46 protein-coding genes, 2 rRNA genes and 1 pseudogene (1 of these 49 running past the window's edge) are annotated in these 54,140 nt (G+C 70.9%); 36 read left to right on the top strand and 13 right to left on the bottom strand.

The window, feature by feature from the left end:
* Positions 1-173: 173 nt before the first annotated feature.
* The 9 genes and pseudogenes from E4198_RS10745 (at position 174) to E4198_RS10705 (ending at position 9,073) form a co-directional block, all read left to right on the top strand.
* A 23S ribosomal RNA gene (locus tag E4198_RS10745) occupies positions 174-3,299 on the top strand.
* 129 nt (positions 3,300-3,428) lie between these two features.
* Positions 3,429-3,545: ribosomal RNA gene (gene rrf, locus E4198_RS10740) — 5S ribosomal RNA — on the top strand.
* 106 nt (positions 3,546-3,651) lie between these two features.
* Complete coding sequence (locus tag E4198_RS10735) at positions 3,652-4,299, top strand: HAD family hydrolase (RefSeq protein WP_136182952.1); 648 nt, start codon at positions 3,652-3,654, stop codon at positions 4,297-4,299.
* A gap of 23 nt (positions 4,300-4,322) precedes the next feature.
* Positions 4,323-5,504 (top strand): acetoin utilization protein AcuC, encoded by a 1,182-nt coding sequence (locus E4198_RS10730; protein ID WP_136182951.1) that lies wholly within the window; start codon positions 4,323-4,325, stop codon positions 5,502-5,504.
* Positions 5,505-5,708: 204 nt separating this feature from the next.
* Positions 5,709-6,148 (top strand): annotated as a pseudogene (locus E4198_RS10725) (phosphatase); the annotation flags it as partial.
* A 121-nt stretch (positions 6,149-6,269) separates the two neighbouring features.
* Positions 6,270-6,479: a helix-turn-helix domain-containing protein gene (locus E4198_RS10720; RefSeq protein ID WP_027764613.1), complete on the top strand. Its 210-nt coding sequence runs from the start codon at positions 6,270-6,272 to the stop codon at positions 6,477-6,479.
* Between the two features lie 151 nt (positions 6,480-6,630).
* Positions 6,631-6,729, top strand: coding sequence for an AURKAIP1/COX24 domain-containing protein (locus tag E4198_RS10715; RefSeq protein ID WP_003948845.1), 99 nt, complete (start codon positions 6,631-6,633; stop codon positions 6,727-6,729).
* Positions 6,730-6,906: 177 nt separating this feature from the next.
* Positions 6,907-7,983 (top strand): NAD-dependent epimerase/dehydratase family protein, encoded by a 1,077-nt coding sequence (locus E4198_RS10710; protein WP_136182950.1) that lies wholly within the window; start codon positions 6,907-6,909, stop codon positions 7,981-7,983.
* The gene (locus tag E4198_RS10705; protein WP_136182949.1) at positions 7,976-9,073 is read left to right on the top strand and encodes a lysophospholipid acyltransferase family protein; all 1,098 of its coding nucleotides are present in this window, start codon (positions 7,976-7,978) and stop codon (positions 9,071-9,073) included. The genes E4198_RS10710 and E4198_RS10705 overlap by 8 nt, the downstream gene beginning before the upstream one ends.
* Before the next feature lie 194 nt (positions 9,074-9,267).
* On the opposite strand, the gene E4198_RS10700 is transcribed toward E4198_RS10705, so the two are convergent.
* The 3 genes from E4198_RS10700 to E4198_RS10690 all read right to left on the bottom strand — a co-directional run bounded on the left by E4198_RS10700 (position 9,268) and on the right by E4198_RS10690 (position 12,902).
* On the bottom strand, positions 9,268-10,473 hold the full coding sequence (locus E4198_RS10700; RefSeq protein WP_136182948.1) for a DUF5667 domain-containing protein: 1,206 nt from the start codon (positions 10,471-10,473) through the stop codon (positions 9,268-9,270).
* A 204-nt stretch (positions 10,474-10,677) separates the two neighbouring features.
* The gene (locus tag E4198_RS10695; protein WP_136182947.1) at positions 10,678-11,535 is read right to left on the bottom strand and encodes an ECF subfamily RNA polymerase sigma factor, BldN family; all 858 of its coding nucleotides are present in this window, start codon (positions 11,533-11,535) and stop codon (positions 10,678-10,680) included.
* A gap of 449 nt (positions 11,536-11,984) precedes the next feature.
* Entirely contained in the window at positions 11,985-12,902 is a 918-nt protein-coding gene (locus E4198_RS10690; protein WP_136182946.1) for an HAD-IB family hydrolase, read from the bottom strand.
* A gap of 130 nt (positions 12,903-13,032) precedes the next feature.
* Here E4198_RS10690 and E4198_RS10685 point away from each other — a divergent pair, with 130 nt between their 5' ends.
* From E4198_RS10685 to E4198_RS10645, 9 genes are all read left to right on the top strand, one after another.
* Positions 13,033-13,269: a glutaredoxin family protein gene (locus E4198_RS10685; RefSeq protein ID WP_037790714.1), complete on the top strand. Its 237-nt coding sequence runs from the start codon at positions 13,033-13,035 to the stop codon at positions 13,267-13,269.
* Between the two features lie 345 nt (positions 13,270-13,614).
* Positions 13,615-14,391 carry a redox-sensing transcriptional repressor Rex gene (locus E4198_RS10680; protein WP_027764606.1) on the top strand — a complete coding sequence of 259 codons (777 nt, stop codon included), beginning with the start codon at positions 13,615-13,617 and terminating at the stop codon, positions 14,389-14,391.
* Entirely contained in the window at positions 14,388-15,935 is a 1,548-nt protein-coding gene (gene hemA, locus E4198_RS10675; protein ID WP_136182945.1) for a glutamyl-tRNA reductase, read from the top strand. Before E4198_RS10680 ends, hemA begins: the two co-directional genes overlap by 4 nt.
* Complete coding sequence (hemC, locus tag E4198_RS10670) at positions 15,932-16,972, top strand: hydroxymethylbilane synthase (protein ID WP_136182944.1); 1,041 nt, start codon at positions 15,932-15,934, stop codon at positions 16,970-16,972. Before hemA ends, hemC begins: the two co-directional genes overlap by 4 nt.
* Before the next feature lie 110 nt (positions 16,973-17,082).
* A complete protein-coding gene (locus E4198_RS10665) occupies positions 17,083-18,723 on the top strand; it encodes a uroporphyrinogen-III synthase (protein WP_136185309.1) in 1,641 nt (546 codons plus the stop codon).
* The gene (hemB, locus tag E4198_RS10660) at positions 18,720-19,739 is read left to right on the top strand and encodes a porphobilinogen synthase (RefSeq protein ID WP_136182943.1); all 1,020 of its coding nucleotides are present in this window, start codon (positions 18,720-18,722) and stop codon (positions 19,737-19,739) included. The genes E4198_RS10665 and hemB overlap by 4 nt, the downstream gene beginning before the upstream one ends.
* A 394-nt stretch (positions 19,740-20,133) precedes the next feature.
* Positions 20,134-20,520 carry a GntR family transcriptional regulator gene (locus E4198_RS10655; protein WP_136182942.1) on the top strand — a complete coding sequence of 129 codons (387 nt, stop codon included), beginning with the start codon at positions 20,134-20,136 and terminating at the stop codon, positions 20,518-20,520.
* Entirely contained in the window at positions 20,517-21,416 is a 900-nt protein-coding gene (locus E4198_RS10650) for an ABC transporter ATP-binding protein (protein WP_136182941.1), read from the top strand. Before E4198_RS10655 ends, E4198_RS10650 begins: the two co-directional genes overlap by 4 nt.
* Complete coding sequence (locus E4198_RS10645; RefSeq protein WP_136182940.1) at positions 21,413-22,372, top strand: hypothetical protein; 960 nt, start codon at positions 21,413-21,415, stop codon at positions 22,370-22,372. Before E4198_RS10650 ends, E4198_RS10645 begins: the two co-directional genes overlap by 4 nt.
* Before the next feature lie 88 nt (positions 22,373-22,460).
* Here E4198_RS10645 and E4198_RS10640 read toward each other — a convergent pair whose 3' ends face one another.
* From E4198_RS10640 to argS, 3 genes are all read right to left on the bottom strand, one after another.
* Positions 22,461-23,921, bottom strand: a complete 1,461-nt coding sequence (locus E4198_RS10640; RefSeq protein WP_136182939.1) for an FAD-binding protein — start codon at positions 23,919-23,921, stop codon at positions 22,461-22,463.
* Between the two features lie 83 nt (positions 23,922-24,004).
* A complete protein-coding gene (locus tag E4198_RS10635) occupies positions 24,005-24,247 on the bottom strand; it encodes a Uma2 family endonuclease (RefSeq protein WP_136182938.1) in 243 nt (80 codons plus the stop codon).
* Positions 24,248-24,375: 128 nt separating this feature from the next.
* Positions 24,376-26,166, bottom strand: a complete 1,791-nt coding sequence (argS, locus tag E4198_RS10630; RefSeq protein ID WP_136182937.1) for an arginine--tRNA ligase — start codon at positions 26,164-26,166, stop codon at positions 24,376-24,378.
* Between the two features lie 143 nt (positions 26,167-26,309).
* Here argS and lysS point away from each other — a divergent pair, with 143 nt between their 5' ends.
* Complete coding sequence (gene lysS / locus E4198_RS10625; protein ID WP_136182936.1) at positions 26,310-28,064, top strand: lysine--tRNA ligase; 1,755 nt, start codon at positions 26,310-26,312, stop codon at positions 28,062-28,064.
* A 73-nt stretch (positions 28,065-28,137) separates the two neighbouring features.
* Here the strand turns inward: lysS and E4198_RS10610 are convergent, their stop codons facing one another.
* The 3 genes from E4198_RS10610 to E4198_RS10600 form a co-directional block, all read right to left on the bottom strand.
* Positions 28,138-29,796: a DUF2637 domain-containing protein gene (locus E4198_RS10610; protein ID WP_247597628.1), complete on the bottom strand. Its 1,659-nt coding sequence runs from the start codon at positions 29,794-29,796 to the stop codon at positions 28,138-28,140.
* A gap of 49 nt (positions 29,797-29,845) precedes the next feature.
* Positions 29,846-30,538, bottom strand: coding sequence for a DUF3558 family protein (locus E4198_RS10605; RefSeq protein WP_136182933.1), 693 nt, complete (start codon positions 30,536-30,538; stop codon positions 29,846-29,848).
* A 75-nt stretch (positions 30,539-30,613) separates the two neighbouring features.
* Complete coding sequence (locus E4198_RS10600) at positions 30,614-31,603, bottom strand: hypothetical protein (RefSeq protein WP_136182932.1); 990 nt, start codon at positions 31,601-31,603, stop codon at positions 30,614-30,616.
* A gap of 195 nt (positions 31,604-31,798) precedes the next feature.
* Here E4198_RS10600 and E4198_RS10595 point away from each other — a divergent pair, with 195 nt between their 5' ends.
* The 3 genes from E4198_RS10595 to E4198_RS10585 all read left to right on the top strand — a co-directional run bounded on the left by E4198_RS10595 (position 31,799) and on the right by E4198_RS10585 (position 36,931).
* Entirely contained in the window at positions 31,799-32,992 is a 1,194-nt protein-coding gene (locus tag E4198_RS10595; protein WP_136182931.1) for an RtcB family protein, read from the top strand.
* A gap of 310 nt (positions 32,993-33,302) precedes the next feature.
* Entirely contained in the window at positions 33,303-35,057 is a 1,755-nt protein-coding gene (locus E4198_RS10590) for a BCCT family transporter (RefSeq protein WP_136185308.1), read from the top strand.
* Between the two features lie 182 nt (positions 35,058-35,239).
* Positions 35,240-36,931, top strand: coding sequence for a BCCT family transporter (locus E4198_RS10585; protein WP_281728006.1), 1,692 nt, complete (start codon positions 35,240-35,242; stop codon positions 36,929-36,931).
* Between the two features lie 130 nt (positions 36,932-37,061).
* Here the strand turns inward: E4198_RS10585 and E4198_RS10580 are convergent, their stop codons facing one another.
* A complete protein-coding gene (locus E4198_RS10580; RefSeq protein ID WP_078529203.1) occupies positions 37,062-37,610 on the bottom strand; it encodes a hypothetical protein in 549 nt (182 codons plus the stop codon).
* A 127-nt stretch (positions 37,611-37,737) separates the two neighbouring features.
* Here E4198_RS10580 and hemL point away from each other — a divergent pair, with 127 nt between their 5' ends.
* The 6 genes from hemL (at position 37,738) to ccsB (ending at position 44,170) form a co-directional block, all read left to right on the top strand.
* On the top strand, positions 37,738-39,057 hold the full coding sequence (hemL, locus tag E4198_RS10575) for a glutamate-1-semialdehyde 2,1-aminomutase (RefSeq protein WP_136182930.1): 1,320 nt from the start codon (positions 37,738-37,740) through the stop codon (positions 39,055-39,057).
* Positions 39,054-39,725: a histidine phosphatase family protein gene (locus E4198_RS10570; protein WP_136182929.1), complete on the top strand. Its 672-nt coding sequence runs from the start codon at positions 39,054-39,056 to the stop codon at positions 39,723-39,725. The genes hemL and E4198_RS10570 overlap by 4 nt, the downstream gene beginning before the upstream one ends.
* A 103-nt stretch (positions 39,726-39,828) precedes the next feature.
* Complete coding sequence (locus tag E4198_RS10565; protein ID WP_136182928.1) at positions 39,829-40,437, top strand: TlpA disulfide reductase family protein; 609 nt, start codon at positions 39,829-39,831, stop codon at positions 40,435-40,437.
* A gap of 7 nt (positions 40,438-40,444) precedes the next feature.
* The gene (locus E4198_RS10560; RefSeq protein ID WP_136182927.1) at positions 40,445-41,242 is read left to right on the top strand and encodes a cytochrome c biogenesis protein CcdA; all 798 of its coding nucleotides are present in this window, start codon (positions 40,445-40,447) and stop codon (positions 41,240-41,242) included.
* A gap of 4 nt (positions 41,243-41,246) precedes the next feature.
* Positions 41,247-43,055: a cytochrome c biogenesis protein ResB gene (locus E4198_RS10555; protein ID WP_136182926.1), complete on the top strand. Its 1,809-nt coding sequence runs from the start codon at positions 41,247-41,249 to the stop codon at positions 43,053-43,055.
* Between the two features lie 5 nt (positions 43,056-43,060).
* Positions 43,061-44,170 carry a c-type cytochrome biogenesis protein CcsB gene (ccsB, locus tag E4198_RS10550; protein WP_136185306.1) on the top strand — a complete coding sequence of 370 codons (1,110 nt, stop codon included), beginning with the start codon at positions 43,061-43,063 and terminating at the stop codon, positions 44,168-44,170.
* 108 nt (positions 44,171-44,278) lie between these two features.
* Here the strand turns inward: ccsB and E4198_RS10545 are convergent, their stop codons facing one another.
* On the bottom strand, positions 44,279-44,617 hold the full coding sequence (locus E4198_RS10545; protein ID WP_136182925.1) for a PLD nuclease N-terminal domain-containing protein: 339 nt from the start codon (positions 44,615-44,617) through the stop codon (positions 44,279-44,281).
* 79 nt (positions 44,618-44,696) lie between these two features.
* Between E4198_RS10545 and E4198_RS10540 the strand changes: the two genes are divergently transcribed.
* Entirely contained in the window at positions 44,697-46,148 is a 1,452-nt protein-coding gene (locus E4198_RS10540; protein WP_136182924.1) for a menaquinone biosynthesis decarboxylase, read from the top strand.
* Entirely contained in the window at positions 46,145-47,044 is a 900-nt protein-coding gene (gene mqnP, locus E4198_RS10535; protein ID WP_210732807.1) for a menaquinone biosynthesis prenyltransferase MqnP, read from the top strand. Before E4198_RS10540 ends, mqnP begins: the two co-directional genes overlap by 4 nt.
* Before the next feature lie 64 nt (positions 47,045-47,108).
* On the opposite strand, the gene E4198_RS10530 is transcribed toward mqnP, so the two are convergent.
* Together E4198_RS10530 and E4198_RS10525 are read right to left on the bottom strand one after the other, a co-directional pair.
* Positions 47,109-47,702 carry a rhomboid family intramembrane serine protease gene (locus tag E4198_RS10530; protein ID WP_136182923.1) on the bottom strand — a complete coding sequence of 198 codons (594 nt, stop codon included), beginning with the start codon at positions 47,700-47,702 and terminating at the stop codon, positions 47,109-47,111.
* Positions 47,703-47,821: 119 nt separating this feature from the next.
* Positions 47,822-48,898 (bottom strand): hypothetical protein, encoded by a 1,077-nt coding sequence (locus tag E4198_RS10525; RefSeq protein WP_136182922.1) that lies wholly within the window; start codon positions 48,896-48,898, stop codon positions 47,822-47,824.
* Between the two features lie 44 nt (positions 48,899-48,942).
* Here E4198_RS10525 and E4198_RS10520 point away from each other — a divergent pair, with 44 nt between their 5' ends.
* The 6 genes from E4198_RS10520 to E4198_RS10490 form a co-directional block, all read left to right on the top strand.
* The gene (locus E4198_RS10520) at positions 48,943-49,641 is read left to right on the top strand and encodes a UbiX family flavin prenyltransferase (protein WP_136182921.1); all 699 of its coding nucleotides are present in this window, start codon (positions 48,943-48,945) and stop codon (positions 49,639-49,641) included.
* 105 nt (positions 49,642-49,746) lie between these two features.
* On the top strand, positions 49,747-50,202 hold the full coding sequence (locus E4198_RS10515; protein WP_136182920.1) for an Lrp/AsnC family transcriptional regulator: 456 nt from the start codon (positions 49,747-49,749) through the stop codon (positions 50,200-50,202).
* A 68-nt stretch (positions 50,203-50,270) separates the two neighbouring features.
* Complete coding sequence (mqnE, locus tag E4198_RS10510; RefSeq protein ID WP_136182919.1) at positions 50,271-51,437, top strand: aminofutalosine synthase MqnE; 1,167 nt, start codon at positions 50,271-50,273, stop codon at positions 51,435-51,437.
* 216 nt (positions 51,438-51,653) lie between these two features.
* On the top strand, positions 51,654-51,944 hold the full coding sequence (locus E4198_RS10505; RefSeq protein ID WP_136182918.1) for a DUF4229 domain-containing protein: 291 nt from the start codon (positions 51,654-51,656) through the stop codon (positions 51,942-51,944).
* A 404-nt stretch (positions 51,945-52,348) separates the two neighbouring features.
* Entirely contained in the window at positions 52,349-53,746 is a 1,398-nt protein-coding gene (locus E4198_RS10500) for a dicarboxylate/amino acid:cation symporter (protein ID WP_247597626.1), read from the top strand.
* A 208-nt stretch (positions 53,747-53,954) separates the two neighbouring features.
* A protein-coding gene (locus tag E4198_RS10490; RefSeq protein ID WP_247597894.1) for a TetR/AcrR family transcriptional regulator crosses the window boundary here: on the top strand, positions 53,955-54,140 show its 5' end (the start). The gene runs 414 nt beyond the window's last position; 186 of the gene's 600 nt are visible here — the first part of the coding sequence; its start codon is at positions 53,955-53,957; its stop codon lies off the right edge, out of view.

Below are 54,140 nucleotides of genomic sequence, written 5' to 3'. Positions count from 1 at the left end.
CGTGGAAAGCGAGAGGGGTTCGGGGTGGGTGTCGGGCGCGCTGTTGGGTGTCTGAGGGTGCGGCCGTGTGGTCGTCTTCCTCTGGTGCCGGTCCCAGTGTTCTCGGGTTGTTGCTCGGGGTGATGGGTGGCTGGTTGTTGTTTGAGAACTGCACAGTGGACGCGAGCATCTGTGGCCAAGTTTTTAAGGGCGCACGGTGGATGCCTTGGCACCAGGAACCGATGAAGGACGTGGGAGGCCGCGATAGGCCCCGGGGAGCTGTCAACCGAGCTGTGATCCGGGGGTGTCCGAATGGGGAAACCCGGCAGTCGTCATGGGCTGTCACCCGCACCTGAATGTATAGGGTGTGTGGAGGGAACGCGGGGAAGTGAAACATCTCAGTACCCGCAGGAAGAGAAAACAACCGTGATTCCGGGAGTAGTGGCGAGCGAAACCGGATGAGGCTAAACCGTATGTGTGTGATACCCGGCAGGGGTTGCGCATGCGGGGTCGTGGGACCGTACTTCAGTTGTCTGCCGGCGGCTGGGCGAGTCATAAATTGTGGGTGTAGGCGAAGGGCATGCGAAAGGCCCGGCGTAGAGGGTAAGACCCCCGTAGCTGAAACATCTGCAACTCGTTTGTGCGGCACCCAAGTAGCATGGGGCCCGAGAAATCCTGTGTGAATCTGGCGGGACCACCCGTTAAGCCTAAATATTCCCTGGTGACCGATAGCGGATAGTACCGTGAGGGAATGGTGAAAAGTACCGCGGGAGCGGAGTGAAAGAGTACCTGAAACCGTGTGCCTACAAGCCGTGGGAGCGTCGCCGTCGGAACTTGTTCCGGCGGTCGTGACTGCGTGCCTTTTGAAGAATGAGCCTGCGAGTTTGCGGCATGTTGCGAGGTTAACCCGTGTGGGGGAGCCGTAGCGAAAGCGAGTCCGAAGAGGGCGGTTGAGTAGCGTGTTCAAGACCCGAAGCGGAGTGATCTAGCCATGGGCAGGGTGAAGCGGAGGTAAGACTTCGTGGAGGCCCGAACCCACCAGGGTTGAAAACCTGGGGGATGACCTGTGGTTAGGGGTGAAAGGCCAATCAAACTCCGTGATAGCTGGTTCTCCCCGAAATGCATTTAGGTGCAGCGTCGTGTGTTTCTTGCCGGAGGTAGAGCACTGGATAGGCGATGGGCCCTACCGGGTTACTGACCTTAGCCAAACTCCGAATGCCGGTAAGTGAGAGCGCGGCAGTGAGACTGTGGGGGATAAGCTCCATGGTCGAGAGGGAAACAGCCCAGAGCATCGACTAAGGCCCCTAAGCGTGTGCTAAGTGGGAAAGGATGTGGAGTCGCAGAGACAACCAGGAGGTTGGCTTAGAAGCAGCCATCCTTGAAAGAGTGCGTAATAGCTCACTGGTCAAGTGATTCCGCGCCGACAATGTAGCGGGGCTCAAGCACACCGCCGAAGTCGTGTCACTCACACAATAGGTCCAACGACCGTGTGGGTGGGTAGGGGAGCGTCGTGTGCCGGGTGAAGCAGCCGTGGAAGCGAGTTGTGGACGGTATGCGAGTGAGAATGCAGGCATGAGTAGCGATACGTACGTGAGAAACGTGCGCGCCGATTGACTAAGGGTTCCTGGGTCAAGCTGATCTGCCCAGGGTAAGTCGGGACCTAAGGCGAGGCCGACAGGCGTAGTCGATGGATAACCGGTTGATATTCCGGTACCCGCTGTGAAGCGACCCACATCGAATCCAGTGATGCTAAGCCCGTGAAGCCGCCGGTGGATTCTTCGGATGAAGTCGGAGTGGTGGAGCCGGTGGCCCGAGCTGGTAGTAGGTGAGTGATGGGGTGACGCAGGAAGGTAGTCCATCCCGGGCGGTGGTTGTCCCGGGGTAAGGGTGTAGGACGTCAGGTAGGTAAATCCGCCTGGCTTGTGTCTGAGACCTGATGCCGAGCCGATTGTGGTGAAGTGGATGATCCTATGCTGTCGAGAAAAGCCTCTAGCGATGTTTCATGGCGGCCCGTACCCTAAACCGACTCAGGTGGTCTGGTAGAGAATACCGAGGCGTTCGGGTGAACTATGGTTAAGGAACTCGGCAAAATGCCCCCGTAACTTCGGGAGAAGGGGGGCCACGTCTGGTGATGGGACTTGCTCCTTGAGCTGGGGGTGGCCGCAGAGACCAGCGAGAAGCGACTGTTTACTAAAAACACAGGTCCGTGCGAAGCCGTAAGGCGATGTATACGGACTGACGCCTGCCCGGTGCTGGAACGTTAAGGGGACCGGTTAGTCATTCTTCGGGATGGCGAAGCTGAGAACTTAAGCGCCAGTAAACGGCGGTGGTAACTATAACCATCCTAAGGTAGCGAAATTCCTTGTCGGGTAAGTTCCGACCTGCACGAATGGCGTAACGACTTCTTGACTGTCTCAACCATAGGCCCGGTGAAATTGCACTACGAGTAAAGATGCTCGTTTCGCGCAGCAGGACGGAAAGACCCCGGGACCTTTACTATAGCTTGATATTGGTGTTCGGTTCGGCTTGTGTAGGATAGGTGGGAGACTGTGATGCTCAAGCGCCAGCTTGGGTGGAGTCGTTGTTGAAATACCACTCTGGTCGTGCTGGATGTCTAACCTGGGTCCGTGATCCGGATCAGGGACAGTGTCTGGTGGGTAGTTTAACTGGGGCGGTTGCCTCCTAAAGAGTAACGGAGGCGCCCAAAGGTTCCCTCAGCCTGGTTGGTCATCAGGTGGTGAGTGTAAGTGCACAAGGGAGCTTGACTGTGAGACTGACGGGTCGAGCAGGGACGAAAGTCGGGACTAGTGATCCGGCGGTGGCTTGTGGAAGCGCCGTCGCTCAACGGATAAAAGGTACCCCGGGGATAACAGGCTGATCTTCCCCAAGAGTCCATATCGACGGGATGGTTTGGCACCTCGATGTCGGCTCGTCGCATCCTGGGGCTGGAGTCGGTCCCAAGGGTTGGGCTGTTCGCCCATTAAAGCGGTACGCGAGCTGGGTTTAGAACGTCGTGAGACAGTTCGGTCCCTATCCGCTGCGCGCGTAGGAGTCTTGAGAAGGGCTGTCCCTAGTACGAGAGGACCGGGACGGACGGACCTCTGGTGTGCCAGTTGTTCTGCCAAGGGCATGGCTGGTTGGCTACGTTCGGGAGGGATAACCGCTGAAAGCATCTAAGCGGGAAGCTTGCTTCGAGATGAGGACTCCCACCCCCGTTGAGGGGTTAAGGCTCCCGGTAGACGACCGGGTTGATAGGCCGGATCTGGAAGCCCAGTAATGGGTGGAGGTGACCGGTACTAATAGGCCGAGGGCTTGTCCATAGAGGCTCGCGTCCACTGTGTGGGTTCTGAGACCACAACCAGGTCGAGAACCCGTAATTCCTTGCCCACTTTTGGTGGTGTGTGTGGGGGTTGCGGTTGTTCTCCCGGTGTTTGTGTGTTTCATAGTGTTTCGGTGGTCATAGCGTGAGGGAAACGCCCGGTTACTTTCCGAACCCGGAAGCTAAGCCTTATTGCGCCGATGGTACTGCGAGGGGGACCTCGTGGGAGAGTAGGACGCCGCCGAACAATCATTGACGGGAGCCCCGTCGGCCTTCGGGCCGGCGGGGCTTTCGCCGTTTCCAGGCCCTGACCGGCTCCCCACCGCCCAGGGCCCGTCGCTAGGCTGACGCGCATGCGCTACGACCTGGTGATCTTCGACAACGACGGTGTCCTGGTGGACAGCGAACGGATCGCCAACCGGGTGCTGGCCGCCTTTCTCACCGAGCTCGGCCACCCCACCACCCTCGAGGAGTCCGTACGCGACTTCATGGGCTCTTCCGTCACACGGGTGCGCGAGGTGGTCCGCGCACGCACCGGGGACAGCCTCCCCTTCACGTTCGAGGAGGTCCTCCACGAGCGGACCTTCGCCGCCTTCCGGCGGGAACTGCTGCCCGTCGACGGCATCGACGGCGTCCTGGACAAGCTGGAGGCCGAAGGGGTGCCGTACTGCGTTGCCTCCTCGGGCACCCACGAGCGGATCCGCGTCTCACTGACGAAGGCCGGCCTGTACGACCGGTTCGGTGAGGGCCGGATCTTCAGTGCGCAGGACGTGGCCCGCGGAAAGCCCGACCCCGACCTCTTCCTGTACGCCGCGGGGACGATGGACGTCCCGCCCGGGCGGTGCGCGGTCGTGGAGGACAGCCCCCTCGGCCTGCGGGCCGGTGTCGCGGCCGGTATGGACGTGTACGGCTACGCGGCGATGACGCCGCCGGACCGGCTGGCCGCCGCACGCGAGCGCTTCACTGACATGAACGCCCTGGTGGGTCTCCTCTCCTCCTGAACCGCACCGGTACGGTGGCGGGCATGAGCGGCGGCGCGGTGTTGATGTGGGACGAGGCGGTCACCGACTACGACTTCGGTGACGGACACCCCATGGATCCCGTGCGGCTGGCGCTCACGATGCGTCTCGTCGAGGCGTTCGGCCTGCCCGGGACGGCAGGGCTGGCCGTGAGGGCGGCCACGTCCGCCGGGGACTCGACGCTGCGGCTGGTGCACCGGCAGGACTACATCGACACCGTGCGCCGCATCTCCGCCGACCCGCTGACCGCCGACGGGTCCTACGGTCTGGGCACCTCGGACGACCCGGCGTTCGCCGGGGTCCACGAAGCCTCCGCGCTCATCGCAGGCCAGTCCGTCGGCGCCGCCGAGGCGGTGTGGCGGGGCGAGGCGCGGCACGCCGTCAACTTCTCCGGCGGCCTGCACCACGCGATGCCCGGTTCCGCCGCCGGCTTCTGCGTCTACAACGACGCGGCCCTCGCCGTCGCGCGGCTCCTCGAACTCGGCGCGCGCAGGGTCGCCTACGTGGACGTGGACGTGCACCACGGAGACGGCGTCGAAGCCGCATTCTGGGACGATCCCCGGGTCCTCACGATCTCCCTGCACGAGCACCCGCGCCTGCTCTTCCCCGGCACCGGGTGGCCCGAGGAGACCGGCGGCCCTGCGGCGCCCGGCACGTCCGCCAACGTCGCACTGCCGCCCGGGACCGGCGACGACGGCTGGCTACGGGCACTGCACGCCGTGGTGCCCGAACTGCTCGCCGAGTTCCGCCCGGACGCGCTGGTGACGCAGCACGGGGCCGACACCCACGCGGAGGACCCCCTCGCGCATCTCGCGGTCAGCGTCGACGCGCAGCGTGCCGCAGCCGAGGCGTGCCATGCCTGGGCCCACGAGTACGCAGACGGCCGCTGGGTGGCTCTGGGAGGCGGTGGATACGCCGTCGTGGACGTCGTCCCGCGCAGCTGGACGCACCTGGTGGGGATCGCCGCGGGGGGCCCGGTGGCGCCGGACGCGGAGGTGCCGGAGGAGTGGCGCCGTGAGGTGTACGCGCGCACCGGCGTCTCCACGGCTCCGCGGCGGATGACGGACGGCCGCGCGGCCGCGTGGCGGCCGTGGGAGCAGACCGGTTACGACCCCGCGGACGCGCTGGACCAGGCCGTCCTCGCGACCCGTCGCGCGGTGTTCCCCGCCCACGGTCTGCTGCCGTAAGCCCGCCGACGAGCACGAAGTCGCGTCGCACGCAGGGGTGACGGTGCCCATCGTGCGCGTTCCGCAGGCGCGGAACGCTCACGACGGGCGGTGTGCGGAGTGTTGCCGGGCTGCGGGCGCATCTGCTCGCCGCGGGTCTGGCCGGGACCGGATCGACCCCGACTTCACCCCTCGCCGCCCTGGACGTGTTCACCGGGCGGCTGTCTTGCCGCCGTGGGGTGCCCGGTGCTGACGCCGGGGCGTGGCCGGCGCGTCGACGTGGCGACGCGTTTCGGCGTTGTGCCGCACCGCCTGGCATACGTGCACGGGGTGGCTGTCCTGCACAGGGTGGGAGCGTGCACGGATCCGGATGCGCCGGGCGCGCACACCCACTCGCCGCTTCCGCTGCGCAGTGCGCTGGCGGCGGCCGCGGCCGAGGGCGGGCGGCTGCCGCAGCTGGTCGTCGGGGACCACGGATGGGTCTGCGCGGCGGCGCGCTCGGCGTCGAGGGGACGGGGCCCGCGGACACGGACGATCCGGCGCCGTTCGTCGGCGAGGCGGAGGGGCGGGTGGCCGTGGCGGTGCCGCTGAATGACGGGGCGTCAGTGGTGCACTACGGCCCGCTGGCGCGCTATGTACTCAATCACGCCCGTCTGTCACAGTAGGAGCCTGATCGCTCTCCTCTTCCCCACTTGCATCACCCGTCCCGTATCTGGGTAGCGCATGGGGTGGGAGCCGCCGGAGGGGAAGCCGGTGTCCGACGTGTGCGGAAGGTTCAGGTGAGACATGGCTGCCGACCAGAGGCCTCTGAACGAGGTCGTGTTCCTGACCGTGGCGGAAGTCGCCGCCGTGATGCGTGTGTCCAAGATGACCGTGTACCGCCTGGTGCACAGCGGTCATCTGCCCGCGATCCGTGTGGGCCGGTCGTTCCGGGTGCCGGAACAGGCCGTCCACGAGTACCTGCGGGAGAGTTACGTCGGGATGGAGAGCGCGTAGTTCCGTACGGGCGTGCGTGCCGTGTTCCGGCCGGAGCCCCGGAGCGAACCTCGGATTACGTCCCTTCACCGGCGGCGGGTAGGCTGAGCCCATGTAGGTCGTGTGGGCTCGGACGCCCCGCACCGAGTCGGAGAAGTGAGCGAGGGTAGTCGTGGGCTCTGTTATCAAGAAGCGGCGCAAGCGGATGGCGAAGAAGAAGCACCGCAAGCTGCTCAAGCGCACGCGCGTGCAGCGCCGCAACAAGAAGTGAGCGGGCACGCAGCTCGTTGATCCGTCGCCTTCCGCCGCACACCGACGCGTGTGTGACGGAAGGCGACGGCTTTTTTGTGGTCTGCTGTCCCCAGCGCGGGCCCGGGGCGTGTGCGCCCCCGCACGGGCGCGGCGGACGGTGTGTGCGGGTCGCGACGGTCGACGACAGGGAGATCACGTGGGCAGGGTGGTACTCGTCACCGGAGTCGCCCGGCAACTGGCGGGCCGGTTCGTGCGGCGTGTGCAGCGGGAGGCCGACGTCGACCGGGTAATCGGTGTGGACGCGGTCCGACCCGCCCACCACCTGGGAGGCGCGACCTTCGTCCAGGCCGACCTGCGCCAGCCGGTGATCGGCACGGTGCTGGCCGAGCACGGCGTGGACACCGTCGTGCATCTGGACGTCAACGCGACGCCGCTGCAGCCGCGCGGAAGCGTGGGGGCGCTCAAGGAGACCAACGTCATCGGCACCATGCAGCTGCTCGGTGCGTGCCAGAAGGCTCCGTCGGTGCGGCGGCTGGTGCTGAAGTCCAGTACCGGCGTGTACGGGTCGGCGCCGCGCGACCCCGCGGTGTTCGACGAGGCGACGTCGCCGAAGGCGCTGCCCAGCGGCGGCTTCGCCAAGGACGTGGTGGAGGTCGAGGGGTACGCGCGGGGCTTCGCCCGCCGCCGCCCGGACGTGTCCGTGACCGTGCTGCGCTTCGCGCACGTGCTCGGGCCGACCGTCGACTCGCCGATGAGCGGTTACTTCTCGCTGCCGGTGCTGCCGACGGTGCTCGGCTACGATCCGCGGCTGCAGTTCGTGCACGAGGACGACGCCGTCGAGGTGCTGCGCAGGGCTGCGGGGGAGCCGACCCGGGGCACGTACAACGCGGGCACGTTCAACATCGCCGGCGACGGGGTGCTGCTGCTGTCCCAGTGCGCCCGGCGGCTCGGTCGCCCCACGGTGCCGATACCGCTGCCCGCACTCCGCTGGGGCGGCTCGCTGCTGAGGTCGGTGGGGGCCTCCGACCTCTCGCCGGAACAGGTCCGCATGCTCACCCACGGACGGGTGGTCCGTACGGCGCAGATGCGGGAGCTGCTGGGATTCGAGCCGCGGCACAGCACGGCGGACGCGCTGCTCGCGTTCGCCCGCAGCCGCCCGCCGGGGCTGCTGCCGCCGGCGGGTGTCGGCCGCGCCGTCGACCGTGTCGCCGCACAGCTCGCCCCCGACCAGGCGCGGGCCCGGAACGAGGAGGAGCCGCACCACCATGGGTGACGCGAAAGTGATCCCGTTCGACGACGACCGCGACCGTGAGCGTGACCGCCGGCACGGCAGCGGCACGGGCCGGCAGGGTGGCCGCACCCGGCCCCGGCCGGCCCGGCCGGCCCGGTCGGACCGGTCGGGCGGGAGGGAGTCCGACGGCGCGCCTCTGGTGCCGCTGCCCCACCAGGCCGAGGGGCACGACAGCGGCGCCGGGCACGAAGGACCGGAGCCGGCCGCGGAAGCCCCGGGGCCGCCCGCCGACGGTGTGTGGGAGCAGCGGGCCGCCCGCGGGCTGGCGTTCCTGCGCCGCCGGCTGACCGGCGCGTACGAGGTCGACGAGTTCGGTTACGACGCGGAGCTCACCGACCAGGTGCTGATGTCGCTGCTCCGGCCGGTCTTCGAGAAGTACTTCCGGGTGGACGTCCGGGGTATCGAGAACATCCCGGCGGAGGGCGGGGCCCTGGTCGTCGCCAATCACTCCGGGACGCTGCCGCTGGACGGCCTGATGCTCCAGGTCGCGGTCCACGACCACCATCCGGCCGACCGTGCCCTGCGGCTGCTCGCGGCCGATCTGGTGTTCCTGCTGCCGGTGGTCAGCCAGCTCGCGCGGAAGGCCGGGCACACGCTGGCGTGCGCGGAGGACGCGGCGGCGCTGCTCGGGCGCGGGGAGGTGGTCGGCGTCATGCCGGAGGGTTTCAAGGGCATCGGCAAGCCGTTCGCCGAGCGGTACAAGTTGCAGCGGTTCGGGCGGGGCGGGTTCGTGTCCACGGCGCTCAGGGCGGGCGCGCCGATCGTGCCGTGCTCGATCGTGGGGGCGGAGGAGATCTACCCGATGATCGGCAACTCCCGGACGCTCGCCCGTCTGTTCGGCTTCCCGTACTTTCCCCTCACGCCGACGTTCCCGTGGCTGGGCCCGCTGGGGGCGGTGCCTCTGCCGACGAAGTGGACGATCCAGTTCGGCGAGCCCATCCCGACCGACGGGTACGCGCCGGAGGCGGCGGACGACCCCATGCTCACGTTCAACCTGACCGATCAGGTCCGGGAGACCATCCAGCACACGTTGTACAAGCTGCTGGTGGGGCGGCGGTCGGTGTTCTTCTGACGGGGCCGGGTGTCGCGGCGGCCGGTGTCCAGCCGGGCCGGCGGGGTCGTCCGGAGCGGGTCTTCCTCCGATCGTGACCGTCTTGCGTCGTCGGACAGTGTTCAGCTGACGGGGGTGTCGGTGATACCAAGGAGGCGGGGCGGCGGCCGGTGTGGGGATCGGCCGTCGCCCCGCCTCTTCTGCGGTGACGGGGTTCAGTCGTCGCGGGTCTCCACGCCGAGGCCGGGCAGCACGTCCGGGACCAGTGGCGGGAGGGTGATGTCCGGCCCGGGGCGTTCTCCGCCGTCGCGGCCGGAGCCGGGACGGGAGCTGTCCTTGCTCGGACCGGAAGACGGCTCGTCGAGCAGGCCGTCGTCGAGCAGGCCGTCGTCCTGCTGCGAGGACGATCCGGACGGCCGGGGGCGGTCGCCCTCGGAGTCGCGGTCCCGCCGCTCGCCCTGCGAGGACTCCGCGGAGGGACTCCCTGAGCGGTCGGCTCCCCGCTGTTCCCCGCCGGGTGCGTTCCTCTGCGCCGGTCCGGACTCCACCGGCGGGTCGGGGAAGAGTGCGCGCAGCGGCTCGACCTCGTGCTCTATGGCGGTGAAGACCTCGGTGACCTCTTCCTCGACGTCCGACAGCTGCACGGGCAGTCGTCCGCGCAGCTCCGCCCACCGGACGCGGTGGTCCTGGGTGAAGGTGGAGAGGGACTGCATGACGCCGATGCCGCCGTCCCGCTCGTACGCGGCGCTGAGCAGGCGGTGGCCCTCTCCCGCGTCGTGGCTGACGCCGGAGAGCGCGCGGCGGATGTCGGCGAGCGCCTCGTGGTCGAGGTTCCCGGTGCGGTCCTGTTCGACCAGGCGGCGTGCCTCGCGCATCCGGGTGGAGGCGTGGTCGAGGTAGAGGAGGCCGCGGTCGGCGTCGTCGTCGGCGAGGTCGAGCCGCAGGTCCTCCATGCCGCGCTTGAGGCCGTACAGCGTGTCGCCGGGGAGGGCGTCGGTGCTGGCCGCGGCGACTCCGCCGAGGGCTGAGGCGGCCACGCCGACGCTGAGCCCGCCGGCTGCGAGACCCTTGCCGAGCCGCGAGGTGGGCCGGAACAGGCCGAACGGTCCGGAGCCGGTGGCGCGGTGGGCTCCCTTGCCGCGCTGGGCGCTGCGCTGCCGGGGGACGAGGCCGTCGCCGGCGCCGAGGGTGCCCTCCGCGACGGCGGCCTCCATGGCCGCGACGAGCTGGGCCCGTTGGACGGTTTTCACCTCCGGGTCCATCTCGGGTCTCGGCAGCGAGCCGAGCCCGTCCGCCAGGGCGAGCAGCTGCGCCTGCTCGTGGTCGCCGTCAGCCGCTACCTCGCCGATCCCGCGGTCGTGCTCGTCCACGGCTTCGGCGAAGGCGTGTGCCCGCCGGCTCGTCGATACGGATCCGATCACGGGCGGCACCTCCTCTCATCAGCACGGTGGACTCCCCGCGGCAGGGGGTGGGTTGCGCCGCCTGTGCGCGTACACCCGATCGAGTGAACGCGGGTCGGCGTGTCGCCGCTGCGGGGAGTCTGCATTCCCCCCAACGATCCGAGCGCCGGACGGGTTACGGAGTCACGATGATGTGACCGCGAGCGCATGGCGTGTCACCTGTGGTCATCTAACGTCTTCGGGCATCAGGCGGGCCAGGGTCCGGACCGCCCGGTACTGGAGGGTCTTGATCGCCCCCTCGTTCTTGCCCATGATGCGCGCGGTCTCGGCGACGGTGAGCCCGTGCAGGAACCGGAGCGTGACGCACTCCTGCTGCTGCGGGTTGAGCCGGCGCACCGCGTCGATCAGGGCGTCGTTGGACAGTCGCTCCAGCACGGAGTCCTCCGGGCTGCGCTCGACCTCGTTGGCGTCGAGCATCTCCCCGGTGGTCACCTCCAGCCGGAACCGGCTGGACTTGAAGTGGTCGGCGACCAGATTCCGGGCGATGGTCACCAGCCAGGCGCCGAAGTCGCGGCCCTGCCAGGTGAAGGTGCCGATCCGGCGCAGCGCCCGCAGGAACGTCTCGCTGGTCAGGTCCTCGGCTGTGGCCCGGCCGCCGACGCGGTAGTAGATGTACCGGTAGACGGTGTCGCTGTACTGGTCGTAGAGCCGGCCGAAGGCGTCGGCCTCTCCGTTCTGGGCGCGCTCGACCAGGTCCATCATGCGGCGGGCCTCGGTGTCGCCGACGGCGGGCCGTCGGCGGGTCGCGGTACCGGAGGCGCCGCGGGTCGCGGCGCCGGAGGAACCCCGGGTGGCCGTTCCGGTGCCGGAGGCGCCGCGCCGTCTGCCGGCGACCCGGGGGCCGGCCGCAGCGCCTGTGGCGGTGCTGTCGGCCAGTGCGTAGCAGGGGCGTGCGGGGACAGGTGCGGCTGCGGCGAGGGCGGGCACGGCGTACGCGGTGGGGACGATCGTGCGCAGTCGGTCGACGACCGAGGTGCGCAGCGTAGCCAGGCCCGAGGCGTCAACCCCGACGTGTGGGTACACGGGACTCCCAGAGGCAGAGCTTCCATCACGTGCACTGCGGGACCGATTCGCCCGGTCAGGGGCGGAGAGGTTTCGCAGGCGTCTGAGGAGAATAACGCTTCGTACAGGCAGTGCTACGCCTAGTTGCTGAAATCGTCGATTCGGTCTGTTCTGTTACGGGTTGGGAGTCGAGAAGTATTCGAACGCGAGTGACATGGTGATCACTTGATAGGCGAAATCTGATGCTTCTATGACCGTTTCTGACCGAGTGTCAGAGTCATGTCTGGGGGAGCGCAGGTGGGGGTAAGACGGCGGGATGCGCCTGCGACGCGCGTCACGGTCTGCCGTTTTCGCGCCGCTGATCGGTGGCTGACCGTTCGGCCCGGTGTACGACGGCCCGAACGGCCCGCACCGTCGGACGGCCCACCACCCGGACGCCCCGTGCCCGTGGCGCGGCTCAGGGGCCCGGTTCAGCGGCGCCGGCGGTGGATGGCCAGCGCGGCGGCGGTGCCGCCGGCCACGGCGCCCACGCCCGCGGCGGCCGGGATGCCGATCTTCGCGGCCTTCCGTCCGGTGCGGTAGTCGCGCAACCGCCAGCCCTCCCGGGCGGCGTGGGCGCGCAGCGAGCTGTCCGGATTGATCGCGTACGGATGGCCGACGAGCGACAGCATCGGGATGTCGTTCGCCGAGTCGCTGTACGCCGCGCAGCGCTCCAGTTCCAGGTCCTCGGCGACGGCCAGCGCACGCACCGCCTCCGCCTTGGCCGGGCCGTGCAGCGGTTCACCGACCAGACGGCCGGTGTAGACGCCGTCCACCGATTCGGCGACCGTGCCCAGTGCGCCCGTCAGGCCGAGGCGTCGGGCGATGATGGTCGCGGTCTCCACCGGGGCGGCGGTTACCAGCCACACCCGCTGACCGGCGTCCAGGTGGGCCTGTGCCAGCGCGCGGGTGCCGGGCCAGATGCGGCCGGCCATGTACTCGTCGTAGATCTCCTCGCCGATCTCCATCAGTTCGCTGACCCGGTGGCCCTTGACGATGGAGAGTGCGCTGTCGCGGGCGTCCTGCATGTGTCCGGCGTTCTCCGCGCCGGCCAGCCGGAAGTACGCCTGCTGCCAGGCGAAGCGGGCGAGCTCGCGCTTCTCGAAGAAGCGCCGCTTGTACAGTCCGCGGCCGAAGTGGAAGAGGGCGGCGCCCTGCATGACCGTGTTGTCCAGGTCGAAGAACGCGGCGGCGCGGGTGTCGCCGGCGACCGGGAACTCCGGTGCCGCGGGCGGCTCGGGCGCTGCCGCCTCCTGCTTCCGTGCGGCCTCCGCGGCTGCCTCGCCCGCGAGGACGCTGCGCGCGGTCGCGGCCCGCTCGGGCCGGGTGAGCCAGGAGGGAAGAGGCATACGGCGAGCATAGCCAGTCCGGGGCAGCGGTCCGTTACGGACGGATGTCGGCTCGCCGTACGGCATCAGGACGGCCGTACGTCCCGCACGCGCGTGCGGGACGCGGTCCGGGTGGCTGGACAATGGGGGCATGAAGACCGTGACGCTGATCGGAAAGCCCGGCTGTCACCTGTGCGACGTCGCGCGGGACACGATCGACCGGGTCTGCGCCGAGACGGGTGCCGTCTGGGAGGAGAAGGACATCAACCAGGACCAGGAGCTGTACCGCGCGTACTGGGAGCAGATCCCGGTGGTGCTGGTCGACGGCGCGCAGCACGACTTCTGGCGCGTCGACCCGGAGCGCCTGCGGCGGGCGCTGGCCGGCTGATGTGCGGCCGGGCCGCATCCGGAGGGGTGCGGCCCCGCACATGGTCGGCGGAGGTTCTACCGGCCGGTAGGCTGGTGGCTCGGGTGCCCGGAATCGGCTGGAATTCGACTATCATCGACGTCGTTTTGCCGTCGGGGGGCGTATACGTGAGGAGTGTGACGCGTGTCCCCCTTGGTGCGTGTGGCACCGGTCACGTTGCCAGGGCAAAACGGACACCATCTTTGTGCACGCGTTCACAAAGGCATAGCCTGGGCGCGACGGAGCGGTCCGGGAACGTGCGCAGCGACGTACGCGACGCACCCGGCGTACGGCCGCTCACCGCTTCGCGCAACCGGCAGGAGCACCGTGGCAACCAGCCGAAACCACCGACCGGCGACGAGAGCGAGCCGAGGGATTCCCGAGGCCACCGTTGCCCGTCTGCCGCTGTATCTGCGCGCACTGACCGCGCTCTCGGAGCGTTCGGTGCCCACGGTCTCCTCCGAGGAGCTGGCCGCGGCGGCAGGGGTCAACTCGGCGAAGCTGCGCAAGGACTTCTCCTACCTCGGCTCCTACGGCACTCGTGGTGTCGGCTACGACGTCGAATACCTCGTCTACCAGATCTCCCGCGAGTTGGGCCTCACTCAGGACTGGCCGGTCGTCATCGTCGGTATCGGCAACCTCGGCGCCGCGCTCGCGAACTACGGCGGCTTCGCCTCCAGGGGATTCCGCGTCGCCTCGCTCATCGACGCCGACCCCGCCCTGACCGGTCGCACGGTCGCCGGCATCCCGGTCGAGCACAGCGACGAACTCGAGAAGATCATCGCGGAGAACGGCGTCTCCATCGGCGTCATCGCCACCCCCGCAGGTGCGGCGCAGCAGGTGTGCGACCGGCTCGTCGCGGCCGGGGTGACCTCCATCCTCAACTTCGCGCCCACCGTGCTCTCGGTTCCCGAGGGCGTCGACGTGCGCAAGGTGGACCTGTCCATAGAGCTGCAGATCCTCGCCTTCCACGAGCAGCGCAAGGCCGGCGAGGAGGCGCCGCTGGAGGAGACGGCGCCGCCCGCGGCACCGCCGGCCGCCGCGGTGACGAAGCGGCCCGACTCGGGACCTGACGGGGACGTGCCCGCCGTGATGCCGGCATGAGTCTCCTCGTCGTCGGGCTGAGTCACCGCAGCGCCCCGGTCAGCGTCCTCGAGCGTGTCGCGCTCGAGGCGTCTACGCGCGGCAAGTTGCTGCACGACACGGTCGGCACCGAGCCCGCCGCCGAGGCGGCGGTGCTCGCCACGTGCAACCGGCTGGAGCTGTACGCGGACGTCGACAAGTTCCACGCCGGTGTCGCCGAACTGTCCACCATGCTGGCCCGGCACAGCGGCGTCGCGCTGGACGAGCTGACGCCCTATCTGTACGTGCACTACGAGGACCGTGCCGTGCACCACCTGTTCTCGGTGGCGTGCGGGCTGGACTCGATGGTCGTCGGCGAGGGCCAGGTCCTCGGCCAGATCAAGGACGCCCTCGCCGTCGCGCAGGACGAGCACACCGCCGGGCGGCTGCTCAACGACCTTTTCCAGCAGGCGCTGCGGGTGGGCAAGCGCGCCCACACCGAGACCGGCATCGACCGGGCGGGACAGTCCCTGGTCACCTTCGGCCTGGAGACGCTCGTCTCGCTGGCGGCATCCGGGGCGGAGGACGACGTGGCCCGCTGGATCGCCGGCCGGCGCGCGCTGGTGATCGGCGCGGGCTCGATGTCCTCGCTGGCCGCGACCACGCTCGCGCGCTGTGGTGTCACCGAACTGGTGATCGTCAACCGCACCGTGTCCCGCGCGCAGCGCCTCGCTGCGAGCCTCGCCGACGAGTACGGCTTCGCCGGGCTCGCGGACGTGCAGCCCGGGTCCCTCGGCGCGGGCCCGTCCGTGGGGGCGGAGGCTTCCGGCCGCGGGCTGTGTACCGAAGCGGAGGCCGGTGGCACCGGAGATTACGCAGGCGACGCCCCACCCCGCCGCTTCGCCGCGCGGGCCGTGGCCGTGGAGGAGATCCACGCGGAGCTGCCGTACGCCGACATCGTGGTGTCCTGCACCGGTGCGACCGGGATCGTGCTGACGGCCGACGATGTCCGCGCCGCGCTCGCCGCGCGCGACGGGGCACGGGACGCCGCGCACGGTGCGGCGGCCGGGGACGCCGGCCCAGGCCCGGGTGGGCGGCGGATCGTCGGAGTGCTGGACCTCGCCATGCCGCGGGACGTGGACGCGGCCGTGCACCGGCTCGACGACGTGCGCCTGGTCGACATCGAATCGCTGGCCGAGGCCGCCGCCGACGCCCCCATGGCCTCCGACGTCGATGCCGCGCGCGGCATCGTCGCCGAGGAGGTCGCCGCCTTCGGCGCCGCCCAGCGGGCCGCCGTCATCACCCCCACGGTCGTCGCGCTGCGCGCCATGGCCTCCGACGTGGTCGCCGCCGAGATGACGCGCCTCGACGGCAGGCTCCCGGGTCTCGACGACAAGCAGCGCGCAGAGATCACCCAGACCGTCCGGCGTGTCGTGGACAAGCTCCTGCACGCGCCGACCGTACGGGTCAAGCAGCTCGCCGGCGAGCCTGGCGGCGCCGGGTACGCCGACGCCCTTCGCGAGCTCTTCGACCTCGACCCGCAGGCCGTCGCCGCGGTCAGCAACCCGGAACAGGAGCGGCAATGAGCACCGGCCCCACCCACGGCGGCCCCGGCACCGGCCCGGACGCCGGCCTCGACGCCGGCGCCCTCCGGCTGGGCACCCGTCGCAGCAAGCTGGCGATGGCCCAGTCCGAGCAGGTCGCGGAGGCCGTGCGCCGGCTCACCGGCCGCCCGGTCGAACTGGTGCAGATCACCACCTACGGCGACACCAGCCGTGAACACCTGGCGCAGATCGGCGGTACCGGCGTGTTCGTCACCGCGCTGCGCGACGCGCTGCTGCGCGGCGAGATCGACTTCGCCGTCCACTCGCTGAAGGACCTGCCCACCAGCCAGCCCGAGGAGCTGCACCTGGCGGCCATCCCGGTTCGCGAGGACCCGCGCGACGCGCTCATCGCCCGCGACGGCCTTGACTTCGAGCAGCTCGCCCGCAGCGGCGAGCGCGCGGGCCGCCCGGCGCGCATCGGCACCGGATCGCCGCGCCGCATGGCGCAGCTGGAGGCCTGGGCGCGGGCGCTGGGCGTCGTGATCGAAACGGTGCCGATCCGGGGGAATATCGACACGCGGATCGGGTACGTGCGCTCGGGCGAGCTCGACGCGGTCGTGCTCGCCGCCGCGGGGCTGAACCGGGTCGGACGGGCCGACGAGGTCACCGAACTGCTCTCCCCGGACACCGTACTTCCCGCCCCCGGCCAGGGGGCACTGGCCGTCGAGTGCGTCGCGACCGACGTACTCCTCGCCGCGCAGCTCGTCGAGCTCGACGACCCGCACACGCGGGCCGCCGTGACCGCCGAGCGCACCCTGCTCGCCGCCCTGGAGGCCGGCTGCAGCGCACCCGTCGGGGCGCTCGCGGACCTTCCGGGCGACGGGCGGACCGTCACCGAAATGCGCCTGCGTGGCGTCGTCGGCACCACCGACGGCAAGACGCTGGTGCAGCTGTCCACCACCGGTCCCGCACCGGCGTCCGCCGACGACAGAGCGACCCCGCAGAGGATGGGGCGCCGACTCGCCGACGAGATGCTCGCCAAGGGTGCGGCCGGTCTGATGGGGGAGCGAGCACTTTGAGCCCCACCACCGCCAAGACGCCGGCCGACCGCAGCACGGCGTCGCCGACCACCGCGGCGGCCGCCGCACCGGCGCCCGCCCAGGCCGTCGCTCCCGCAGCGGCCCCGCACCTGTACGGAGCCCACGGGCACGTCACCTTCCTCGGTGCCGGCCCCGGGGACCCGGGACTGCTCACGCTGCGCGCCGTCGAGGCGCTGTCGCACGCCGACGTGCTCGTCGCCGACCCGCAGGTGCACGACATCGTGCGCACCCATGCGCGGGCAGGCGTGGACACCCCGCTGCGCGCGGTGGACGACGGTTCCGGGACACACGAGGGTCCCAACTCCCCCGACAGCGCAGGCGATTGGGCACATGTTGTCATGGCGGCCGCACGCAGCGGCAAGCGGGTCGTACGTGCCGTCGCGGGTGACCCGGGGCTGGACGCCGACGCCGCCCGGGAGATGCTCGCCTGCGCCGACGAGGGCATCACCTTCGAGGTGGTGCCGGGCATCGCTAACGCGGTCGGCGTGCCCGCCTACGCCGGTGTGCCGCTGCGCGACGAGCACGGCGCCGACGTGCGGTTCGTCGACGCGGCGACCGCCGACGCGAGATGCTGGACCGAGCTCGGCTCCAGCGATTCCACCGTGGTCGTCTCCAGCACTCTGGAGACGGTGACCGGCACCGCCGGCGAACTCGTCGCCGCCGGGCGCAAGCCGGACACCCCGGTCTCGGTGACCATCGCCGGCACCACCACCCGTCAGCGCACCTGGAGTGCCACCCTTGGCACCCTCCAGCAGACCCTGAAGTCGGCGAAGGTGCTGCCCGCGGCGGACGGCGCGCAGCCGGTGATAGCCGTGGTCGGCGAGCGCAGCGCGCCCGCGCAGCGGGACCGGCTGGCCTGGTTCGAGTCCAAGCCGCTGTTCGGCTGGCAGGTCCTGGTGCCGCGCACCAAGGAGCAGGCCGCCTCGCTCTCCGACCAGCTCCGTTCGTACGGCGCGGTGCCCGCCGAGGTGCCGACCATCGCCGTGGAGCCGCCGCGCACCCCGCAGCAGATGGAGCGGGCCGTGAAGGGCCTGGTCACCGGCCGGTACGAGTGGATCGCGTTCACCTCCTTCAACGCCGTGAAGGCGGTGCGGGAGAAGTTCGAGGAGTACGGGCTGGACGCGCGGGCCTTCGCCGGGATCAAGGTCGCCGCCGTCGGCGAGCAGACCGCCAAGGCGCTGGTCGACTTCGGCGTGAAGCCGGACCTGGTGCCCAGCGGCGAGCAGTCCGCCGCCGGGCTGCTGGAGGACTGGCCGCCGTACGACCCGGTGTTCGACCCGATCGACCGCGTCTTCCTGCCGCGTGCCGATATCGCCACCGAGACGCTCGTCGCCGGGCTGATCGAACTCGGCTGGGAGGTCGACGACGTGACCGCGTACCGCACGGTGCGCGCCTCGCCGCCGCCGGCCACCACTCGTGAGGCGATCAAGGGCGGCGGGTTCGACGCGGTGCTCTTCACCTCGTCCTCCACTGTCCGGAACCTGGTCGGCATCGCGGGCAAGCCGCACAACGTCACCGTGATCGCCTGCATCGGCCCCGCCACGGCGAAGACCGCCGAGGAGCACGGGCTGCGTGTGGACGTCCTGTCGCCCGAGCCGTCGGTCCACAAGCTCGCCGAGGCGCTGGCGGACTTCGGCGCGCAGCGCCGGGCCGCGCAGATCGAGGCGGGCGACCCCGTGAAGCGGCCCAGCGAGAAGCGGCCGCAGCGAAGAAGGGCTCGCACCTCGTGAACGCTTCGCACCGCACGCCGTCCGGCCACGGCGCCTTCCCCGCCGCCCGGCCGCGGCGGCTCCGCACCACACCGGCCCTGCGCCGCATGGTCGCGGAGCACCGCACCCGGCCGTCCGACCTGATCCTGCCCGCCTTCGTGCGGGAGGGCATCAGCGAGCCGGTCCCGGTCTCCTCGATGCCGGGCGTCGTCCAGCACACGCGGGACACCCTGCGGAAGGCCGCCGTGGAGGCCGTCGAGGCCGGCGTCGGCGGGCTGATGCTGTTCGGCGTTCCGCTGGTCAAGGATGCGGTCGGCTCGCAGGGCACCGACCCGGACGGCATTCTCCAGCAGGCGCTGCGGGACGTCCGCTCCGAGGTCGGCGACGACCTGGTCCTGATGTCCGACCTGTGCCTGGACGAGTTCACCGACCACGGGCACTGCGGCGTCCTCGACGCGCAGGGCCGGGTGGACAACGACGCGACGCTGGAGCGGTACGCCGAGATGGCCCGCGTGCAGGCCGACGCGGGCGCCCACATGCTCGGGCCGAGCGGCATGATGGACGGCCAGGTCGGTCACGCCCGCGCTGCGCTGGACGCGGCCGGGCACACGGACGTGGCGCTCTTCGCCTACACGGCGAAGTACTCCTCCGCGTTCTACGGGCCCTTCCGGGAGGCCGTGGACTCCTCGCTGAAGGGCGACCGGAAGACCTACCAGCAGGATCCGGCGGGCAACGCCCGCGAGGCGCGACGCGAGTTGTCCCTGGACCTCGCCGAGGGCGCCGACATGGTGATGGTCAAACCGGGCCTGCCCTACCTGGACATTCTTCGCGACTTTGCCGAGAGCGCGGACGTTCCGGTGGGCGTGTACCAGATCTCCGGCGAGTACGCGATGGTCGAGGCCGCTGCGGAGAAGGGCTGGATCGACCGCGACGCGGCGATCCTGGAGACGCTGACGTCCTTCACCCGCGCCGGCGCGGGTGTGATCCTCACCTACTGGGCCGTCGAGGCCGCGAAGCTGCTGCGCGCCCAGCGCTGAGCGCCGCCGCGCGCTGCCCGGCCCCGCCCACGGCCCGCCCGGCCCGTGCGTGCGCCGATGTCGCGCCCCGCAGCGCCAGGAGGACCAGGACCTGCGCCCCGGCGACCAGGGACGCGGGCAGCGCCGGCCCTCCGGGGTGCAGGCCCCGCCAGCCGTGCTCCGGGTAGGAGCCGCAGTACCGGCGCGCGGCGTCGGAGAGCTGCCACGCCCCCGCCCGCAGCCGTACCGGCGCGCGTGCCGAGGCATCCGAGCACCGCCTGGTCCGAGCTGTCTCCTCCCACGGGGTCCGGGACGTGGGGCGCCGGTCGTGGGTTCCCTTCCACAACGGAAGTTGACAGCGGTGCCCTCGTGCACCACCCTTTCACTACTTAATTAGTGAAAGGGTGGTGCTGGCGTGGTCGAGTTCCGGATCGACCGGCGCAGCGGCGTCGCCACGTACGTGCAGATCGTGCGGCAGGTGCAGCAGGCGCTGCGGCTGGGCCTCCTGGAGCCCGGCGACAAGCTGCCGACCGCGCGGGAGGTCGTCGAGGCTACGGCGTTGAACCCGAACACGGTGCTCAAGGCGTACCGCGAGCTGGAGCGCGAAGGGCTGGTCGAGGCCCGGCGCGGACTCGGCACGTTCGTGCGGAGGTCCCTCGGCAGCGCGCCTGCCGACTCCCCGTACGCCGTGGAGCTGGCCGACTGGACGCGACGAGCCCGGCGCGCCGGACTCGAACGAGAGGACGTGGCCGCGCTCTTCGCGGCCGTACTGGACCGGGAGTTTCCCGAGGAGGACGGATGAGTCAGGACGGGGTCGCCCTGGAGGCGGCCGGGCTGGGGATGCGGTACAGCCGGAAGGGGATGGTGCTGGACGGTTGTTCGTTCCGGCTGCCCGCCGGACGCATCTGCGCGCTCGTCGGGCCGAACGGCACCGGCAAGTCGACATTGCTGAAGCTCGCCGCCGGGCTGCTGCGCCCGGCCGAGGGCACCGTACGGGTCCTCGGCGGCGCTCCGGCCGCCGTGCGGGAGCGCGTGGCCTACGTCGCGCAGAACAAGCCGCTGCACCCGCAGTTGACGGTGGCCGAGACGCTGCGCTTCGGCGCGGAGCTGAATTCCCGCCGCTGGGACGCCGGGGCCGCCGAGCGGATCGCGTACGCGAGCGGACTCGAACCCGGTGCGAGGATCCGCCGCCTCTCCGGCGGACAACGCACCCGGGTCGCCCTCGCCCTGGCCGTGGGCAAGCGGGCCGAACTCATGCTGCTGGACGAGCCGATGGCCGACCTCGACCCGCTCGCCCGCCACGAACTCGCGGGCGCCCTGCTCGCGGAGGCCACCGATCACGGCACGACGGTCGTCATGTCCTCCCACGTGGTCGCGGAACTGGAGAACGCCTGCGACCACCTGCTGCTGCTCGGCGGCGGCCGCGTCCGCCTCGCCGGCCCGGTCGACGACCTCCTCGCCGCCCACGTGCTGCTGACGGGCCGGGGGCCCGACTTCGGTCCTCATCTCGTCGTGGAGCAGCGGCCCACTGGCCGGGGCAGCACGGCCCTCGTGCGATCGCGCGGTGTCCTGGACGGCGACTGGCAGGTCGAGCAGCCCACGCTGGAGGAGCTGATCCTCGCGCACCTGCGGAACCCGGCGGCGGAGCCGCTGCTCACCGCCGACACCGCGCCGGCGCCGCAAGAGGCCACGGCATGACCGCCCTGCCCAGAGGGCTCCGCCCCCGCGGCCTCGGCTGGTCGGTGCTGACTACGCACCGGCTGGTCGCGGGGATCTACCTTGGCGCCGTGGTGGTCGCGGCCGCCCTGCTCGTCTCTCTTCACTACTACGGGTCCGACGTGCTGGCCGCCGCGGCAGAACACTGTGAGGGCACCAGCCGCCTCTGTGAGAGGGATGTGGACCCGGAGCAGCGGTACCGCTACCTCATGGGCCTCGCCCACGGCAGCCTCGCCTTGTTGCCGCTGGTCGTCGCCGCCTTCGCCGGGGCCGCACTCGTCGGGCGGGAAATGGAGAACGGCACCGCCGCACTGGCCTGGACCCAGTCGGTTTCACCGCTCCGCTGGCTTGCCGCAAAGCTGACGTTTTCCGCCCTGCTCCTCGTCACGGGCACGGTTGCGCTGACGCTCCTGATCCGCTTTGCCGGACTGCCCGACCTCGCTGCGGAGTGGCACGACAACAACCCCTACCTCGCCACCGGACCCACCGGCACCGCGTACGCCCTCCTGGCCCTGGCCACCGGGGCCGTCGCCGGCCTACTGCTCCGCCGCACGCTGCCCGCGCTCGCCGCCGCAGTGGGAGCCACAGGGCTGACCTTGATTCTCGGCGCGGTGTACCGCGTCCATCTCTGGCCGAAGGTGCTGCTCACCGCCACGCCTCCGCGACTCCTCCAGATCCCCAGCCGCTCGCAGATCATCGACAGCGGTGGGATCACGCCCTCCGGCGAGCGCTTCTCCCACGAACGGTGCGCCGCGATCTACCGACCGGACTTCGACCGCAACGAATGCCTGCGGCAGTACGACGCGGACGCCTTCGCGACCGTTCACCCCCCGTCGCACTACTGGCCGTTGCAGCTGGTGGAGACCGGCATCGTGCTGGGGCTGGCCGCGGGGCTGACAGCGGCCGCGTTCTGGCTGCTGCGGAGGCGGTTGCCGTGAGGTGCCTGCCGTGAGGCGGCCGTGACCCGGTGCGGGATGCCGTCCGGAGGGGGGACGGCACCCCGCACCGCCGTCGTGCGGACCGGGGTCAGAAGATGCCCTGGCCGGGGACGAGGATGCCGTCCGGGTCGTAGCGGCGGCGTGCGGACGCGAGGAACGGCCAGGCGCGGCCGAAGTGGTCGTGCCAGTCGTCGCGGCCGAAGGGGACGGAGCCGACGGGGTACTGCTTGCCGCCCCGGTCGCGCACCGTCTCGTACGCGTCGCGGTTGGCGGCGAGCAGCCGGTCGACCGTCGCGGTGTCCTCCGGCGGGCAGGTGCGGAGCACGGCGAGCAGGTACGGCACGCGGTCGCGCGGCATCTTCAGCAGCGGGGTGCGCAGCTCCTCGCGCTGCAGGGGGTACAGCAGGACGACGCCCGCCGGGCCGACGTCCGCCGGGGTGAGGCCGGCGAGGATGCCTCCGGCGAGGCGTTCCGCTTCCTCGCCGGGGAGCAGCAGGTTGAGCCACGGGTGGGCGTCGTCCCAGAGCCCGGCTTCCTTGAGCTGTTCGACGACCGGGCCCAGCCGGTCGATGAAGGCGTAGTAGTCCAGCGTCTCGGCCGTGGCCCCGTCGGGGTCGTGGCGGAGGCCGCGCAGCAGCAGTTCGTCGTCCGGTGAGGGCCCCGCCGGCGGGCCGTACGCCGTGGCCTCCAGCACGTAGGTGCGGAAGGCACCCGTGTCGTCGGCGGAGACCTGTCCCTCCACGTAGGCGAAGCGGCGTTCCTCGACCAGCCGGCGCTGGTCCGCCAGGAAGGTGTGCAGGTCGTCGTACGGCAGCAGGAAGTGCCGCACCGTCTCCGGCGCGGTGACCAGTTGCAGCGTCGCGCCGACGACGATCGCGCACTGGCCGAGGCCGGCGCGTACCGCGTCGAACAGGTCGCGCCGCCGGTCGGGGGAGCAGCGCACGTACTCCCCGGCGCCGGTGACGACCTCCAGTTCGGTGACGGTGTCGACCTGGGCGCCGTGCGCGTGGGTCTGGCCGCCGATGCCGCCGACGGAGAGCGTGCCGCCGACGGAGAGTTCGAGGTAGTCGGTGAAGACCGGAGGGGTGAGGCCGTGTTCGAGGGTGGCCTTGGCGAGCGTCGACCAGCGCACTCCCGCGCCGACGGTCACCCGGCCGTCCCGTACCGGGCCGATGCCGGCGAGTGGCGTGGTCTCGATGACGAGGCCGTTCTTCACCTGGGCCTGGCCGAACGTGGTGTGGCCCTGGCCGCGCGGCGCGACGTCGATGCCGTGGCGGCGGCAGTAGCGGACCATGGCCACGATGTCGTCCACGGAGCCGGGGCGCAGGACGGCGGCGGGTGTGCGGCGCACGATGTGGCCGTAGTCGTCGGCCGCGGCGGCGCGGGACGCGTCGTCGGTGAGCAACGTGCCGTCCAGCGGCGGTACTTCGTCGAAGGGCCCGCCGTCCCCTTCGACGGCCCAGGCGCGTCCGGCCGGGTCGAACCCGACGACGACGGCCGCGGCGGCCGCTCCTCTCAGTACGGTACGGCGGGGCGGCTTCGACAGCATGCGCGATCCTCTCGGCGGCGGTGACGTGACGTCAGCGCGGAGGATGCTACCGGGGAGGTGCGGCGGCGCGCCTTTCTGCTCCCTCAACGCAGCAAGAACGAGTCGGCCTCGAACTCGACATCCCCGCCACGCGGGCTGGGCAGCGTGAAGGTGTGACCCGCCTTGTACTCGGAGCGTGTGCGACAGCGGCCGTCGTGAGGGTCGCTGTGGACGACGACCTGATCCTGCCGCCGGTCCCCGACGACGTACAGGGGAATCCCGGCAGCCGCGTAGACGTCCGGCTTGTGGTGCACGTCGGTGTGCCAGTTCTCTGCCTCGCGGGACATCGAGCCTTACCTCGGATCATAGGACGAGCTCAGGAACGATAATGCCGGTCGAAACGGCGCAAGTACACCCGTGGGGTGGTCGGTCTCGGGAGACGGACCACCCCATCGGAGGAGCGCGGAGGCGCGTACTACAGGCGCTCGGGTGTGCGGATGCCGAGCAGGGCCATGCCCTGGTGCAGCGTCCGCGCCGTGAGGTCGCAGAGGAACAGCCGGTTGGCGACCTGGTCCGGGCCGCCCTCCGCCTTCAAGACCGGGCACTGGTCGTAAAAGGTCGTGTAGAGCGACGCGAGCTGGTACAGGTACGCCGCCAGCTTGTGCGGCTCGTACAGGTCCGCCGCGCCCGCGACCGTGTCGGCGAAGTCGTCCAGATGCAGGGCGAGTGCCCGCTCCGCCGGCTCCAGGGACAGCTCCGCCCTCGCCACGGGCTCGGCGCCCTCCGGCGCCTTCCGGAGGATGGACCGGATTCGTGCGTAGGCGTACTGGAGGTACACGCTGGTGTCGCCGTTGAGCGAGACCATCCGGTCCAGGTCGAAGACGTAGTCGCGGGTCATGGAGTTGGACAGGTCGGCGTACTTGATCGCGCCGACGCCCACCTGGGAGGCCCGCTCGGTGATCTCGGCCTCCGACAGCCCCAGGTTCTCGCTCTTCTCCCGGACCACCTCGGCCGCCCGGCCGACCGCCTCGCCCAGCAGGTCGACCAGCCGTACGGTCTCGCCCTCCCGGGTCTTGAACGGCTTGCCGTCCTTGCCCAGCACGGTGCCGAACGGCAGCTGCCGGGCCGCGCCCTCCGGCAGCCAGCCGGCCCGCTGCGCGGTCTCGAACACCATCCGGAAGTGCAGCGCCTGCCGCGCGTCGACGACGTACAGGAGGGTGTCGGCCTTGAGGTCGCCGATCCGGTTCCGGATCGCGGCCAGGTCGGTCGCGGCGTAGCCGAAGCCGCCGTTGGACTTCTGCACGATCAGCGGCGTGGGGGTGCCGTCCGGGCCCTTCACGTCGTCGAAGAACACGCACAGCGCGCCCTCCGACCGCACCGCGACCCCCGAATCCTCGAGGTCCTTCACCACGGCTTGCAGGTCGTCGTTGTAGGCGCTCTCGCCGACGACGTCCTCGTCGGCGATCTCGACATCGAGCCGTGCGTAGACGCCCTGGAAGTAGATCTTCGACTCGTCGACGATCTTGTGCCACAGGCCGAGGGTCTGCGCGTCGCCGCCCTGGAGCTTCACCAGGCGGTCCCGGGCCCGCTCCTTGAACTCCGGGTCGGTGTCGAACAGCACCCGGGAGGCCTTGTAGAGCCGGTTCAGCCGGGCCATCGCCGCGTTGCCCTCGACGTCCGCACCACCGTCGCCGGCCGCGGCGTCCGACGCGTGGTCCAGCTCGTGCGGGTGCTCGATGAGGTATTGCGTGAGCATGCCGAACTGGGTGCCCCAGTCGCCGATGTGGTGCCGCCGGACCACCTTCTCGCCCCGGTGCTCCAGCAGGTTGACCACCGCATCGCCGATCACCGTCGACCGCAGGTGGCCGACGTGCATCTCCTTGGCGACGTTCGGCTGTGCGTAGTCCACGACCGAGGTGCCGGGGTCGGTCTTGTACGGCACGCCGAGCCGGTCGTCCGCCGCCCGGGCCGCCAGGGTCCGCACCAGCGCCGCGTCGGCGACGGTGATGTTGAGGAAACCGGGGCCGGAGACCTCGATCTCCTTGATCTCGTCGTTCGCCGGGATCGCGTCGACGACCTTGGACGCCAGCTCCCGCGGATTGCCCTTGAGCTTCTTCGCGAGCGCCAGCATGCCGTTGGCCTGGAAGTCCGCCCGGTCGCTTCGGCGCAGCAGCGGGTCGGCGTCCGCCGACTCGGGCACCGCCGCCGAGAGGGCTTCCGCGAGGCGCTGGTGGACCGCAGCGGAGAGGGACTGGACCGAGGCCATGGAGTGGGTCACCGTTCTGTCGGCGTGGAAAGGGATTGCCGACCAGTATCCCACGGCGCCCACCGTGGCCCGCGACCCGATTTCCGGATGGGACAATGGGTGCGCACCCCTGTCGACGCACACACGAGAAGGAAGTACCGGACGTGGCACAGACCACCCCCGAGGCCGACTGGGTCTCCCGTATCGCCGATGACGTCATCGCCGAAGCGGAGCGCCGCGCCCCCGGGAAACCGGTGGTGTGCGCCTCCGGTCTCAGCCCTTCCGGGCCGATCCACCTGGGCAATCTGCGTGAGGTGATGGTCCCGCACCTGGTCGCGGACGAGATCAAGCGGCGCGGCGTGCCGTGCGAGCACATCATCTCGTGGGACGACTACGACCGCTTCCGCAAGGTGCCGGCCGGTGTCGCGGGCGTCGACGCATCGTGGAGCGAGCACATCGGCAAGCCGCTGACCTCGGTCCCCGCGCCGCAGGGCAGCCCGTACGGAAACTGGGCCGAGCACTTCCGCACGGCCATGTCCGACGCGCTGGGCGAGCTGGGCGTGGAGTTCCGCGGCATCAGCCAGACGGAGATGTACACCTCCGGCGCCTACCGCGAGCAGATCCTCTTCGCCATGCGCGAGCGCGCCCGCATCGACGCCGTGCTCGCCCGCTACCGCACCCTCGACAAGAACGGCCAGGGCGGCCAGGGCGGCGGCAAGAAGGGCAAGCAGCAGCAGAAGCCGAAGGACGCGGCAGAGATCGAGGCGGCCGAGGGCTCCGGCGCGGCCGCCGAGGACGACGGCTCGGGCTCCGGCCCCGGCTCCTACTACCCGTACAAGCCCTACTGCGGCGTCTGCGCGCGCGACCTGACCCGGGTCACCGCGTACGACGACGAGAGCACCGAGCTGACCTACGTCTGCGAGTGCGGGCACACCGAGACGGTGCTGCTGCGCGAGTACGACCGCGGCAAGCTGGTCTGGAAGGTCGACTGGCCGATGCGCTGGGCCTACGAGGGCGTGACCTTCGAGCCCAGCGGCGTCGACCACCAGTCGCCCGGCTCGTCCTTCGTGGTCGGCGGGCAGCTGGTGCGGGAGATCTTCGGCGGAGAGCAGCCGATCGGCCCGATGTACGCCTTCGTGGGCATCAGCGGCATGGCCAAGATGTCCAGCTCGCGCGGCGGGGTGCCGACCCCGTCCGAGGCGCTGGAGATCATGGAGGCGCCGCTGCTGCGCTGGCTCTACGCGCGGCGCAAGCCGAATCAGGCGTTCAAGATCGCGCTCGACCAGGAGATCCAGCGCACCTACGACGAGTGGGACGCGCTCGGCCGCAAGATCGCCGACGGCTCCGCGCAGCCGGCGGACCTCGCCGCGCACCTGCGCGCCTCGACCACGGCTGCGGGCCCGTTGCCCACGACGCCGCGGCCGCTGCCTTTCCGCACGCTCGCCTCGGTGGCCGACGTCACCGCCGGGAACGCGGAGCAGACGCTCCGCATCCTGAGCGAGCTGGACCCGGAGCAGCCCGTACGCGACCTGGACGAGACCCGGCCGCGGCTGGACCGCGCCGAGCGCTGGATCACCACCCAGGTGCCGGCCGACCAGCGCACGCGGGTGCGGGACGAGCCCGACGGCGACCTGCTCGGCTCGCTGGACGAGGAGCAGCGGGAGTCGCTGCGGCTGCTGCTCGACGGGCTGGACGAGCACTGGTCGCTGGACGGGCTCACGTCGCTGGTCTACGGCGTGCCGAAGGTACGGGCCGGGCTGGCGCCGGACGCCAAGCCGACGCCCGAACTGAAGGTGGCCCAGCGGGCGTTCTTCGCCCTGCTGTACCGGCTGCTGGTGAGCCGTGAGACGGGGCCGAGGCTTCCGACGCTGCTTCTGGCGGTGGGCGCCGACCGCGTCCGCAAGCTGCTGGGGGCGTGAACCCTCCCCGTTGACCGCCCTCGCGAGGGCGGTCAACGGGGGACGGCGGGGCCGGGAAGCGCCTCTCCCGCCGTCAGATGGAGATGCCCATCTCTGAGCTGTAGCGCTCGCGGAACTCGCGCAGGTAGGCGCGCAGGTATGGCTCGCTCAGCAGGTTGCCGTCCACGTTCGTGACACCGAAGCCGTCGTGCAGTGCCCGCGAGAGGTCGCGCGCGGTGGGGCGGCTGCCGTGCGCGGCGATGAACTGCCGGTACGCCTCGAAGTACATCTCTTCGCGGGGGACGCCGTCCGGGATGCCGATCGGCTCGTCGCCCCCGTACGCGTCCGGCTCGGGTTCCGGAACGGGTGCCGCGCGCGGCGCGGGGGCCGGGACCGGCTCCGGTTCGGGGGCCGGGGGCGCCGGTTCCGGTTCGACGAACAGCTCCTGCTGGCTCGGTGTGTACGCGCCGCGGCCGCCGTCCGGGGCGCCGCTGCGGCCCAGCGGGCGCTGCCGTCCGCCCTGGACGACGGGCACGGTCACCTGCGGATGCCGACGGCCGGTGTCCTCCGCGTAGGCGTACCCGGAGGGGGCCGGGGCGGCGGGTTCGTCGGGAATCTCGGGGAGCGGGTATTCGCCGGTGGGGGAGACGGCGACCGGCTCCTCCCACCGCGGATCGAGGTCCGGGTGACCGCCGGGGTGGGCGCCCTGGGGCGGCCGGGCGGGTATGTACTCGGGCGCGGGCCGGTACTCCGTGGCGTACTCCGCGGCCATGTCGTCGTCGTACGCGGAGCGTTCGCGCAGCGGCGGTCGTTCCTCCGGTGCGGTGGCGGTGTCCTCCTTGGTGAGGGAGGGCGCCGCCGCGCCTGCGTGCGCTCCCCGGGCCTCGGCCGTCGTGCCGCCGTGTGCCGTGCCGTGCGCCGCGTCGGCTCCGCCGCCCGCGTGCGCCGCTCCGGGCCGGTCCGAGGCGCCCGGCAGCAGCGCCTGTCCGGCCCGTGCGGGGGCGTCCGCGCCGGAGGCGCTCTCCGTGCCGGATGTCAGCCGCGCGGGCACCGTGATGCCCGCCGCCGCCAGACCGGCCGGGCCCGTCTCCGTCAACGGCACGCCGTAGCGGGCGAGTCGGAGGGGCATCATCGCCTCGACGGGTGCCTTGCGGCGCCAGCCACGGCCGTAACGGGCGCGCAGCCGCGCCTCGTACACCAGCCGGTCCTGCTCCATTGCGATGACCTGTTCGTACGACCGCAGCTCCCACAGCTTCATCCGCCGCCACAGCCGGAACGTCGACGGGAACGCCAGAAGCCAGCGGGAGAGTCGTACGCCCTCCATGTGCTTGTCGGCGGTGATGTCGGCGATCCGGCCGATCGCGTGCCGGGCCGCCTCCACGGCGACCACGAACAGCACCGGGATGACGGCGTGCATGCCGACGCCCAGCGGATCGGGCCAGGCGGCGGCGCCGTTGAACGCGATGGTCGCCGCCGTCAGCAGCCACGCGGTCTGCCGCAGCAGCGGGAACGGGATGCGGATCCACGTCAGCAGCAGGTCGAGCGCGAGCAGCACCACGATGCCCGCGTCGATGCCGATGGGGAAGAAGGGCGCGAAGGCGCCGAACCCCTTCTTCTCGGCCAGGTCGCGCACGGCCGCGTACGACCCGGCGAAGCCGATGGCCGCGATGACGACCGCGCCGGTCACGACGACGCCGACGAGTATCCGGTGTGTGCGGTTGAGTTCAACGGACTGCACTGGTGTGGACCCCACCCTCGGGAAGCTGGCGGCGCTCAGCCTTGCACACCTGTGCGGTTTCGCGTCACTCGATGGCGGCGGAGGCCTCCTTCGCCACCTTTTCGGCGTTCTTGCGCACCTCGTCGCGGCTGGGCGGGTCCGCGTCCTCGAATCCGGTGCCCTCGTAGTCGACCGTCACGACGACGTTCTGGTCCCGGACCACGACACGGGTGGCGCGGTAGGTGTTGTCCTTCTTCTCGGTCTCGTAGGTGACGGCCAGCGCTTCGTCGCCCACGCCGGAGACCTTGCTCTGCTCGGGCTTCTTGTGCGCCTCGTCGCCCTCGACCGCCTGGACCTCCTGCTGGACGAAGCGCTGCGCCTGCTCGTCGCCCGAGCCGAGCGAGGCGTCGGTGTCGTACCGCTTCAGGGACACCGTCAGGGCGCGGTAGTCGGCGTCGATGTCGCCACTGCCGCCGCTCCACAGGCAGGCGCCGTAGCTGTCGGTGTCCGAAGAGGCCAGGTTCTTCCCGGACTTGTCCTCCGTGCCGGGCACCACGTCCTCGACGGTCTTCTCGGACACGGCCTTGCACGGGTCCGGCAGGCTCGCGTACGCGGCCGGGTCGGGCTTCTTCCCGCCGGTGCTCGCCGACGCCGAGGAGGAGGGGCCGGTCGGCTCCGGGTCGCCGGAGTCCGAGGAGCATCCGGCCACCAGCAGCACGGGAACGGCCACGGCTGCGCAGGCGGCCCGGCGGGCCAGTCGCGGGGTGATTCGGTGCATGGTTCCTTCGCTTCCGGTTTCTCTTCGGGGTCCGGCTGTCCGGGGTTCCGGCGAACCGGGGTTCGGGGGCCGGCGTCAGCCGTCGGTGAACTGCTCGGCGAGCTGCTGGGCCAGGTCGCGCGCGTACTGCTGGAGTTCGGCGCTCTCCGGCGTGCGGCGCCCGTCGGCGATGGACTGGCTGTACTCGACGGTGACCAGCACGTTGGAGGTGCGGAAGAGCAGGACGACGTCCCGGTGCGCGCTGCGGCCGTCGGCCGAGGTCCTGAGCCGGTCGTCGAGGAAGGCGGCGTCGCCGATGTCGCCGAGCCTGCGGGGCGGTAGCGAGGGCTCCGGCGAGGGGGAGCCGAGCTCGGGCTCGCCGGCCTTGTCGTCGCCGCTTCCGCCGTCGTCCTCCGGGGTGTCCTCACTGTCGGGCGAGGCTGTCTCCGACCGTTCGCCGGGGGACGCGGCGGCGCGTCCCCCGTCCCGGGCGGCCCCGGCCATCGCGTCGGGTCCGCCGCCCGATCCGCCGTCCGGGGCGTCGCCCTCGCCCTGGGCGTCGGTCTCGGTGCCCGCGTCCGGCTCCGGCGTCCGCGAGGGTTCCTCGCCCGGACCCACCCCGGCCTTCTCGGCCCGTCGCTCGAACAGCAGCTCGGCCTGCTCGTCGTCGCTGACCTCGGAGTCGTAGGAGACGATGCGCTCGAAGTCGACGTTGAGTTGTCGGCTGCCGAGGCTGGTCGTGCTCTGCCACGTGCAGCCCACGCGCCGGTCGGTGTCGTAGGTGAGGGCGGCCTCGCCCTCCAGCGGTGACGGGGTGGCGGAGGCGCCTCCCTCGTCGCCCTCCTGCTCGGCCTTCGCGGCCGCGCCCGGCAGCATCTGCTCCAGCGTGTCGCGGCTCACCGCCCCGCACGGTTCGGGGAGGGTCCGGTAGCGGCCCGGCGGCGCGGGTTCCGCGGCGGCGGTGGCGTCGCCGGACGTGCCGCCCGTCTCGTCGCCCCCGGAGCCGCCGGTGCAGGCCGTGAGGCCGCCGGCCACGGCGAACGCCATCGCGGCGCCCGCCAGACGCGTCCTTGCCGTCCGCTGCACCGGTGCCTCCCGCGCTCGAAAACGTGTTGCCGCCCGTATGGGCCGACGGAACACAATGTCTACCGCACGCACCGCACGGCCGTCCGGTCGCGTGGCGTCTATGTGGCGCGAAGTCCGACTTGTTCTTTTTCTGTCTTCGGTGCCGTCCACGCTCGTACGCTGCACCGCAGGGTCCTTCCGGGGGAGTTGAGTGAGATGTCGTACACCGAGCTGCCCGGTGCACGGGTGCCGATCCGCATGTGGGCCGATCCGGCCACGGTCGAGGACGGCGCGCTGCGCCAGTTGGAGAACGTGGCCACCCTGCCGTGGGTCCGCGGCCTCGCCGTGATGCCCGACGTGCACTACGGCAAGGGCGCGACGGTCGGCTCCGTCATCGCCATGGAAGGCGCCGTGTGCCCGGCGGCCGTCGGCGTCGACATCGGCTGCGGCATGTCCGCCGTGCGCACCTCGCTCACGCGGAACGACCTGCCGGGCGACCTGTCGCGGCTGCGGTCGCGGATCGAGCAGGCCATCCCGGTGGGCCGGGGCATGCACGACGACCCGGTACGGCCGGAGCGTCTGCACGGCCTGCCGGTCGCCGGCTGGAACGACTTCTGGGGCCGGTTCGACGGCGTGGCGAGCGCGGTCCGCTTCCGCCGGGGGCGGGCGGAGAAGCAGATGGGCACCCTCGGCGGCGGCAACCACTTCGTCGAAGTGTGCCTCGACACCGAGGGCGCGGTGTGGCTGATGCTGCACTCCGGCTCGCGCAACATCGGCAAGGAGCTGGCCGACTTCCACATCGGCGAGGCCCAGAAGCTTCCGCACAACCAGGCCCTGGTCGACCGCGACCTGGCGGTCTTCGTCGCGGACACCCCGCAGATGGCCGCCTACCGGAACGACCTGTTCTGGGCGCAGGAGTACGCGCGGTTCAACCGCGCGCTGATGATGGGCCTGCTCCAGGACGTGGTGCGCCGCGAGTTCCGCAGGGCGAAGCCCACGTTCGAGCAGGTCATCTCCTGTCACCACAACTACGTGGCCGAGGAGCGGTACGAGGACACGGACATGCTGGTCACCCGCAAGGGGGCCATCCGTGCGGGCAGCGGCGAGTACGGCATCATCCCCGGCTCGATGGGTACCGGGTCCTACATCGTGAAGGGCCTGGGCAACCGTGACTCGTTCCAGTCGGCCTCGCACGGCGCCGGGCGCCGGATGAGCCGCGGCGCGGCGAAGCGGCGGTTCTCCGAGCGCGACCTGGTGGAGCAGACCCGTGGCGTGGAGTGCCGCAAGGACTCCGGCGTGGTGGACGAGATCCCGGGGGCCTACAAGCCGATCGAGCAGGTGATCGAGCGGCAGCGGGACCTGGTGGAGGTCGTCGCGAAGCTCAAGCAGATCGTCTGCGTGAAGGGCTGACCCTCCGGGGCTGCGCCCGGCGCACCGGGAGTCCCCGGATGCCGGGCACAGCCCTGGACGGCGCGGCGCCACACCGGATCGTTGCCCAAGGCACCACTCCTGGTCGACAAGCTGCGATAATCAGGGCATACCGAGAGGATGGCGGATAACTGAGGCGCATCCCGCGTTCCGGGCTCCGGGCGCGGTGCGGTCTCCTGTGCCACCGGGCGCCGGGTTCCGGCCCTGCCGACCCTGGGCACCGCAGAGGCTCGAGTGAAAGGCCGGGATCTTGCTGAACGATCGCAAGGACGAAGAGCCGAGGGGCGAGGTGATGGGCACCACTCCTGCCGGTCACTCTCTGCGCAGGCCCCGTACCGACAGGGTGGTGTTCGGCGTCAGCGCGGGGCTGACCCTGGCGTTCGTGCTGTGGGGCGGTCTCGCCACCGACTCGCTCGCCGACGTGTCGAGCAAGCTGCTCGAGGTGGTCATCCACAACGGCGGGTGGGCGTTCGTGCTCGCCGCCTCCGGGTTCGTCGTCTTCGCGTTGTGGGTGGCCTTCAGCCGCTACGGGAGGATCACGCTCGGTAAGGAGGGTGAGCGCCCGGAGTTCCGTACGGTGTCGTGGATCGCGATGATGTTCAGCGCCGGCATGGGCATCGGGCTGATGTTCTACGGCGTGAACGAGCCGCTGACGCACTTCGTGGACCCGCCTCCGGGCAACGAGCCGGTGGACGCGGGTGCCCGTATGGCCGACGCCATGGCCACCACGCTCTTCCACTGGACCCTGCACCCCTGGGCCATCTACGCCGTGGTGGGCCTGGCGATCGCCTACAGCGCGTTCCGCCGCAACCGCCGCCAGACCATCAGCGCCACCTTCACCCCGCTGATCGGGGAGAAGGCGGCCAACGGAGCCCCCGGGCGGGTCATCGACATCCTGGCGATCATCGCCACCCTGTTTGGTTCCGCGGCCTCGCTGGGTCTGGGCGCCCTCCAGATCGGCAGCGGCGTGCAGGAGCTGGACTGGATGTCCACCGTGGGGACGGGTCTCCTGGTCGCGATCATCGCGTTTCTCACCCTGTGCTTCGTTGTGTCGGCGGTCTCCGGCGTGGAGAAGGGCATCCAGTGGCTGTCCAACATCAACATGGTGTTGGCCGCGCTGCTGGTCGTCTTCCTCTTCGTCGCCGGACCGACCGTGCTCCAGCTGGACCTGCTGCCGACCTCGATCGGGGCGTATTTCGCCGACCTGCCGGAGATGGCGGCGCGCACGGAGGCCAGCGCCGGCGACGACGTCGCCACCTGGCTCTCGGGGTGGACGGTCTTCTACTGGGCCTGGTGGATCTCCTGGACGCCCTTCGTCGGGATGTTCATCGCCCGCATCAGCCGCGGCCGGACGATCCGGCAGTTCATCGGCGGCGTGATCCTCGTGCCCAGCGTGGTGAGCCTGCTCTGGTTCTCCGTCCTGGGCGGCACCGGCATGCGGCTGCAGGAGAACGGCGCCGGCATCGCCGGCGAGGCGACGCCGGAGGGACAGCTCTTCGCGGTGCTGAACGAGTTCCCGATCGCCGGGGTCACCAGCCTGGTCGTGATGATCCTCGTCGGCATCTTCTTCGTCTCCGGCGCGGACGCGGCGTCCATCGTGATGGGCACGCTCTCCCAGAAGGGCACCCTGGAGCCGCACCGGGTCGTGGTCATCTTCTGGGGTGCTCTCACGGGTGCGGTCGCCGCCATCATGCTGCTGATCGGGGAGGGCGGCACGACCGCGCTGGACGGTCTGCAGAACCTGACGATCCTCGCTGCGGTGCCGTTCACCGTGGTGATGATCGGACTGTGTGTAGCGCTGATGAAGGACCTCCGCCAGGACGCCAGGATCCAGCGCAGCGAGCGGGGCGAGGAGGCCGTGGAGCTCGCGGTCATCACGGGCTCCGAGAAGTACGACGGCGACTTCGAACTGCGTATCGGCCCCGCCGAGGACGTCGACATGAACGAGGTGCGGCGTCGTGCGGACACTAGTGAGTTGACCAGGATCGAGGCGGAGCACCGGGGCGAGGAGGAGGATCGGGAACACCTCCAGCCACGGAAGCAGTGAGGCAGCCTCGCTTTCCGTCGACCGGCGGCCCGGAACGGCCGCCGGTCGATACTTTTTCGTGACGTGTGTTTTCGGCCGTCGTGGGGAGGTGAACGGCTCGCGGGCCGACGTCGTCCCGGCCTGCGGCATTTCTGCCCCGACGACCGAAGGATAAGTGCGTGTCTGCGCAGACGACGGCGAAAGTGCCGCCCCAGGGAGATCGACCAGGACCAAGAGAAGGCGAACGGACCTCCTCCATCGCGCCGAGGGTCTTCTGGCCTTCGGCGGTGGTGATTCTCGGGTTCGTGCTGTTCGCCGTCATCGGTCAGAAGACGGCCGCCAACGCGGTCGCCACCGTGCAGAGCGAGGTGATCGGCAACCTGAGCTGGTTCTACATGGCTCTGGTGTCGCTGTTCGTGATCTTCTGCCTGTGGGTCGGCATAGGCCGCTACGGCGACATCAGGCTCGGCAAGGACGGGGAACGGCCGGAGTTCTCCCTCGTGTCCTGGCTGGCGATGCTGTTCGCCGCCGGCATGGGGATCGGCCTGGTCTTCTGGGGTGTCGCCGAGCCACTGAACTTCTTCAACGACCCGCGTCCCGGTGTCGGCTCCTCCGACGCCGCCAAGTCCGAGTTCGCCATGGTGCAGACGTTCCTGCACTGGGGCATCCACCCGTGGGCGATCTACGTGGTCGTCGGCCTCGCCGTCGCCTACTCCGTGCACCGCAAGGGCCGCCCGGTGTCCATCCGCTGGGCGCTCGAGCCGGTCTTCGGTGACCGGATCAAGGGCGCGTGGGGCGACGTGATCGACACGGTCGCCGTCATCGGCACCCTGTTCGGCGTCGCGACCTCGCTCGGCTTCGGTGTGATGCAGGTCGCCAGCGGTATGGACTTTCTGGGCTGGGTCGACGACGCGAACAGCAAGACCCTCCTGGTCGTGCTCATCGTGTGCATCACCGGTGTCGCGACCCTGTCCGTGGTGACGGGTATCGGCAAGGGCATCAAGTGGCTGTCGAACGCCAACATGGGCATCGCCGCCCTGATCATGCTCTTCGTGCTGATCGCCGGTCCGACGCTGTACATCGCCAACACCCTCGTCCAGGACACCGGCGGCTACCTCCAGAGCCTCCTGTCGCTCAGCTTCGACACCGGGGCGGCGCACGGCGACGAGGGCACCTCCTGGGTCAACGGCTGGACGGTCTTCTACTGGGGCTGGTGGATCTCCTGGGCGCCGTTCGTCGGCATCTTCATCGCGCGGATCTCCCGGGGCCGCACCGTCCGCGAGTTCGTCTGCGGCGTGCTGCTGGTCCCGACCCTGCTGACGTTCGTCTGGTTCTCCATCTTCGGCGGCACCGCCGTCTTCCAGCAGACGAACGGCGAACACAACTACATCGTGGACGAGGCCGTCAGTACCAACAACGCCCTCTTCGAAATGCTGGACACCCTGCCGGGTGGCACCTTCGTCGCCGGTGTGGCGATCCTGCTGATCGTGCTCTTCTTCGTCACCTCGTCCGACTCCGGTTCGTACGTGGTGGACATGCTGGCCTCCGGCGGCGACCCGAACCCGCCGACCTGGAGCCGTGTCTTCTGGGCGCTGACCGAGGGTGCCGTGGCCATCGCGCTGCTGCTGGCCTCCGGCAGTGGCGGGACGGCGTCGCTGGACACGTTGAAGACGGTGGCGATCCTCGTCGCCCTCCCGTTCAGCTTCGTCATGATCGGCATGTGCGTCGCGACGCTGCGCTCGTTCCGCCAGGAGCGGGAGGCCTACCTGGCCGCCAAGGCCAAGCGGGAGCAGGACAGGATGGTCGATGAGGCGGTGGCCGCGTTCGAGGAGGGCCTCGAGAACGGCACGCTCGGTGCGGAGGGGACGTCGAAGACGTCCACCACGAAGCGCTGACGGCCGCCTGACCGCACGTCACCACGCGGGCTCCGCACCGGTTCTGGACGATGACCGGAGTGGGGCCCGCGTGCCCGTGCGTGCGGCGTGCGGGGTGCGCAGGTGTGCGCGTGCGTGGCGCTGCTGAGGCTCAGGGCCAGACGAGGCAGTACGGCTGGTGGCCGGCCATGTGGAGGCGTTCGGAGAAGTCCTGCCACTCGTGCAGCAGCCGGTAGACGTTGAAGGCGTCCTGCGGGCCGCTGCGGTCGGGGACCGTCGACCAGATGAACGCGGCCGCGCCGACCGACTCCTCGCCGATGCCGCGCAGCGGGTCGACGACCGTCATCGGGAGCTTCACCACGGCGTAGTCCGGGTGCAGGACGACGAGCTCGAGCGGCGGGACGCGGTGCAGGGGTATGCCCTCGATGCCCGTGAGCACCATCGCCGCCATGGTCTCCGGCTTGATCTTGGTGAACATGCCGTGGCCCAGCTCGTCGCCGCCGAGCTCTTCCGGGCGCATGGAGATCGGCACGCGAGCGGCGGTCGCACCGTCCGGCGCGCCGAAGTACTTGTAGGTCACCCCCACTCCGCCGCCACCCCTGCTGCTCTCTGTTCTCGCCGCTTCACGCCGGTGACGTCCCCGTGCCTGCTCAGGCTCGAGTCCCCCGGTACCCTCGCCCAGTCCGCCACCGCGCTGCATGTCACCACCCGACCACTAGCGGCCCCCGCCGCGCAACCAGATCATCGTGTCAAAGACCTCCCCGCGCAGGCGGGCGCGAAACGCCCCGAAGGCGTACCCGCTGGGGAAGGTCTGCCACCATGGCCCCGTGACTCCCTCGTACGACACCCCAGTATCGCAGTCGCTCTTCGATCGTGCCGCCGCCGTGACACCGGGCGGCGTGAACTCGCCGGTCCGCGCCTTCGGCGCGGTGGGCGGTACGCCCCGCTTCATGGTGTCCGGCACCGGTCCGTACCTCACGGACGCCGACGGCCGCGAGTACGTCGACCTGGTCTGCTCGTGGGGGCCGATGATCCTCGGTCACTCCCACCCCGAGGTGCTCTCCGCGGTGCAGGCGGCCGTCGCGCGCGGCACGTCGTTCGGCACGCCGGGCGAGGCGGAGGTCGAACTGGCCGAGGAGATCGTGCGGCGGGTGGCGCCGGTGGAACGGGTGCGGCTGGTCTCCAGCGGCACCGAGGCGACGATGTCGGCGATCCGGCTCGCCCGCGGATTCACCGGGCGGCCCAAGGTGGTGAAGTTCGCCGGCTGCTACCACGGCCACGTGGACGCGCTGCTGGCCGCCGCCGGCTCGGGCGTCGCCACCTTCGCGCTGCCGGACACCCCGGGGGTCACCGGCGCGCAGGCCGGCGACACGATCGTGCTGCCCTACAACGACCTCGCCGCCGTGACCGAGGCGTTCGCCGCGCACCCCGGCCAGATCGCGTGTGTGATCACCGAGGCGTCGCCGGGCAACATGGGCGTCGTTCCGCCCCGGGACGGCTTCAACCAGGCGCTGCGCGACCTGTGCCGCACGCACGGCGCGCTGTACGTCTCCGACGAGGTCATGACCGGTTTCCGGGTGAGCCGGGCCGGCTGGTACGGCCTGGACGGCGTCGAACCGGACCTGATGACGTTCGGCAAGGTGATGGGGGGCGGCTTTCCCGCGGCGGCGTTCGGCGGCCGCAGGGACGTCATGGACCACCTCGCTCCGGTCGGCCCCGTCTACCAGGCGGGCACGCTGTCCGGGAACCCGGTCGCCACCGCCGCCGGCGTCGCGCAGCTGCGGTTGCTGGACGACGCGGCGTACGGGGCCGTCGACACGGTCTCCGAGCGGCTGCGCGGCCTGGTCACCGAGGCGCTGACCGCGGAGGGTGTCGCCCACCGGCTCCAGTCCGCCGGGAACATGTTCTCCGTCTTCTTCACCGACACCCCGGTCACGGACTACGCGGGTGCCAAGGCCCAGGAGGCGTTCCGCTACACCGCGTTCTTCCACGCGATGCTGGAGCAGGGCGTCTACCTGCCGCCGTCCGCCTTCGAGTCGTGGTTCGTCTCCACCGCGCACGACGAACGCGCCGTCGAGCGGATCGCCGCCGCGCTGCCGTCCGCCGCGCGCGCCGCGGCCCAGGCGAAGCCGGAGGCCGCCGCATGACCCCCATCGTGACGGTGGTGCACGTGGTCAGACACGGCGAGGTGCACAACCCGGAGGGCATCCTGTACGGCCGGCTGCCCGGCTACCACCTGTCCGACCTCGGCCGCCGCATGGCCGACCGGGTGGCGGAGCACCTGGCCGACCGGGACATCGTGCACGCCGTGGCCTCGCCGCTGGAGCGCGCGCAGGAGACGGCCGCGCCGACCGCCAAGGCCCTCGGACTGGACCTCGCCACCGACGAGCGGTTGATCGAGGCGGGCAACCGCTTCCAGGGCAAGACCTTCGGCGTCGGCGACGGCGCCCTGCGCAGCCCCGCGAACTGGCGGCACCTGCGCAACCCCTTCCGCCCGTCCTGGGGCGAGCCGTACATCGACCAGGTGGTACGCATGTCGGGCGCAGTGGAGGCGGCGAAGAACGCGGCGCGCGGCCACGAGGCGGTGTGCGTCAGCCACCAGCTGCCGATCTGGACGCTGCGCTCCTACGTCGAGCGGCGCCGCCTCTGGCACGACCCGCGCACCCGCCAGTGCACCCTCGCCTCGCTGACCTCGTTCACCTATCTGGACGACAAGATCGTCTCGGTGGCGTACAGCGAGCCGGCGCTGGACCTCGTACCGCCGCACCTGCGGGCCAGCGGCCCGCGCGGCGACCGGCCCGCCGCGGGCGCCTGAGAGCGGCTGCTCACATGTACCCCGAAACATGCTCCGACCTGCTGATACGAGCCCTACCAGGGGGTGCGGAGATCGTCCTGCGACCCCATGGGAAACTTTTCACATGAGTCCGATCCGCGCCGCCCGTCGTCGTACGCCCCTGTCGGCCGCGGCTGTACTCGCCGTCGCCGGCGGGCTGCTCCTGACCGGATGCGGGGACGCCCCGGAAGCCACCGGCGGCGGGGACAAGGGCTACGTCCAGGGCACCGGCCGGATCACGAAGGTGCCTGCCGCGGAACGCAAGGACGCCCCCGACATCGGCGGCGAGACGGTCGGCGACGGCCGGGTGCGCCTCTCCGACTTCCGCGGCGAGGTCGTGGTGGTCAACGTGTGGGGCTCCTGGTGCGCACCGTGCCGGGCGGAGGCCCCGCACTTCGCGAAGGTCGCCGAGGACATGACGGACGACGGCGTCCGGTTCCTCGGCATCAACACCCGCGACCAGTACAAGGAGCCGGCCCAGGCGTTCGAGCGCACCTACGGCATCCCCTACCCGAGCCTCTTCGACCCCAGCGGCCGGCAGATGCTGAAGTTCCCCAAGGGCACGCTCTCGCTCCAGACCATCCCCTCCACGCTGATCATCGACCAGGACGGGAAGATCGCCGTCCAGGCGCTCGACGAACTCGGCGAGAAGCAGCTGCGCTCGCTGATCGAGCCGGTGCTCGCGGAGAAGTGACGGTGCGATGAGCGACCCCACCGCGGCCCTGACCACCCTCGCCGTGGCGCCGGACGAGACCGTCGTCAGCGGCGCGCTGATCCTGGCGCTCCCGATCGCCCTGCTCGCCGGGCTGGTGTCGTTCTTCTCGCCCTGCGTGCTGCCCCTCGTCCCCGGCTACCTGAGCTACGTCACCGGCGTCAGCGGCACCGACCTCGCGGACGCCCGCAGGGGCCGGGTGCTCGCCGGCGCCGCGCTGTTCGTCCTCGGCTTCACCGCCGTGTTCGTCTCCGGCGGCGCGCTGTTCGGCTACTTCGGCAACACCCTCCAGGAGCATCGCGAGATCATCTCCCGCGTGCTGGGCGGTCTCACGATCCTGCTGGGGCTGTCGTTCATGAGCTCCGGCTCCGGCCTGCTCAACCGTCTCACCAGCCGCGAGTTCCGCATCCACCGCCGTCCGGCCGTGGGCCTCGCGGGTGCGCCGGTGCTGGGCGTGCTGTTCGGCATCGGCTGGACGCCGTGCATCGGCCCGACCCTGTCCGCGGTGACCGCGCTCGCGCTCAACGAGGCCAGCGCCTGGCGCGGCGCGGTGCTGACCGCCGCCTACTGCCTGGGCCTCGGCCTGCCGTTCCTGCTGGCCGCGGTGCTGTTCCGCCGCACCCTCGGGGCGTTCGGCTGGGTCAAGCGGCACTATGTCTGGGTGATGCGCATCGGCGGCGGCCTGCTGGTCGCCGTCGGCGTGCTGCTCGTCACGGGGGCCTGGGACCGAATCGTCTACGAACTGCAGGTGTGGTCCGGCGCCGCCGGATTCACCGTGGGGATCTGAGCGGATGACCGACGACACCACCACCCGGCCGGACAACGAGCGCCCGTCCGCCGCGCGCCCGGACTCCGCCACGGAGGAGCCGGAGCTCGGCGCGGCCATGTCGCAGCTCTCCACCGCCCCCGTCGAGGAGAGCGGGCAGGCCGTGCAGGGCTCGTTCGGCGGCGTCCGCGCCCCCGGCGTCAGGGGCGGCGCCGCCTGGACCGGCCGCGAAGTCCTCGGCTGGGCCCGCTGGTTCTGGCGTCAGCTCACCTCGATGCGGGTCGCGCTGATCCTGCTCTTCCTGCTCTCCCTCGCCGCCATCCCCGGCTCGGTCATCCCGCAGTCCTCCGTCGACCCCACCCGGGTCGACGACTTCCGCGCCGAGAATCCGGCCCTGGGGAACGTCTACGACGCGCTCCAGCTCTTCGACGTCTACAGCTCGGTGTGGTTCTCCGCGATCTACATCCTGTTGTTCGTCTCGCTGATCGGCTGCATTCTGCCCCGCAGCGGGCAGTTCGCCGGACAGCTCCGCGCCCGTCCGCCGCGCGCTCCGCGCCGCCTGGACCGGATGCCCGCCTTCACCACCTGGCGCACCGACGCCTCCCCCGAGGCCGTACGGGAGGCCGCGCGGGAGCTGCTGCGCGGCAAGCGCTACCGGGTGGCCGCCGAGGGCGACGCCGTCGCGTCGGAGAAGGGCTACCTGCGCGAGGCCGGCAACCTGCTGTTCCACATCGCGCTGATCGTGCTGCTGGTGGCGTTCGCCGCCGGCCAGCTCTTCCGCTCCGAGGGCGGCACGCTGGTCCCCGTCGGCAGCAGCTTCTCCAACACGCTCTCCCAGTACGACGACTTCTCCTCCGGTTCGCTCTTCGCCTCTGACGACCTCGACGGCTTCGGGTTCCGCCTGGACGACTTCGACGCGTCGTACGAGGAGAACGGCCCGAACCGCGGCAGCGTCCGTACGGCCCGAGCCGACGTCACGTACTGGACGTCCCCGGACGGCCCGGAGCGGAAGACCACCATCCAGGTCAACGAGCCGCTGGAGATCGGCGACACCAAGGTCTATCTGCTCGCCAACGGCTACGCCCCGGTCGTCTCCTTCACCGACGCGAGCGGCGAGGTCGCCTACCGCGGCCCGGTGCCGTTCCTGCCGCAGGACACCAACCTGACCTCCAGCGGCGTCATCAAGGTCACCGACGCGGTGAACGAGGAGGGCGAGCGGGAGCAGTTCGGCTTCCAGGGCTTCTTCGTGCCCACCTTCGGCGGTGCCGGCTCGGGCAGCATGTTCTCCCGCTGGCCGGAGCTGAAATACCCGGTCCTGTTCCTCACCGCCTACCGGGGCGACCTGGGTGTCGACTCCGGCATCCCGCAGAACGTGTACCAGCTGGACACGGACAGCATGAAGCAGTTCAAGGCCGAGGACGGCGGTCCGCTGGCGAAGAAGCTGCTGCCCGGCGAGTCCATGAGGCTGCCCGACGGCAAGGGCACGCTGAGGTTCGAGGGCGTCAAGCAGTGGGCGAACTTCCAGGTCGCCCACCAAGCCGGCAACGTCTGGGCTCTCGCCGGCGCGCTCATCGCCATCGCCGGACTCGCCGGCTCGTTGTTCATCCAGCGCCGCCGGATGTGGGTCCGGGCCGTCCCCGGCCCGCACGGCACCACCAGCGTCGAGATGGCCGGGCTGGGACGCAGCGAGTCGCCCCGCCTCCCCGAAGAACTGGGCGACCTCGCGTACGCCCTGCAGGACAAGGCACCGCCGGCCGCCGCCCCCGACGGGGACACGGCGGAGTCCGACGCCGACGCAGCACAAGAGGCACCCTCCCGAGGAGACCGCCCGTGAACCTGGTGAACATCGCCGCCGCGACCAACGAGCCGCTCGCCGAGATCAGCAACTACCTGATCTACTCCGCGATGGCCGTCTATGTCCTCGCGTTCGTCGCGCACATCGCCGAGTGGGTGCTCGGCAGCCGCAGCAAGGTGGCCCGTACGGCTGCCGCGCTCACCTCCGCCGCCGGGCAGGACGCCGCCGCGCAGGACGCCGCCGGGCAGGCGGCTCCCGCGGTCACGGTCAGGAAGGGCGGCTCCACGAGCGTGTTGGAGCGCCCCAAGGTCGTCACCCGCTCCAGCGCCGGCCGGCGCGGCGACCTGCCCGACGGTCCGGGGGCCGCCGGCGGGGACGAGAAGGGCGACCTCTACGGGCGGATGGCGATCTCGCTGACCGTCCTGGCCTTCGCGCTGCACGCGGGCGGCGTGCTCACCCGCGCGCTGTCCGTCGGCCGCGCGCCGTGGGCGAACATGTACGAGTTCTCCACCGCGTTCTCCATGGTGATCGTCGGCGCCTACCTCGGTTTCCTGCTGGCGAAGAAGAACATCCGCTGGATCGGCCTGCCGCTCGTCACCACCGTGCTCCTCGACCTCGGTCTCGCCACCACCTGGCTCTACACCGAGTCCGACCAGCTGGTCCCCGCGCTCCACTCCTACTGGCTGTGGATCCACGTCTCGCTGGCCATCGTCTGCGGCGCGCTGTTCTACCTCGGTTTCGTCACCTCGGTGCTGTACCTCTTCCGCGACCGCTACGAGACCAAGCTCCTGGGCGGCGGCAGGCCGGGCGCTTTCGCCACCTCCGTGCTGGAGCGGCTGCCCTCGTCGTCCTCGCTGGACAAGTTCGCCTACCGGGTCAACGCGGCCGTCTTCCCCTTCTGGACCTTCACCATCGTCGCGGGCGCCATCTGGGCCGGCGACGCCTGGGGCCGCTACTGGGGATGGGACCCCAAGGAGGTCTGGTCCTTCATCACCTGGGTCGCGTACGCCAGCTACCTGCACGCCCGCGCCACCGCCGGATGGAAGGGCCGCAAGGCCGCCTACCTGGCGCTCTTCGCCTTCGCCTGCTTCCTCTTCAACTACTACGGCGTCAACGTCTTCTTCAACGGCAAGCACAGCTACGCCGGCATCTGACGTCCCGGCGCAGGCGGTACGGCCCGAGCGGGCGGACCTCGCCGGTCCGCCACGGCCCGCGCCGACGGCCGCCGGGCACGCCGGACGCGTCGGCCGACCCGCCAGGGATCAGGCGCCCGTCGGAGGCGGCGTCTCGTCGCCGCCGCCGGTGTCGCGGCGGCGGCGCTCGTCCTCCTCGCCCAGCGACTTGAGGAAGTCCGGGTTGTCGTCCGGCGCCACCCAGCGCCGCTCCTGCGGCCGCTGCGCGCCGTACGGCGCGTTCCGCCGCGGCCTGCCGACCAGGAACCAGGCGATCGGGCCGATCAGCACCTGCCCGAAGAGGAGCACGATGAACACCCACGCCAGCTTCGGCAGCTTGCGCACCTCGTTCTCGGGCGTGTTCAGGCAGTCGATGAAGGCGAAGATCCAGATCGCCAGGACCAACAGGAACGGCAGATACCTGAGCATGCGGGGCGCCCCCTGGGGTGCGTCGGGTGTACGGACACCAGCGTAACGGCCCGGAATCCGCATGCTCGATACTGAGGCCATGGCATACGACGATCTCCGCTCGCTGCTGCGGGCGCTCGAACGCGAAGGCGACCTCAAGCGCATCAAGGCGGAGGTCGATCCGTATCTCGAGGTCGGGGAGATCGTCGACCGGGTGCAGAAGTCCGGGGGGCCGGCACTGCTCTTCGAGAACGTCAAGGGTTCCTCGATGCCCCTGGCCATGAACGTCTACGGCACCGACCGGCGGCTGCTCAAGGCCCTGGGCCTGACGTCCTACGCCGAGATCAGCGAGAAGATCGGCGGGCTGCTCAAGCCGGAGCTGCCGCAGGGCTTCGTCGGTATGCGGGAGGCGTTCGGCAAGCTGGGCGCGATGGCGCACGTGCCGCCGAAGAAGGTGCGTAACGGCCCGGTCAGGGACGTGGTGCTGCGCGGCGACGACGTGGACCTGGACGCGCTGCCCGCGCTGTTCACCTGGCCGGAGGACGGCGGGTCGTTCTTCAACCTCGGCCTCACCCACACGAAGGACCCGGAGTCCGGCGTACGGAACCTCGGCCTCTACCGCCTCCAGCGGCACGACAAGCGCACCATCGGCATGCACTGGCAGATCCACAAGGACAGCCGGAACCACTACCAGGTCGCCGCCCGGCGCGGGGAGAAGCTGCCCGTCGCGATCGCCTTCGGCTGCCCGCCCGCCGTCACCTACGCCTCCACCGCGCCGCTGCCCGCCGACATCGACGAGTACCTCTTCGCGGGCTTCGTCCAGGGCAAGCGCGTCGAGATGGTCGACTGCGAGACGGTGCCGCTGCAGGTCCCGGCCGATGCGGAGGTCGTGCTGGAGGGATGGCTGGAGCCCGGCGAGATGCTGCCGGAGGGCCCGTTCGGCGACCACACCGGCTTCTACACGCCGCAGGAGCCGTTCCCGGCGCTCACGATCGACTGCGTCACGATGCGGAAGAAGCCGGTCCTGCAGTCCATCGTCGTCGGCCGTCCGCCGACCGAGGACGGCCCGCTGGGGCGGGCGACGGAACGCTTCTTCCTGCCGCTGCTCAAGGTGATCGTCCCGGACATCGTCGACTACCACCTCCCCGAGGCCGGCGGCTTCCACAACTGCGCCATCGTCTCCATCGACAAGCGCTACCCGAAGCACGCGCAGAAGGTGATGTCCGCGATCTGGGGCGCGCACATGATGTCGCTCACCAAGCTGATCGTCGTCGTCGACGCGGACTGCGACGTGCACGACCTGCACGAGGTCGCCTGGCGTGCGCTGGGCAACACCGACTACTCCCGCGACCTCCAGGTGGTCGACGGGCCCGTCGACCACCTCGACCACGCCTCCTACCAGCAGTTCTGGGGCGGCAAGGCGGGCATCGACGCCACCGCCAAGTGGCCCGAGGAGGGCTACACCCGCGACGGCGGCTGGCCGCACATGGTGCTCTCCGACCCCGACACGGCGGCGACGGTCGACCGCCGCTGGAAGGAGTACGGCCTGTGACCTCGAACGCGCAGGCGACGTCGAGCCCCGTGAGCGCGTTCCTGCGGCTGGTGATGATCGAGCACTCGGTGTTCGCGCTGCCCTTCGCCTACATCGCGGCCCTGACCGCGATGTTCCTGGACGACGGGCGCGTGCACTGGTGGGAGCTGCTGCTGATCACCGTCGCCATGGTGAGCCTGCGGACGTTCGCGATGGCCGCGAACCGGATCATCGACCGCGAGATCGACGCCCGCAACCCTCGCACGGCGGGGCGGGAGCTCGTCACCGGCGCGGTGTCGGTGCGCACCGCGCAGGTCGGCGCGGCGGTCTCGCTGGCCGTCTTCCTCGGCGCGGCGGCCCTGCTCAACCCGCTGTGCCTGGCGCTGGCGCCGGCCGCCGTGGTGCCGATGGTCGTCTATCCGTACGGCAAGCGCTTCACGGACTTCCCGCACGCCATCCTCGGACTCGCGCAGGCCATCGGGCCGATCGGCGCGTGGATCGCGGTGACCGGCGCCTGGTCGTGGGAGGCGGTGCTGCTGGGCCTGGCGGTCGGCATCTGGATCGGCGGCTTCGACCTGATCTTCGGCTGCCAGGACGTCGCCGCCGACCGCGCGGAGGGCGTGCGGTCCGTGCCCGCGCGCTTCGGCATCGCGGCCGCGCTGTACGGCGCACGCGTCGCGCACGGGGTCACGGTGCTGCTGCTCGCGTGGTTCGGCGTCGCGACGGGCGCGGGCCTGCCGTGGTGGGCCGGGCTCACGATCGTGACGGCCGCGTTCGCGTACGAGCACGCGATCGTGCGGCCGGACGACCTGAGCCGCCTGAACCGGGCCTTCTTCACGGTGAACGGCTTCATCGGCATGGCGCTCTTCGCCTGCGCACTGGCCGACCTCGCCCTGCGGGGTCTCTCCGCGGGCTGAGCCGTGCCAGCACGCGGGGGTGAGGCACCGCGGCGACGCGTCGCCGCCGCCGGTCGCTGCCGGGTCAGTGCCAGGCCGGTTTCTGCTCGCCCGCCGCGCGCCTCCGCGAGGTCATGAACGCCGCCATCACGCCGCCGATCAGCCCGAAGAGGTGGCCCTGCCACGACACCCCCGGTGTCGTCGGCAGCACGCCCCACAGGATCGACCCGTACAGCACGACCACCACGCCGCCCAACGCGACGTCCGCGATGCGCCGGTCAACGAACCCGCGCACCACCAGGTAGCCGAACAGGCCGAAGACGAGCCCGGACGCGCCCGCCGTGTTGCTCGGCACCGGCGCCGTGATCCACACGCCCAGCCCGCTGACCAGGATGGTGATCAGCGAGACGGCCAGGAACGTGCCGATGCCGCGCAGCGCGGCCATGAAGCCCAGCACCAGCAGCGGCACGGTGTTCGCCATCAGGTGGTCCCAGCCGAAGTGCAGGAACGCGGCCGGGACGATGTCCAGCAGTTCGTCCGTCTGCCGGGGCGAGATGCCGTACGGGTCCAGCGCGTGACCGGTGGCGTAGTCGACCGCCTCCAGCACCCACATCAGGCCCACCCAGACCAGGATGAGCTTCAGCGCGGACGCGGTCCGGTACGTCGTCTCGCTCGTCATCGTGTGCCTCCCCTCCCCCTGGAGAGCCCAGTGCCTCTCACCGTGCAACGCTACCCGGATCGCCCCGGTTCCCCACGCGCCCGGGGTACGCCGCGCAAGGGGACTACGACCGGGTACCGCTACGACCGGGCCGCCCGGTACAGCGCGGCGGCCAGCAGGTCCTGCGGCGCCAGTTCGGGCGCGTTCCGGGGCGGGTTCGGGGAGTACACGTCGCCCGGCGAGAACCGCAGCCGCAGCGGCACGTCCGCCGCTCCGTCGCCGACCAGTCCGCCCAGGTCGAAGCGCACCTCGGCCAGCGAGCCGCGGCGCAGCACCACCTCCGCCGGCACCCGGCGGTCGCCCGCCTCGGCGGGGTCGAAGCCGGTGCCGAGCGGCTGGAGCAGCGGGGCGAGCGCCCGCGCCGTACGCCGGGCGGGCAGCTCGGCGTGCAGCCGCTGCACGCCGTCCTTCTCCCCGGTCACCCGGTAGGCGGTGTGCCGGGTGAGCACGTCCTCCAGCCCGGCCATCGCGCCGCGCAGCTCGTCGCCGTCCAGCACGTTGCTCGCGCCGCGCACGCCGCTGCGGTGCACGGACAGGCCGGTGAACTCCTCCAGCGCCCAGGCGTAGTCCGCGAACGCCTCGGGCTTCATGCTGACCCAGCCGCCGCCCAGCAACCGGTCGACGGAGTGCAGCGAGCCGGGCAGGTCGTCGGCGACCCGGAGGACCCTCCGCACCCGGTCGCGCTCCTGACGGGTGAGCCCGCCGTGACGCAGCAGTTCCTTCGGCTGAATCCGCAGGTAGACCCGGTCGCCGATCGACTTGTACGACACCACGTCGCGGTCGCCGAGGCACAGGGCCATCACCAGCCGGGTTTCCGGGCCGTAGTCCTCCAGCTCGTTCAGGACCGTCTCCGCCTCCAGAGCGAGCGCGACCTCGGCCTGCGCCAGTCGCCGCGCCCGTTCCGGGCCGGTGTCCCGGCCGAAGGCCGACAGCAGTTCCCGCACCTCGCCGACCGGGGCGTCGAGGTCGGCGACGACTGTCGCCGACTCCTCGCTGGTCATCCGGTCGACGGCGCCGCGCACGGTGTCGGCGGGCGACCCCGCGGCTTCGGTGGGGCCGCAGGCGACTGCTCCGGCCAGCAGCAGGCAGACACCGCCGGCGACGGCGGCGTGACGGCGGGGTGAGCGGGAGGCGCGCATCTCCCGAGCCAACCGCATGACCGCCTCCGTTGGCCAGCCGGGGTACGTCGTACGCTCGGTGCGTGACTTCCAGCCAGCGCCGGCCCTGGGTCGTGGGCGTCTCCGGGGCCTCCGGCACTCCGTACGCGGCGGCGGTGCTGCGTGCGCTGCTGCACGCGGGTGAGCCCGTGGACCTGGTGGTGAGCCGGGCCGCCCGCCTGACCGTCCTGGACGAGACCGGTCATCCCTTCCGCGACGCGGCCGCCGAGGAGGACCTGCGCCGCTGGCTCGCCCGCGGCGCCGACGGCACCCCGGACGCGTACGACGTGGACGTGAGCGGCGTGCGGCACTGGGCGGCCGGCGACCTCGCGGCCGGGCCGTCGTCCGGGTCGTACCCGACGCGCGGCATGCTCGTCGTGCCCGCGAGCACGGCCTGCGTGGCGGGCGTGGCGCTGGGCCTGTCGAAGGACCTGCTGCAGCGCACCGCCTCGGTGACGCTGAAGGAACGGCGGCCGCTGGTGGTGACCGTCCGGGAGACGCCGCTGACCGGTCAGACGCTGCGCCACCTGGTGACGCTGGACGACGCGGGTGCCGTGGTGCTGCCCGCCTCGCCCGCCTTCTACGCCGGGGTGCGGGACGCGCAGGACCTGGTCGACTTCGTCGCCGGCCGGGTGCTGGACGCGGCCGGCGTCCCCCACAAGCTCTACCGCCGCTGGCGGGGCGAACTCGGCGGCGGCCGGGAGGTCACGCGGGACGCGTCGCCCCCGCCGGACGGCCGGTAGGACGGGCCGACCGCAGGAGATGACGCGGTCATGCCTTAGATTCGTATCCGAGGAATGCGGGAAACACTCGAATCCCGACCCGGGAAGACGGAAGGCGTAGGACGCATGGACGCGGTGGACAGACAGCTCATCCAGGCGCTGCGCGAGAACGGCAGGGCCTCGTACGCCGAGCTCGGCCGGCTCGTCGGCCTCTCCGGCCCCAGCGTCACCGACCGCATCAACCGGTTGGAGGCGGCCGGCGTCATCACCGGATACCGCGCGACCGTCGACGCGCCCTCGCTGGGCCTGGGCGTCACGGCGCTGGTCGGCATCCAGCTCTCCGACGCCGTCGACCACGAGGAGGTCGCGGGCCGGATGCGGGACCTCGCCGAGATCGAGGACTGCTGGTTCATCGCCGGCGACGACTCCTACATGCTCAAGGTCCGCGCGACGGACGTGGCCGGGCTGGAGCGCACCATCCGCCGTCTCTCCGGCACCAAGGGCGTCTCCCGCACCCGGACCACGATCGTGCTCTCCACCAAGTGGGAGAACAGGGTCGGCGAACTGCCCGACGAGGTGTAGGGCTACGCTCGATCGGGGCGCCGGTACGCAAAGCGCCCGAATCCGTGAGGCGAGGAGGCGCGTGCGGCATGGACGCTGGGCTCAGGCGCGAGCTGGAGGACAAGGTCCGTTCGGGTGAGCGGCTCACCCGTGAGGACGGCATCGCGCTGTACGCGTGCGACGACCTCGCCTGGCTGGGCGGTCTCGCCCACGAGGTGCGGACGCGGAAGAACGGCGACGTCGTCCACTTCAACGTCAACCGGCACCTGAACATGACCAACGTGTGCACGGCGTCGTGCGCGTACTGCTCCTTCCAGCGCAAGCCGGGGGAGAAGGACGCCTACACCATGCGCATCGAGGAGGCCGTCAAGCTCGCCAAGGCGATGGAGGGCGACAACCTCACCGAGCTGCACATCGTCAACGGCCTGCACCCCACGCTGCCCTGGCGCTACTACCCGCGCTCGCTCAGCGCGCTGAAGGAGGCGCTGCCGGACACGGTGTCGCTGAAGGCCTTCACCGCCACCGAGATCCACCACTTCGAGACCATTTCCGGCATGCCCGCCTCGGAGATCCTGGACGAGCTGATCGACGCCGGCCTGGAGTCGCTGACCGGTGGCGGCGCGGAGATCTTCGACCCGGAGGTCCGGCAGCACATCGTCGACCACGCCACCCACTGGGAAGACTGGTCGCGCATTCACCGTCTGGCGCACGAGAAGGGTCTGAAGACCCCGTGCACCATGCTGTACGGCCACATCGAGGAGCCGCGCCATCGCGTCGACCACGTGTTGCGGCTGCGTGAACTCCAGGACGAGACCGGTGGCTTCCAGGTCTTCATTCCGCTGCGCTACCAGCACGACTTCGTCGACATGCAGGACGGCAAGGTCCGCAACCGGCTCCAGGCCCGCACGACGATGGCCACCGGCGCGGAGGCGCTGCGCACCTTCGCGGTCTCCCGCCTGCTCTTCGACAACGTGCCGCACGTGAAGGTCTTCTGGGTCATGCACGGCGTGCAGACCGCGCAGCTCGCGCTGCAGCACGGCGCCGACGACATGGACGGGTCCGTCGTCGAATACAAGATCACGCACGACGCGGACGACTTCGGCACCCCCGACAAGCTCACCCGCGAGGACCTGCTGGAGCTGATCCGCGACGCGGGATTCCGGCCGGTCGAGCGGAACACCCGCTACGAGGTCATCCGCGAGTACCCGGGCCCGGACGCCCAGCGGCGCGAAACGCCGCAGCCCATGCGCCTGTGAGCCGAGGGCGCGGGCGCCGGCGCCCGGCCGGCGCCCCGCGGCCCGACCCCGGCGCGGGGCCCGTGCCGCGCGGCCGGATATCGTCGGCGGCGTGTCCCTGTCGTCCCAGGAGGCCGGGCGGGCGCCCGGCGCCTTCAAGGTCGCGGGCGACGAGTACCGCGACGAGGTCACCATGTGGCTGACCCTCACCTGATCCCGAAGAAGGAAGAAACGACCGTGAGCAGCACCTCGCACGCCACGCTCCGCTACACCACCCTGCGGTTGGGCATCTTCCTCGGCTGTCTCGTGCTCGCCGCCGTGCTGGCGTACAGCGGGGTGCTGCCCGAGGGCATCGGCAGGTCCAACCCGCTCTGGATCCTGCTGCTGGCACTGGTGCTGTCCGCGCCGCTGAGCTACATCCTGCTGCGCCGGCAGCGGGACGCGATGGCGGAGCAGATCGCGGGCGGCGTCGACCGCGCGAAGGCGAAGCTGTCCGCGAACCGTTCGATGGAGGACGACGCGGCCTGACCCGCCCGCCCCGCACGTCCGCTTCGCACACCGGTGGCGACGTCGCGTTCGTCACACCCGTTCCGCACGCCCCGCCGGGAATCGCCGTCCCCGGTGGGGTGTTGTGCATCGGCGTGACCGTCGATCCAGAAGCCGGACTTTGGGGCCGTATAAGGCCCGGTGTTAGCGTGAGGGCCATGACGACCGCAGCCCCGTTCACGAACGCGACCACGACGATGCTGGTCGCGCGGCTGCACGTCGATCTCTGCCGCTGCCTCTCCGCGACCTGTCGCAAGGCCTGACCGGCGGCCGGACCCACTCCGGCACCCTCCCCTCCCGCAGGCGCTCCCGCGCCGCCGCGTGCGCGGCTCCCGCATGCCCGCACGCATTCCCCGTTCCCTTTCTTTCCTCCTCGGAGTGTGTCCGTGTCCTCTGATGCGAAGCTCTCTGCGTCGAAGCAGCAGCTATTCCGCATACCTCGCGTTCCGTTCTGGGCTCAGATCCTGGCCGGTCTGGTGCTCGGCGTGCTGCTCGGCTGGCTGGCCCGCAGCGCCGACGTCGGCTGGCTCGGCACCGCCCTCACCAAGACCGGTGAAACGTTCGTGCAGCTCCTGAAGCTGGCCGTCGCCCCGCTGGTCTTCTTCGCGATCGTGATCTCCATCACCAACCTGCGGAAGGTGTCCAACGCCGCGCGGCTGGCCGGCCGCACCCTGCTGTGGTTCATGGTGACCTCGCTGATCGCCGTGGCCATCGGTCTGACCATCGGCCTGCTGGCGAACCCGGGCGCCGGCACCGGCCTCACCACGCGGGACGGCGCCGAGCCGGACTCCGCCGGGTCCTGGCTGGACTTCCTCACCGGCATCGTCCCGACCGACGTCGTCACACCGTTCACCGAACTCAACGTCCTCCAGATCGTCTTCATGGCCGCCGTGGTCGGCGTGGCGGCGCTGAAGCTCGGCCCGAAGGCCGAACCCCTGCTGGAACTGAGCGAGTCGGTGCTCTCCCTGCTGCAGAAGGCCCTGTGGTGGGTCATCCGGCTGGCCCCGCTCGGCTCGCTGGGCCTCATCGGCACCGCCATCAAGGACTACGGCTGGGGTCTCATCGGCCAGTACGCCACCTTCACCGCCGACGTGTACATCGGCTGCGCGCTCGTCGTCTTCGGCGTGTACCCGCTGCTGCTGGCCACCGTCGCCCGGGTGAGCCCGGTGCAGTTCTTCCGCGGCGCCTGGCCCGCCCTCCAGCTGGCGTTCGTCTCCCGCTCCTCCGTCGGCACCATGCCCCTGACGCAGAAGGTCACCGAACGGCTGGGCGTGCCGAAGGAATACACCTCCTTCGCGGTGCCGTTCGGCGCCACCACCAAGATGGACGGCTGCGCCTCCGTCTACCCCGCCCTCGCGGCCATCTTCGTCGCGCAGATCTTCGGCGTGGACCTCGGCGTCGGCGACTACCTGCTGATCGCGTTCGTCTCGGTCATCGGCTCCGCCGCCACCGCCGGCCTGACCGGCGCCACGGTGATGCTGACCCTGACCCTCTCCACGCTGGGCCTGCCGCTGGCCGGTGTCGGCCTCCTGCTCGCCATCGACCCGATCCTGGACATGATGCGCACCGCCACCAACGTGGCCGGGCAGGCGCTGGTGCCGGTGCTGGTCGCGGCCCGCGAGAAGATCCTCGACCTGGACGCCTTCCACAGCGCGAAGAGCTTCAGCATCGAGGACCTGGACCGTGACGGGACCGGCCCGGCCGGCGCGGAGGGGAGGACCGGAGCCGAGGACGACGCGGAGGACGACGCGGAGGACGACGCCCGCACACCCGTTCCCGCCTGACACCCGCGCCCGTTCCCGCGCCCGTTCCCGCACAACGCCCGCGGCGCGCAGCGCCGTTGCTGCTCCTCCGGACCAGGGAGATCCGGGGGAGCAGCGGCGTATGGTGAGCGGGACGGAACGGCGCTCAGGGGCGGGGGGCGACGCGAAGGGCGAAAAGGTGGGGACGAAGAACGGCAAGCGGGTTCCGCGCGCGGTGCGCGAGCAGCAGATGCTCGATGCCGCGGTGGGGGCCTTCGGGCGGCACGGGTACCGGGCGGCGTCGATGGACGACATCGCCGAGGCGGCGGGGGTCTCCAAGCCGTTGGTGTACCAGTACCTGAAGTCGAAGGACGACCTCTTCACCGCGTGCATCGACCGGGAGGCCGCCGCACTGACCAAGGCGGTGCTCGACGGC

It is taken from the genome of Streptomyces sp. RKND-216, from assembly GCF_004795255.1.
Lineage (GTDB): Bacteria > Actinomycetota > Actinomycetes > Streptomycetales > Streptomycetaceae > Streptomyces > Streptomyces hazeniae.
This window is presented reverse-complemented; position numbering and strand designations above follow the sequence as displayed.

What these genes read in the sequence shown, in the direction of transcription:
- E4198_RS10595 (WP_136182931.1), top strand. Translation starts at nt 31,799, where the DNA reads ATGTCGTACACCGAGCTGCCCGGTGCACGGGTGCCGATCCGCATGTGG.
- hemC (WP_136182944.1), top strand. Translation starts at nt 15,932, where the DNA reads ATGAGCACCGGCCCCACCCACGGCGGCCCCGGCACCGGCCCGGACGCC.
- E4198_RS10720 (WP_027764613.1), top strand. Translation starts at nt 6,270, where the DNA reads ATGGCTGCCGACCAGAGGCCTCTGAACGAGGTCGTGTTCCTGACCGTG.
- mqnE (WP_136182919.1), top strand. Translation starts at nt 50,271, where the DNA reads ATGGACGCTGGGCTCAGGCGCGAGCTGGAGGACAAGGTCCGTTCGGGT.
- E4198_RS10635 (WP_136182938.1), bottom strand. Translation starts at nt 24,247, where the DNA reads ATGTCCCGCGAGGCAGAGAACTGGCACACCGACGTGCACCACAAGCCG.
- hemA (WP_136182945.1), top strand. Translation starts at nt 14,388, where the DNA reads ATGAGTCTCCTCGTCGTCGGGCTGAGTCACCGCAGCGCCCCGGTCAGC.
- E4198_RS10730 (WP_136182951.1), top strand. Translation starts at nt 4,323, where the DNA reads ATGAGCGGCGGCGCGGTGTTGATGTGGGACGAGGCGGTCACCGACTAC.
- E4198_RS10705 (WP_136182949.1), top strand. Translation starts at nt 7,976, where the DNA reads ATGGGTGACGCGAAAGTGATCCCGTTCGACGACGACCGCGACCGTGAG.
- E4198_RS10735 (WP_136182952.1), top strand. Translation starts at nt 3,652, where the DNA reads ATGCGCTACGACCTGGTGATCTTCGACAACGACGGTGTCCTGGTGGAC.
- E4198_RS10530 (WP_136182923.1), bottom strand. Translation starts at nt 47,702, where the DNA reads ATGACGAGCGAGACGACGTACCGGACCGCGTCCGCGCTGAAGCTCATC.
- E4198_RS10605 (WP_136182933.1), bottom strand. Translation starts at nt 30,538, where the DNA reads ATGCACCGAATCACCCCGCGACTGGCCCGCCGGGCCGCCTGCGCAGCC.
- E4198_RS10640 (WP_136182939.1), bottom strand. Translation starts at nt 23,921, where the DNA reads ATGCTGTCGAAGCCGCCCCGCCGTACCGTACTGAGAGGAGCGGCCGCC.
- E4198_RS10580 (WP_078529203.1), bottom strand. Translation starts at nt 37,610, where the DNA reads ATGCAGCGCGGTGGCGGACTGGGCGAGGGTACCGGGGGACTCGAGCCT.
- E4198_RS10685 (WP_037790714.1), top strand. Translation starts at nt 13,033, where the DNA reads ATGAAGACCGTGACGCTGATCGGAAAGCCCGGCTGTCACCTGTGCGAC.
- E4198_RS10515 (WP_136182920.1), top strand. Translation starts at nt 49,747, where the DNA reads ATGGACGCGGTGGACAGACAGCTCATCCAGGCGCTGCGCGAGAACGGC.
- E4198_RS10525 (WP_136182922.1), bottom strand. Translation starts at nt 48,898, where the DNA reads ATGCGGTTGGCTCGGGAGATGCGCGCCTCCCGCTCACCCCGCCGTCAC.
- E4198_RS10565 (WP_136182928.1), top strand. Translation starts at nt 39,829, where the DNA reads ATGAGTCCGATCCGCGCCGCCCGTCGTCGTACGCCCCTGTCGGCCGCG.
- E4198_RS10555 (WP_136182926.1), top strand. Translation starts at nt 41,247, where the DNA reads ATGACCGACGACACCACCACCCGGCCGGACAACGAGCGCCCGTCCGCC.
- E4198_RS10650 (WP_136182941.1), top strand. Translation starts at nt 20,517, where the DNA reads ATGAGTCAGGACGGGGTCGCCCTGGAGGCGGCCGGGCTGGGGATGCGG.
- E4198_RS10560 (WP_136182927.1), top strand. Translation starts at nt 40,445, where the DNA reads ATGAGCGACCCCACCGCGGCCCTGACCACCCTCGCCGTGGCGCCGGAC.
- argS (WP_136182937.1), bottom strand. Translation starts at nt 26,166, where the DNA reads ATGGCCTCGGTCCAGTCCCTCTCCGCTGCGGTCCACCAGCGCCTCGCG.
- E4198_RS10570 (WP_136182929.1), top strand. Translation starts at nt 39,054, where the DNA reads ATGACCCCCATCGTGACGGTGGTGCACGTGGTCAGACACGGCGAGGTG.
- E4198_RS10690 (WP_136182946.1), bottom strand. Translation starts at nt 12,902, where the DNA reads ATGCCTCTTCCCTCCTGGCTCACCCGGCCCGAGCGGGCCGCGACCGCG.
- E4198_RS10545 (WP_136182925.1), bottom strand. Translation starts at nt 44,617, where the DNA reads ATGCTCAGGTATCTGCCGTTCCTGTTGGTCCTGGCGATCTGGATCTTC.
- E4198_RS10645 (WP_136182940.1), top strand. Translation starts at nt 21,413, where the DNA reads ATGACCGCCCTGCCCAGAGGGCTCCGCCCCCGCGGCCTCGGCTGGTCG.
- E4198_RS10540 (WP_136182924.1), top strand. Translation starts at nt 44,697, where the DNA reads ATGGCATACGACGATCTCCGCTCGCTGCTGCGGGCGCTCGAACGCGAA.
- E4198_RS10590 (WP_136185308.1), top strand. Translation starts at nt 33,303, where the DNA reads ATGGGCACCACTCCTGCCGGTCACTCTCTGCGCAGGCCCCGTACCGAC.